The organism is Kribbella sandramycini (genome assembly GCF_013131805.1).
GTDB lineage: Bacteria > Actinomycetota > Actinomycetes > Propionibacteriales > Kribbellaceae > Kribbella > Kribbella sandramycini.
Window position 1 is genome coordinate 844,253 of sequence record NZ_JABJRC010000003.1, and the last position, 54,996, is coordinate 899,248.

The 54,996-nt window shown below is 68.6% G+C and carries 59 protein-coding genes and 2 tRNA genes (2 of these 61 only partly in view); 41 read left to right on the forward strand and 20 right to left on the reverse strand.

Features of this window, described 5'->3' with window-relative positions:
* Positions 1 to 70 carry the final stretch of a hypothetical protein gene (locus HPO96_RS17570; protein WP_171674511.1) on the forward strand. It extends 614 nt beyond the left edge of the window, so only the last 70 of its 684 coding nucleotides appear in the window; its start codon lies beyond the left edge, outside the window; it ends in the stop codon at positions 68 to 70.
* A gap of 52 nt (positions 71 to 122) precedes the next feature.
* Entirely contained in the window at positions 123 to 512 is a 390-nt protein-coding gene (locus HPO96_RS17575; RefSeq protein WP_171674512.1) for a RidA family protein, read from the forward strand.
* Here HPO96_RS17575 and HPO96_RS17580 read toward each other — a convergent pair.
* Positions 509 to 1,060: a DUF4240 domain-containing protein gene (locus HPO96_RS17580; protein ID WP_171674513.1), complete on the reverse strand. Its 552-nt coding sequence runs from the start codon at positions 1,058 to 1,060 to the stop codon at positions 509 to 511. The two genes, HPO96_RS17575 and HPO96_RS17580, sit on opposite strands and share 4 nt — an antisense overlap.
* 46 nt (positions 1,061 to 1,106) lie before the next feature.
* A complete protein-coding gene (locus HPO96_RS17585; protein WP_171674514.1) occupies positions 1,107 to 1,910 on the reverse strand; it encodes an alpha/beta fold hydrolase in 804 nt (267 codons plus the stop codon).
* 79 nt (positions 1,911 to 1,989) lie between these two features.
* Between HPO96_RS17585 and HPO96_RS17590 the strand changes: the two genes are divergently transcribed.
* On the forward strand, positions 1,990 to 2,622 hold the full coding sequence (locus HPO96_RS17590; protein ID WP_171674515.1) for a TetR/AcrR family transcriptional regulator: 633 nt from the start codon (positions 1,990 to 1,992) through the stop codon (positions 2,620 to 2,622).
* 93 nt (positions 2,623 to 2,715) lie between these two features.
* Here the strand turns inward: HPO96_RS17590 and HPO96_RS17595 are convergent, their stop codons facing one another.
* Positions 2,716 to 3,750, reverse strand: a complete 1,035-nt coding sequence (locus tag HPO96_RS17595) for a LacI family DNA-binding transcriptional regulator (protein ID WP_337796683.1) — start codon at positions 3,748 to 3,750, stop codon at positions 2,716 to 2,718.
* A gap of 183 nt (positions 3,751 to 3,933) precedes the next feature.
* Here HPO96_RS17595 and HPO96_RS17600 point away from each other — a divergent pair, with 183 nt between their 5' ends.
* From HPO96_RS17600 to HPO96_RS17655, 12 genes are read left to right on the forward strand one after another with little or no spacing between them, the layout of a single operon-like run.
* Entirely contained in the window at positions 3,934 to 5,430 is a 1,497-nt protein-coding gene (locus tag HPO96_RS17600; RefSeq protein ID WP_171674516.1) for a sugar ABC transporter ATP-binding protein, read from the forward strand.
* Positions 5,427 to 6,437 carry an ABC transporter permease gene (locus tag HPO96_RS17605; protein ID WP_171674517.1) on the forward strand — a complete coding sequence of 337 codons (1,011 nt, stop codon included), beginning with the start codon at positions 5,427 to 5,429 and terminating at the stop codon, positions 6,435 to 6,437. The genes HPO96_RS17600 and HPO96_RS17605 overlap by 4 nt, the downstream gene beginning before the upstream one ends.
* A complete protein-coding gene (locus HPO96_RS17610; protein ID WP_171674518.1) occupies positions 6,427 to 7,392 on the forward strand; it encodes an ABC transporter permease in 966 nt (321 codons plus the stop codon). Before HPO96_RS17605 ends, HPO96_RS17610 begins: the two co-directional genes overlap by 11 nt.
* 11 nt (positions 7,393 to 7,403) lie before the next feature.
* Positions 7,404 to 8,462 (forward strand): rhamnose ABC transporter substrate-binding protein, encoded by a 1,059-nt coding sequence (gene rhaS / locus HPO96_RS17615; RefSeq protein ID WP_171674519.1) that lies wholly within the window; start codon positions 7,404 to 7,406, stop codon positions 8,460 to 8,462.
* A complete protein-coding gene (locus tag HPO96_RS17620) occupies positions 8,462 to 8,779 on the forward strand; it encodes an L-rhamnose mutarotase (protein ID WP_171674520.1) in 318 nt (105 codons plus the stop codon). Before rhaS ends, HPO96_RS17620 begins: the two co-directional genes overlap by 1 nt.
* Before the next feature lie 2 nt (positions 8,780 to 8,781).
* Positions 8,782 to 9,939: an L-rhamnose isomerase gene (gene rhaI, locus HPO96_RS17625; RefSeq protein WP_171674521.1), complete on the forward strand. Its 1,158-nt coding sequence runs from the start codon at positions 8,782 to 8,784 to the stop codon at positions 9,937 to 9,939.
* Positions 9,939 to 11,957, forward strand: a complete 2,019-nt coding sequence (locus tag HPO96_RS17630) for a bifunctional aldolase/short-chain dehydrogenase (RefSeq protein ID WP_238355153.1) — start codon at positions 9,939 to 9,941, stop codon at positions 11,955 to 11,957. The genes rhaI and HPO96_RS17630 overlap by 1 nt, the downstream gene beginning before the upstream one ends.
* A complete protein-coding gene (locus tag HPO96_RS17635; protein ID WP_171674523.1) occupies positions 11,954 to 13,345 on the forward strand; it encodes an L-fucose/L-arabinose isomerase family protein in 1,392 nt (463 codons plus the stop codon). Before HPO96_RS17630 ends, HPO96_RS17635 begins: the two co-directional genes overlap by 4 nt.
* Positions 13,346 to 13,401: 56 nt before the next feature.
* Complete coding sequence (locus tag HPO96_RS17640; protein ID WP_337796684.1) at positions 13,402 to 14,736, forward strand: rhamnulokinase; 1,335 nt, start codon at positions 13,402 to 13,404, stop codon at positions 14,734 to 14,736.
* The gene (locus tag HPO96_RS17645) at positions 14,733 to 14,969 is read left to right on the forward strand and encodes a helix-turn-helix domain-containing protein (RefSeq protein WP_171674525.1); all 237 of its coding nucleotides are present in this window, start codon (positions 14,733 to 14,735) and stop codon (positions 14,967 to 14,969) included. Before HPO96_RS17640 ends, HPO96_RS17645 begins: the two co-directional genes overlap by 4 nt.
* Before the next feature lie 51 nt (positions 14,970 to 15,020).
* Positions 15,021 to 18,197: a family 78 glycoside hydrolase catalytic domain gene (locus HPO96_RS17650; protein ID WP_171674526.1), complete on the forward strand. Its 3,177-nt coding sequence runs from the start codon at positions 15,021 to 15,023 to the stop codon at positions 18,195 to 18,197.
* A gap of 50 nt (positions 18,198 to 18,247) precedes the next feature.
* Positions 18,248 to 18,745 (forward strand): type II secretion system protein, encoded by a 498-nt coding sequence (locus tag HPO96_RS17655; RefSeq protein ID WP_171674527.1) that lies wholly within the window; start codon positions 18,248 to 18,250, stop codon positions 18,743 to 18,745.
* 35 nt (positions 18,746 to 18,780) lie between these two features.
* Here the strand turns inward: HPO96_RS17655 and ilvA are convergent, their stop codons facing one another.
* The gene (ilvA, locus tag HPO96_RS17660; RefSeq protein ID WP_171674528.1) at positions 18,781 to 20,085 is read right to left on the reverse strand and encodes a threonine ammonia-lyase IlvA; all 1,305 of its coding nucleotides are present in this window, start codon (positions 20,083 to 20,085) and stop codon (positions 18,781 to 18,783) included.
* Positions 20,086 to 20,315: 230 nt separating this feature from the next.
* On the opposite strand from ilvA, the gene HPO96_RS17665 reads away from it, so the two are divergent.
* Both HPO96_RS17665 and HPO96_RS17670 read left to right on the forward strand, forming a co-directional pair.
* Positions 20,316 to 21,182 carry an HIRAN domain-containing protein gene (locus HPO96_RS17665; RefSeq protein ID WP_171674529.1) on the forward strand — a complete coding sequence of 289 codons (867 nt, stop codon included), beginning with the start codon at positions 20,316 to 20,318 and terminating at the stop codon, positions 21,180 to 21,182.
* A gap of 103 nt (positions 21,183 to 21,285) precedes the next feature.
* Positions 21,286 to 21,519, forward strand: coding sequence for a hypothetical protein (locus HPO96_RS17670; RefSeq protein ID WP_171674530.1), 234 nt, complete (start codon positions 21,286 to 21,288; stop codon positions 21,517 to 21,519).
* Between the two features lies 1 nt (position 21,520).
* On the opposite strand, the gene HPO96_RS17675 is transcribed toward HPO96_RS17670, so the two are convergent.
* Positions 21,521 to 22,411, reverse strand: a complete 891-nt coding sequence (locus tag HPO96_RS17675) for an RNA polymerase sigma-70 factor (RefSeq protein WP_171674531.1) — start codon at positions 22,409 to 22,411, stop codon at positions 21,521 to 21,523.
* A 147-nt stretch (positions 22,412 to 22,558) separates the two neighbouring features.
* On the opposite strand from HPO96_RS17675, the gene HPO96_RS17680 reads away from it, so the two are divergent.
* Positions 22,559 to 23,041, forward strand: a complete 483-nt coding sequence (locus tag HPO96_RS17680; RefSeq protein ID WP_171674532.1) for a carboxymuconolactone decarboxylase family protein — start codon at positions 22,559 to 22,561, stop codon at positions 23,039 to 23,041.
* Positions 23,042 to 23,068: 27 nt separating this feature from the next.
* On the opposite strand, the gene HPO96_RS17685 is transcribed toward HPO96_RS17680, so the two are convergent.
* Positions 23,069 to 23,332 (reverse strand): hypothetical protein, encoded by a 264-nt coding sequence (locus tag HPO96_RS17685; protein ID WP_171674533.1) that lies wholly within the window; start codon positions 23,330 to 23,332, stop codon positions 23,069 to 23,071.
* 14 nt (positions 23,333 to 23,346) lie between these two features.
* On the opposite strand from HPO96_RS17685, the gene HPO96_RS17690 reads away from it, so the two are divergent.
* Entirely contained in the window at positions 23,347 to 23,940 is a 594-nt protein-coding gene (locus HPO96_RS17690) for a cadmium resistance transporter (protein ID WP_171674534.1), read from the forward strand.
* On the opposite strand, the gene HPO96_RS17695 is transcribed toward HPO96_RS17690, so the two are convergent.
* Positions 23,937 to 24,671, reverse strand: a complete 735-nt coding sequence (locus tag HPO96_RS17695) for a DinB family protein (RefSeq protein WP_202885998.1) — start codon at positions 24,669 to 24,671, stop codon at positions 23,937 to 23,939. The genes HPO96_RS17690 and HPO96_RS17695 overlap by 4 nt on opposite strands.
* Before the next feature lie 118 nt (positions 24,672 to 24,789).
* On the opposite strand from HPO96_RS17695, the gene HPO96_RS17700 reads away from it, so the two are divergent.
* Together HPO96_RS17700 and HPO96_RS17705 are read left to right on the forward strand one after the other, a co-directional pair.
* Positions 24,790 to 25,926, forward strand: coding sequence for an erythromycin esterase family protein (locus tag HPO96_RS17700; protein ID WP_171674536.1), 1,137 nt, complete (start codon positions 24,790 to 24,792; stop codon positions 25,924 to 25,926).
* 103 nt (positions 25,927 to 26,029) lie between these two features.
* On the forward strand, positions 26,030 to 29,197 hold the full coding sequence (locus HPO96_RS17705; RefSeq protein ID WP_171674537.1) for a S8 family serine peptidase: 3,168 nt from the start codon (positions 26,030 to 26,032) through the stop codon (positions 29,195 to 29,197).
* Positions 29,198 to 29,305: 108 nt separating this feature from the next.
* Here the strand turns inward: HPO96_RS17705 and HPO96_RS17710 are convergent, their stop codons facing one another.
* Positions 29,306 to 29,893: a TetR family transcriptional regulator gene (locus tag HPO96_RS17710; protein ID WP_202885999.1), complete on the reverse strand. Its 588-nt coding sequence runs from the start codon at positions 29,891 to 29,893 to the stop codon at positions 29,306 to 29,308.
* Positions 29,894 to 29,984: 91 nt separating this feature from the next.
* Between HPO96_RS17710 and HPO96_RS17715 the strand changes: the two genes are divergently transcribed.
* Positions 29,985 to 30,425 (forward strand): OsmC family peroxiredoxin, encoded by a 441-nt coding sequence (locus HPO96_RS17715; protein WP_171674539.1) that lies wholly within the window; start codon positions 29,985 to 29,987, stop codon positions 30,423 to 30,425.
* 45 nt (positions 30,426 to 30,470) lie between these two features.
* Here the strand turns inward: HPO96_RS17715 and HPO96_RS17720 are convergent, their stop codons facing one another.
* Positions 30,471 to 30,911 carry a VOC family protein gene (locus HPO96_RS17720; protein ID WP_171674540.1) on the reverse strand — a complete coding sequence of 147 codons (441 nt, stop codon included), beginning with the start codon at positions 30,909 to 30,911 and terminating at the stop codon, positions 30,471 to 30,473.
* A gap of 144 nt (positions 30,912 to 31,055) precedes the next feature.
* Between HPO96_RS17720 and HPO96_RS17725 the strand changes: the two genes are divergently transcribed.
* The 4 genes from HPO96_RS17725 (at position 31,056) to HPO96_RS17740 (ending at position 32,882) form a co-directional block, all read left to right on the forward strand.
* Positions 31,056 to 31,298, forward strand: a complete 243-nt coding sequence (locus HPO96_RS17725; protein ID WP_420371467.1) for a DUF7668 domain-containing protein — start codon at positions 31,056 to 31,058, stop codon at positions 31,296 to 31,298.
* 40 nt (positions 31,299 to 31,338) lie between these two features.
* Entirely contained in the window at positions 31,339 to 31,698 is a 360-nt protein-coding gene (locus HPO96_RS17730; RefSeq protein WP_171674542.1) for a hypothetical protein, read from the forward strand.
* 43 nt (positions 31,699 to 31,741) lie between these two features.
* Complete coding sequence (locus HPO96_RS17735) at positions 31,742 to 32,371, forward strand: hypothetical protein (RefSeq protein ID WP_171674543.1); 630 nt, start codon at positions 31,742 to 31,744, stop codon at positions 32,369 to 32,371.
* A 91-nt stretch (positions 32,372 to 32,462) separates the two neighbouring features.
* The gene (locus tag HPO96_RS17740; RefSeq protein ID WP_171674544.1) at positions 32,463 to 32,882 is read left to right on the forward strand and encodes a hypothetical protein; all 420 of its coding nucleotides are present in this window, start codon (positions 32,463 to 32,465) and stop codon (positions 32,880 to 32,882) included.
* Positions 32,883 to 32,897: 15 nt separating this feature from the next.
* Here HPO96_RS17740 and HPO96_RS17745 read toward each other — a convergent pair.
* Positions 32,898 to 32,973, reverse strand: a tRNA-Arg gene (locus HPO96_RS17745).
* An 81-nt stretch (positions 32,974 to 33,054) separates the two neighbouring features.
* Here HPO96_RS17745 and HPO96_RS17750 point away from each other — a divergent pair.
* The 5 genes from HPO96_RS17750 (at position 33,055) to HPO96_RS17770 (ending at position 38,665) form a co-directional block, all read left to right on the forward strand.
* Entirely contained in the window at positions 33,055 to 33,609 is a 555-nt protein-coding gene (locus tag HPO96_RS17750; RefSeq protein ID WP_171674545.1) for a hypothetical protein, read from the forward strand.
* 75 nt (positions 33,610 to 33,684) lie between these two features.
* Positions 33,685 to 34,272: a hypothetical protein gene (locus HPO96_RS17755; RefSeq protein WP_171674546.1), complete on the forward strand. Its 588-nt coding sequence runs from the start codon at positions 33,685 to 33,687 to the stop codon at positions 34,270 to 34,272.
* Entirely contained in the window at positions 34,269 to 35,384 is a 1,116-nt protein-coding gene (locus HPO96_RS17760; protein ID WP_171674547.1) for a hypothetical protein, read from the forward strand. The genes HPO96_RS17755 and HPO96_RS17760 overlap by 4 nt, the downstream gene beginning before the upstream one ends.
* Before the next feature lie 326 nt (positions 35,385 to 35,710).
* Positions 35,711 to 37,603, forward strand: a complete 1,893-nt coding sequence (locus tag HPO96_RS17765; protein WP_171674548.1) for a phosphoenolpyruvate carboxykinase (GTP) — start codon at positions 35,711 to 35,713, stop codon at positions 37,601 to 37,603.
* Positions 37,604 to 37,783: 180 nt separating this feature from the next.
* Positions 37,784 to 38,665: an LLM class flavin-dependent oxidoreductase gene (locus HPO96_RS17770; RefSeq protein ID WP_171674549.1), complete on the forward strand. Its 882-nt coding sequence runs from the start codon at positions 37,784 to 37,786 to the stop codon at positions 38,663 to 38,665.
* 527 nt (positions 38,666 to 39,192) lie between these two features.
* Here the strand turns inward: HPO96_RS17770 and HPO96_RS17775 are convergent.
* Positions 39,193 to 39,282, reverse strand: a tRNA-Ser gene (locus HPO96_RS17775).
* A gap of 238 nt (positions 39,283 to 39,520) precedes the next feature.
* Here HPO96_RS17775 and HPO96_RS17780 point away from each other — a divergent pair.
* The 5 genes from HPO96_RS17780 to HPO96_RS17800 all read left to right on the forward strand — a co-directional run bounded on the left by HPO96_RS17780 (position 39,521) and on the right by HPO96_RS17800 (position 44,438).
* Positions 39,521 to 41,098: an LCP family protein gene (locus HPO96_RS17780; RefSeq protein ID WP_171674550.1), complete on the forward strand. Its 1,578-nt coding sequence runs from the start codon at positions 39,521 to 39,523 to the stop codon at positions 41,096 to 41,098.
* Positions 41,099 to 41,184: 86 nt separating this feature from the next.
* Positions 41,185 to 42,153, forward strand: coding sequence for a hypothetical protein (locus HPO96_RS17785; protein WP_171674551.1), 969 nt, complete (start codon positions 41,185 to 41,187; stop codon positions 42,151 to 42,153).
* Between the two features lie 20 nt (positions 42,154 to 42,173).
* Positions 42,174 to 42,632, forward strand: a complete 459-nt coding sequence (locus tag HPO96_RS17790) for a hypothetical protein (protein ID WP_171674552.1) — start codon at positions 42,174 to 42,176, stop codon at positions 42,630 to 42,632.
* 31 nt (positions 42,633 to 42,663) lie between these two features.
* Positions 42,664 to 43,623 carry an alpha/beta fold hydrolase gene (locus HPO96_RS17795; RefSeq protein ID WP_171674553.1) on the forward strand — a complete coding sequence of 320 codons (960 nt, stop codon included), beginning with the start codon at positions 42,664 to 42,666 and terminating at the stop codon, positions 43,621 to 43,623.
* Positions 43,620 to 44,438 carry an MBL fold metallo-hydrolase gene (locus HPO96_RS17800; protein WP_171674666.1) on the forward strand — a complete coding sequence of 273 codons (819 nt, stop codon included), beginning with the start codon at positions 43,620 to 43,622 and terminating at the stop codon, positions 44,436 to 44,438. The genes HPO96_RS17795 and HPO96_RS17800 overlap by 4 nt, the downstream gene beginning before the upstream one ends.
* Here the strand turns inward: HPO96_RS17800 and HPO96_RS17805 are convergent.
* Entirely contained in the window at positions 44,351 to 44,725 is a 375-nt protein-coding gene (locus tag HPO96_RS17805) for a hypothetical protein (RefSeq protein WP_171674554.1), read from the reverse strand. The genes HPO96_RS17800 and HPO96_RS17805 overlap by 88 nt on opposite strands.
* Before the next feature lie 107 nt (positions 44,726 to 44,832).
* Positions 44,833 to 45,777 carry an aminoglycoside phosphotransferase family protein gene (locus HPO96_RS17810; protein ID WP_238355156.1) on the reverse strand — a complete coding sequence of 315 codons (945 nt, stop codon included), beginning with the start codon at positions 45,775 to 45,777 and terminating at the stop codon, positions 44,833 to 44,835.
* Between the two features lie 21 nt (positions 45,778 to 45,798).
* On the opposite strand from HPO96_RS17810, the gene HPO96_RS17815 reads away from it, so the two are divergent.
* Complete coding sequence (locus tag HPO96_RS17815; RefSeq protein WP_337796685.1) at positions 45,799 to 46,665, forward strand: DUF72 domain-containing protein; 867 nt, start codon at positions 45,799 to 45,801, stop codon at positions 46,663 to 46,665.
* On the opposite strand, the gene HPO96_RS17820 is transcribed toward HPO96_RS17815, so the two are convergent.
* Entirely contained in the window at positions 46,658 to 47,488 is an 831-nt protein-coding gene (locus HPO96_RS17820; RefSeq protein WP_171674555.1) for a carbon-nitrogen hydrolase family protein, read from the reverse strand. The two genes, HPO96_RS17815 and HPO96_RS17820, sit on opposite strands and share 8 nt — an antisense overlap.
* A gap of 350 nt (positions 47,489 to 47,838) precedes the next feature.
* On the opposite strand from HPO96_RS17820, the gene fgd reads away from it, so the two are divergent.
* Positions 47,839 to 48,846, forward strand: coding sequence for a glucose-6-phosphate dehydrogenase (coenzyme-F420) (gene fgd / locus HPO96_RS17825; protein ID WP_171674556.1), 1,008 nt, complete (start codon positions 47,839 to 47,841; stop codon positions 48,844 to 48,846).
* Positions 48,847 to 48,897: 51 nt separating this feature from the next.
* Entirely contained in the window at positions 48,898 to 49,473 is a 576-nt protein-coding gene (locus HPO96_RS17830; protein WP_171674557.1) for a GNAT family N-acetyltransferase, read from the forward strand.
* Between the two features lie 101 nt (positions 49,474 to 49,574).
* On the opposite strand, the gene HPO96_RS17835 is transcribed toward HPO96_RS17830, so the two are convergent.
* Entirely contained in the window at positions 49,575 to 50,114 is a 540-nt protein-coding gene (locus tag HPO96_RS17835; protein ID WP_171674558.1) for a GNAT family N-acetyltransferase, read from the reverse strand.
* A 70-nt stretch (positions 50,115 to 50,184) separates the two neighbouring features.
* Here HPO96_RS17835 and HPO96_RS17840 point away from each other — a divergent pair, with 70 nt between their 5' ends.
* Positions 50,185 to 50,952, forward strand: coding sequence for an SDR family NAD(P)-dependent oxidoreductase (locus HPO96_RS17840; protein WP_171674559.1), 768 nt, complete (start codon positions 50,185 to 50,187; stop codon positions 50,950 to 50,952).
* Between the two features lie 32 nt (positions 50,953 to 50,984).
* Here HPO96_RS17840 and HPO96_RS17845 read toward each other — a convergent pair whose 3' ends face one another.
* Both HPO96_RS17845 and HPO96_RS17850 read right to left on the reverse strand, forming a co-directional pair.
* On the reverse strand, positions 50,985 to 51,779 hold the full coding sequence (locus tag HPO96_RS17845) for an ABC transporter permease (RefSeq protein WP_171674560.1): 795 nt from the start codon (positions 51,777 to 51,779) through the stop codon (positions 50,985 to 50,987).
* Complete coding sequence (locus tag HPO96_RS17850; RefSeq protein ID WP_337796686.1) at positions 51,776 to 52,729, reverse strand: ATP-binding cassette domain-containing protein; 954 nt, start codon at positions 52,727 to 52,729, stop codon at positions 51,776 to 51,778. Before HPO96_RS17850 ends, HPO96_RS17845 begins: the two co-directional genes overlap by 4 nt.
* Positions 52,730 to 52,826: 97 nt before the next feature.
* Between HPO96_RS17850 and HPO96_RS17855 the strand changes: the two genes are divergently transcribed.
* On the forward strand, positions 52,827 to 53,618 hold the full coding sequence (locus HPO96_RS17855) for a TetR/AcrR family transcriptional regulator (protein WP_171674562.1): 792 nt from the start codon (positions 52,827 to 52,829) through the stop codon (positions 53,616 to 53,618).
* A 19-nt stretch (positions 53,619 to 53,637) separates the two neighbouring features.
* Here HPO96_RS17855 and HPO96_RS17860 read toward each other — a convergent pair whose 3' ends face one another.
* The 3 genes in view from HPO96_RS17860 to HPO96_RS17870 are tightly spaced (at most 23 nt apart) and all read right to left on the reverse strand, a layout consistent with a single transcriptional unit that may run on beyond the window.
* Positions 53,638 to 54,075: a hypothetical protein gene (locus tag HPO96_RS17860; RefSeq protein WP_171674563.1), complete on the reverse strand. Its 438-nt coding sequence runs from the start codon at positions 54,073 to 54,075 to the stop codon at positions 53,638 to 53,640.
* The gene (locus tag HPO96_RS17865) at positions 54,075 to 54,632 is read right to left on the reverse strand and encodes a hypothetical protein (protein ID WP_171674564.1); all 558 of its coding nucleotides are present in this window, start codon (positions 54,630 to 54,632) and stop codon (positions 54,075 to 54,077) included. Before HPO96_RS17865 ends, HPO96_RS17860 begins: the two co-directional genes overlap by 1 nt.
* A 23-nt stretch (positions 54,633 to 54,655) precedes the next feature.
* Positions 54,656 to 54,996, reverse strand: the 3' portion of a protein-coding gene (locus HPO96_RS17870; protein WP_171674565.1) for an FMN reductase. Its footprint extends 271 nt past the window's final position; only the last 341 of its 612 coding nucleotides appear in the window; the start codon falls outside the window, past its right edge; it ends in the stop codon at positions 54,656 to 54,658.

Sequence of the window (54,996 nt, forward strand, 5' to 3'; positions counted from 1 at the left end):
CGCCGGCCAACCCGCCTGGCGCCGCCGCCTCCGCTCCGCGATCGAAAGACTTGGCGGCGAACCGGGCTAGTCACTGACCTGGCTAACTGGTAGAACTCTTCCAACAGGTTAGGGGAGTTCGAATGGTTGAGATCACCCAGCTGGATCCGCCGGTGCTGCCCGGTTCGACGGGCCAGTACACGCACGGCGTCCTCGTGGCCGGCGGCGAGCGGACGGTCTACGTCAGCGGCCAGGTGCCGTGGGGTGACGAGGACGGCCGCATCCCACCGGACTTCGAGTCGCAGTGCCGGATGGTCTGGCGCAACGTCCTGGCCGTCCTCGGCGAAGCGGGTATGGACGCGCGCAACCTGGTCAAGGTCAACACCTACCTGTCAGACCGCCAGTACCGCGCCGAGAACGCCAAGATCCGCGCAGAGGTACTCGGCGACCACGCACCGGCGCTCACCATCGTCATCTGCGACATCTACGCCGAGGAATGGCTCCTGGAGATCGAAGCCATCGCAGTGGCCTAGGAGTCCAGGTAGAGCACGGCAAGTCGAGGCAGGTGGTCGTGGAGCTCGGCCTCGTCGTCGAAGTCGATCTCCTGGCCGGCCGGCAGATCCGGCGTGTCTGGTGCCTCCGCCTCGACCGCCTTCCAGTACGCCGCATCGTCACCCGTCACGTTCTTGTACGCATGACTCCCGACGTGCAGCATCCCTTCGCCGTCGAACCCCTCGAACCCCTCCGGCCGATCCTCGTCCACCACATCGGCGAGTGAGTCCGGCTCCGCCATCGCCGCCTCCCACACCTCCCGCCCCTGCGCGACCAGCCACCCCCGGAACGAGTCGAACCCATCCTCCGACCCACCCCCATTGATCAAGTACGCAGCCGCCCACAGATCCCACCGGTACGACTCGGCCAGCAACCCCGCCAGCTCCACCCCGAAGCCCGCGATCTCCTCAGCCCCAAGCCCACCCAGCACCCGCGTCAACGCGTCCGCAACCCCATCCGGGTCCGCCGCGGAGTCATCCACCTCGCCGCGCGCACCCTCCACCAAACCCCAGAACCCATCCCTGTCCACCCCCAAAGCGTCTCACCGACCCAGCCGCTAGGGGAGGGCTGAATCGTCACAGGGTCTTGGTGAAGGTGCGGAGGGCGGTGGCTAAGGCGTCGGGGGTGGTGGAGTGGTTTTCGCCGGGGACGGGGAGGAGGGTTGCGGTGGGGAGGTGGGTGGCGACGGCTTGGGCGCCGGAGATGAGGGTGGGCCAGGTGTCTTGGCCGTACATGACCAGGACGGGGGCAGTGACGGTGGACCAGCGGTCGGTGGGGAGGGGGTTGCCGGACATGGTGGTGCCCATGATGCGGCCGTCGTAGGAGATGGTGTGGGCTACGTCGACTACGGGCTGCCACATGGGGGATTGACGGATGCCGGCGACCATTTCGGGTGGGAGGCCGACGGCGGCGGTCATGAAGAGTTCGGCGGCCAGGTCGGGGTTGCCGGCGGCGATGTGCGCTTCCAGCTGTTCTACGTAGTCGGTGGGCAGAGGCGGGCGGCTGTCGTCGACTACTACTGGCGGCTCGAACATGACGACGGCGCTGACGGGGAGGTCTGCGGTCGCGGTGTCCAGGGCGAGTAGTGAGCCCGAGGAGTAGCCGAGGACGATCGCGGGCGCGCCGGCGTGCTCGATCAGGGCTGCGATGTCCTCGATCTCGCGCTGGACGGCGTACGGCGCGGTGTCGGTGCTCTGGCCGCGGCCGCGCCGGTCGTAGGTGTACGTGCGGAACTCGCTCTGCAGCAGCTCGGCGAGCTCGGCGTTCAGTGGGTTCACGGCCGGGTGGGCGGTGGCGCCGTCGACGACGATCAACGGCTGCCCGACGCCGCGGACGTCGAAGTGGATGGTGGTGCCGTCGGCGGACGTCACGGTGCTCATGGTGTTTCTCCTCAGCGAGTCGGGAACTAGACCGTACAGTACCCAGCAGAAAACTAGACTGTCCAGTATGATTTCGGCCATGGAGCAAACAGGGCGGACGGCGACCAAGCGGCGGGCGATCCAGGTCGCGGCCACCGAGGTGTTCCTCCAGCACGGCTATCTCGGCGCGAGTATGGACGAGGTCGCGGCCAAGGCCGGCGTCTCCAAACAGACCGTCTACAAGCAGTTCGAGAACAAGGAGCGGTTGTTCGCCGACATCGTGCTCGGCACGAACGACCAGCTCGCGGTCAACCTTGCCGCCGCGTACGCCGAGACACTGGAGGGCGCCACCGACGCCCGCGAAGCCCTGCGTGCGTTGGCGTTCCGGCTCCTCGAGAGCTTGACCGCCGACCACGTCCTGCAGCTGCGGCGGCTCGTGATCGCCGAGGCCGATCGCTTCCCCGAGGTCTGCGGCGCGTGGTTCACCCGCGGTTTCGAGAAGTCCCTGGAGACCCTTGGGCAGGCGCTCGCCGGCCTCACCGGCCGCGGTCTGCTCCGTGAGCTCGACGACCCGACGCTCGTCGCGTACCAGTTCGCCGGGCTGGTCATGTACAAACCGATGAACCGCGCCATGTTCGCCGGCACCCGCGTCCGCCCCGAGCCCGGCGAGCTCGACCGCATCGCCGACAGTGCAGTGACCGTCTTCCTGTCGTCGTACGGGGCGGACCGCTAACACTCACCAACTCGGTCGACGAGCACGGCGTCACGCTCAGGAGGTCGCCGTAGCGGGCGCCCGGCGGTAGTTGGTGAGTGGGGGAGATCCGCCCTACCCGGCGCCCGAGGTTGACGTGCGGACGACGAGCTCCGGGGTGAAGATGACGCGCTGGTGCTCGTGGTCGGGGTTGGCCGACTCGTCGAGCAGCAGCTCCGCCGCCGTCCGCCCGAGGAGCTGCCGCGGCTGCCGGACGGATGTCAACGGTACGGCGGCCGCCGCGGCGAACTCGATGTCGTCGTAGCCGACGATCGCCAGATCCTCCGACACCCGGATGCCGAGCGTCACGCACTGCTGCAGCAAACCCAACGCCAGCAGGTCGTTCGCACAGAACGCCGCCGTCGGACGCCGAGCCGCGGGCAGCCCGGCAAGTCGTTGCCCTGCGCCCCTACCTTCGGCGACCGTGAGCGCGCCGGTGTTGATCTCGATCAGATCGCTCGCGGGCCGGCCCGCCTTGCGCAGCGCCGCCCAGCCGCCGGCTCGCCGGTCGGTGACCTGGCCGATCGTCTCCGGGCCGCCGACGTACGCGATCCGCTCGTGGCCCAGCTCCAGCAAGTGCGCGATCGCGAGCTCGCCGCCGAGGACGTCGTTCACCGCGACCGAGCAGTGCTGGTCGTCGTCGATCGCCCGGTCGACCACGACCACCGGCGTTCCGCGGGCGGGCAGGTTGCGCAGCCGGGACGAATGCTGATCGATCGGCGTGATCAGCACCCCCTGAACCCGTTGCTGCTCGAGCAGATCGAGATAGTCGGCCTCTCGGGAGGCGTCCTCGTTGCTGTTGCAGAGGAAGACCGACAGGCCGGCCGCGCGGGCCGCCTCCTCGACGCCCTTGGCGACGTCGGTGAAGAACGGGTTGCCCGCGTCGAGCATCAGGTACGCAAGGATCCGGCTGCTGCCCGCGCGGAGCTGGCGGGCCGACTCGTTCCGGACGAAGCCGAGCTGGGTCATCGCCGCCTCGACCTTGGCGCGGGTGACCGGGCTGACCATCTCGGGCCGGTTCAGCACATTCGACACCGTGCCCAGTGAGACCCCGGCCGCGGCGGCGACCGCCTTCACTCCGGCGGTCTGCCCACGGCGCTCGGATACCACGCCTACCTCCCCGCATCAAGGTCTCAGTTGAAACGTCTTAGTGGACCGAAGCCTACCCCTTGAGGAGCGGTGAAACCGCTGATGTCCCCCGAATGAGTGGTCCACCTCTTGACGCCCGCGATCCCTCGCCCGTACTTTCCTCATCATCACTTGAAACCTTTCATAACCATCAGGAGGTGACCGTTGACCGCTCTGCTCCGCATCCGCGGCGTGTCCAAGTCGTTCGGCGCGGTCGCCGCCGTCCGCGATGTCTCCTTCGACCTGTACGCCGGTGAGGCGCATGCCCTGGTCGGCGAGAACGGCGCCGGGAAGTCCACGATCGTGAAGATGCTGGCCGGTGTGCACCGGCCCGACAGCGGCGCCCTCGAGCTGTCCGGCACGCCGCTCGCCCTCGGCGGGCCCGCCGACGCGAAGGCGGCCGGGATCGCGGTCATCTACCAGGAGCCGACCCTCTTCCCGGATCTCTCGGTCGCCGAGAACATCGCGATGGGCCGCCAGCCACTGGGTCGTTTCAACACGATCGACCGGGCCGCGATGGTCAGCCAGGCAGCTCGCCTCTTCACCCGCCTCGGCGTGTCCATCGACCCGAACCGCCCGGCGCGCGGCCTCTCGATCGCCGATCAGCAGCTGGTCGAGATCGCCAAGGCCCTCTCCGCCGACGCCCGTGTGGTCGTGATGGACGAGCCGACCGCCGCCCTCACCGGCGTCGAGGTCGAGCGGTTGTTCGCGGTCGCCCGGTCCCTGCGCGACGGCGGCGCGGCGCTGCTTTTCATCTCGCACCGCTTCGAGGAGATCACCGCGCTCTGCCAGCGCGTCACGATCATGCGGGACGGCCGGCACATGTCGACCGATCTGCTGGCCGACACCAGCGTCGACGAGATGGTCCGCCGGATGGTCGGCCGCGATCTCGACGCCCTCTTCCCCAAACAGGACGTCGTACCCGGCGCCACTGTGCTCAAGATCGACGGCCTCACCCGCGACCCCGTCTTCCACGACATCTCCTTCGAGGTTCGGGCCGGCGAGATCGTCGCGCTGGCCGGTCTGGTCGGCTCCGGCCGCTCCGAAGTGGTCCAGTCGATCTTCGGCGTCGACCCGCGGGACGCCGGCACGGTCGAGGTCGCCGGCAAGTCGCTGAAACCGGGTAAGCCGAAACACGCGATGGCCGCGGGTGTCGCGCTCGTTCCCGAGGACCGCCGCCAGCAGGGCCTGCTGATGGAGCTCTCGATCGAGCGCAATGTGACGCTGCCCAGATCGCGCTCGCTGTCCCAGCTCGGCTTCCTCACCGGCAGCCGCGAGCGCCGATCCGCACAGGAGTGGACCGAGCGACTCAAGACGAAGTACGGCCGGCTCTCCGACGAGGTCGGCACTCTGTCGGGCGGTAACCAGCAGAAGGTCGTGCTGGCCAAATGGCTGGCGACCAAACCCAAGGTGCTGATCGTCGACGAGCCGACCCGGGGCATCGACGTCGGCACCAAGGCCGAGGTGCACCGGCTGATGTCCAGTCTCGCCGCGGAGGGAGTCGCCGTCCTGATGGTGTCGTCGGAACTGCCCGAGGTGCTCGGAATGGCCGATCGCGTACTGGTGATGCGCGAGGGCCGCCTGGTCACCGAGCTGAGTCGCTCCGAGGCGACCGAGGAGGCCGTGATGTTCGCGGCGACCGGTCAGGAGGCGACGGTATGACGGCAGTCGAGCTGCCCGCGCCCAAACGCTCGTCCCTGGACGTCGTACTGCGAGCGCGCGAGCTGGGCATCGTCCTGGCGTTGGTGCTGCTGGTCGCGGTGACCACCATCTCCAACCCGCGCTTCCTGTCCGGCCAGAGCATCCGCGACATCCTGCTGAACACAGCGATCCTGGCCGTACTGGCGGTCGGCCAGGCCGTGGTTGTGATCACCCGCAACATCGACCTCTCGGTCGGCTCGGTCCTCGGCCTGAGTGCCTTCACTGTCGGCACTCTGCTACAGAACTATCCCGGCATCCCGGTTGTCTTCGCGCTATTGGTTGGCGCCGGAGTCGGCGCCGCATGCGGTGTTCTGAACGGTGTGCTGGTCCGCTACGGCAACGTACCGGCGCTGGTGGTCACTCTGGGCACGCTGTACGTCATCCGCGGCGTCACCTACTTCTGGGCCGGCGGTAGCCAGATCAACGCGGACGAGCTGCCACCGAGCTTCCTGAACTTCGGCACGGCCGACATCCCATGGCTGGTCATTCTGGCCGTGGTTGTCCTGGTCGTCACTGCAGTGGTCCTGCGCAGCTACCGGACCGGCCGCGAGCTGTACGCGATGGGCTCCAGCCCTCAGGCCGCGCAGCTGGCAGGCATCCCGGTCGGACGCCGTACGATCGGTGCCTTCGTCGTCAGCGGCGGTCTGGCCGGGCTGGCGGGTGTGCTGTTCGCTGCCCGGTTCGGAACGATCGACGCGGCAGCTGGCACCGGTATGGAGCTGAACGTCGTCGCTGCCGTGGTTGTCGGCGGAGTGGCGGTCTTCGGCGGCAGTGGGACGGTCTGGGGCGCAGCTCTTGGCGCACTGCTGCTGACCACGATCGGCAGCGCGCTCGCCGTCCTCGAGATCAACCAGTTCTGGCAGCAGGCGATCGTCGGCGGTCTGATCCTGCTCGCGATCGGAGCCGACCGGCTGGTCGCCGTCCGGGTCGCAGCGGGCCTGAAGAAGCGAGGCTCCCATGTCGGCTGAGCAGCTCACCGAGACCCGGATCGGCCGGCTGGCCAACTGGAACGTGGCGATCATCGCGATCACCGCCGTCGTGCTGGTCATCGCCGCCGCGAGTGTGAACAGCTTCGGCACCGCGCAGAACTTCGGCTTCCTGGTTCTCGACCTGCTGCCGATCGCGCTGGTCGCGCTCCCGATGACGCTGGTCATCGTCACCGGCGAGATCGACCTGAGCGTCGCGAGCACACTTGGCCTGTCCAGCGCGGTGATGGGCTACCTCTGGAACGCGAACCAGCCGATCGAGACGATCATCCCGGTCTGTCTGCTGCTCGGCGCGGTCCTGGGCGCGATCAACGGCTTCTTCGTCACCGTCCTCGGCCTGCCGTCGCTGGCGGTCACGATCGGCACGCTCGCGCTCTACCGCGGCCTCGCGTTCGTCGTCCTCGGCGACGGCGCGGTCGCCGACTTCCCGGCCGTCTACACCGACTGGGTGACCGGCACCATCGCCGGGACGCCGATCCCGAACGTGCTGATCGTGCTCGTCGTCCTCGCCGTGATCTTCGGCGTGATCCTGCACGCCACCCCGATCGGCCGCGCGGTCTTCGCGGTCGGCGCGAGTGAGCAGGCCGCGCGCTTCGCCGGTATCCGCCCCGGCCGGCTCAAGTTCTGGCTGTACGTCGCCAGCGGCACGATCGCCGGCCTGGCCGGTGTGCTCTGGACGTTGCGCTACTCCAGCGCCCGTGCCGACAACGGCGCCGGGCTCGAGCTGGCCGTGGTCGCCGCCGTCCTGCTCGGTGGCGTCTCCATCTTCGGCGGCAAGGGGGCACTGCCGGGTGTGATCGCCGGCGTCGTCCTCCTCGGCTCGCTGCAGAACGCATTGCGCCTGTCCGATGTTTCCAACGAGGCGTTGAACGTCGTCACCGGCGTCCTGCTGATCGCCTCCGTACTCGGCCCCAACCTGATCCGACGTCGTACCTGAAAGGACGAACCATGCGTAAGCACCTCCCCGTTGCGGTAGCGCTCCTGGCGTTGACCGCGTGCGGCGGTACGACGAAGTCGAGTACCGAGGGCCAGAACACGGCCGCTCCGCAGAGCACGGCCGGTCAGGCGAATCCGAACGCGCCCCTCAAGGAGGGGCTGAAGATCGCCTACCTGCCCAAGCAGCTCAACAACCCGTACACCGATGTCGAGGTCGGCGGCGGCAAGGTCGCAGTCGACGAGATCAAGGGCGCCTACAAACTGGTCGGCCCGAACGACGCGAGCGCGTCCTCGCAGGTCAGCTACATCAACACGCTGATCCAGCAGCAGCAGGACGTGATCGCCGTCGCGGCCAACGACCCGAACGCCGTCTGCCCGTCGCTGAACCAGGCGCGGAAGGCCGGGATCAAGGTCATCACCTTCGACTCCGACGCCTCGAAGACCTGCCGGGACGCGTTCATCAACCAGGCCACCACCCAAGGGATCGGCGAGAGCCTGGTGAAGATGGCCAGTGAGCTGGCCGGCGGCGAGGGTGAGATCGCCGTCCTGTCCGCCACCCCGAACGCGACCAACCAGAACTCGTGGATCGAGGTGATGAAGACCGAGCTGGCCAAACCCGCCAACAGCAAGCTCAAACTGGTGAAGATTGCTTATGGCAACGATGAGGACCAGAAGTCGTTCACCGAGGCCCAGGGCCTGCTGCAGTCCTACCCGAACCTGAAAGTGATCGTCTCGCCGACCACGGTCGGGATCGCCGCGGCGTCGCGCTACGTGAGCGCCTCCAGCTACAAGGGCAAGGTCGCGATCACCGGTCTCGGCCTGCCGAACCAGATGCGCCAGTACGTCAAGGACGGCACGGTCAAGAAGTTCGCGCTCTGGAACCCGGCCGATATCGGCTACCTGGCCGCGTACGCCGGCGCCGCGATGAGCTCGGGTCAGATCACCGGCGCGCAGGGCGAGAAGTTCACCGCCGGCAAGCTCGGCGAGTACACCATCGGCGCGGACGGCGAGATCGTGCTCGGCCCGCCGACCGAGTTCACCGCCGAGAACATCGACAAGTTCAACTTCTGATGAATCGTTACTGCTTCTGCCTCCAGGTCCGGCCGGATCGGCTCGACGAGTACGTCGACCGGCACCGGGACGTCTGGCCCGAGATGCAGGCCGCGCTGCGGGAGTCCGGGTGGCACAACTACTCGCTCTTCCTGCGCGCCGACGGCCTGCTGATCGGGTACGTCGAGTCCCCGGACCTGGAAGCGGCACAGCAGGCGATGGCGGCCACCGAGGTGAACACCCGCTGGCAGGCCGAGATGACGTCGTACTTCAGCGCGGGGCGGCCGGACGAGACGTTCCAGCTGCTGCCCGAGATCTTCCACCTACAAGGGGACTGACTATGACCAGCGTGACGGATGCCCTCAAGCGTCAGGAGATCGAGCTGCCTTCGTGGGCGTTCGGGAACTCCGGCACCCGGTTCAAGGTCTTCACCCAGCCGGGCGTGCCGCGGTCCCCCGAGGAGAAGATCGCGGATGCCGCCGCCGTGCACCGGTTCACCGGCGTCGCCCCGAGTGTGGCGATGCACATCCCGTGGGACAAGGTGTCCGATTACGCGCAGCTGGCGGCGTACGCCAAGGAGCAGGGCGTCCGGCTCGGGGCGATCAACAGCAACGTGTTCCAGGATGACGACTACAAGCTCGGCAGTGTCACCAACCCGGATCCCGGCGTCCGCCGCAAGGCGACCGACCACCTGCTCGAATGCGTCGACATCATGGACGCGACCGGCTCGCGGGATCTGAAGCTGTGGTTCTCGGACGGCACCAACTACCCCGGCCAAGACGACATCCAGGATCGGCAGGAGCGGCTCGCGGCCGCGCTGCGCGAGGTCTACGACCGGCTCGGGCCGGAGCAGCGGATGCTGCTGGAGTACAAGCTGTTCGAGCCGGCGTTCTACACCACCGACGTGCCGGACTGGGGTACGTCGTACGCGCACTGCCTCGAACTGGGGCCGAAAGCCGTGGTGTGTATCGACACCGGGCATCACGCGCCGGGGACGAATATCGAGTTCATCGTGGCGTTCCTGCTGCGGGTGAAGAAGCTCGGCGCGTTCGACTTCAACAGCCGGTTCTATGCGGACGACGACCTGATGGTCGGGGCGGCCGACCCGTTCCAGCTGTTCCGGATCATGAACGAGATCGTCCGCGGCGACGCGCTCGACCCGGACCGCGGGATCGCGTTCATGCTCGACCAGTGTCACAACATCGAGGTGAAGATCCCGGCGATCATCCGCTCGGTGATGAACGTCCAGGAGGCCACCGCGAAGGCGCTGCTCGTCGACCGGGACGCGTTGAAGCGGGCCCAGCTGGAAGGCGACGTGCTGGAGGCCAACGCCGTCCTGATGGATGCCTACAACACCGATGTCCGTCCGTTGCTGGCCGAGCTGCGGGAGTCGCAGGGGCTCGACCCCAACCCGCTCGCGGCGTACAAGCGCAGCGGGTACTTCGAGCAGATCGTCGCCGAGCGGGCCGATGGCCAGCAGGCTGGATGGGGAGCGTGATGGAACTCGTTGCCAGGAGCAACCGGCTGGGATCGGACCCGCGGAACACCAACTACGCCGGCGGGAACACGTCGGCCAAGGGTGTCGAGACGGATCCGGTGACCGGCCAGCCGGTCGACCTGTTATGGGTCAAGGGTTCTGGTGGTGACCTCGGCACTCTGACAGCCGCGGGCCTCGCCGTACTGCGCCTGGATCGGTTGCAGGCGTTGGTGGACGTCTACCCGGGTGTGGACCGGGAGGACGAGATGGTCGCCGCCTTCGACTACTGCCTGCACGGCAAGGGCGGTGCGGCGCCGTCGATCGACACTGCGATGCACGGGCTCGTCGACGCGCCGCATGTGGACCATCTGCACCCGGACTCCGGGATCGCGCTGGCCACCGCCGCGGACGGCGAGAAGCTGACTGCGGAGTGCTTCGGTGACCGGGTGGTGTGGGTGCCGTGGCGGCGTCCCGGCTTCCAGCTGGGGCTGGACATCGCTGCGATGCAGCGGGCCAACCCTGCCGCGATCGGGTGCATTCTGGGCGGCCACGGCATCACTGCCTGGGGTGCTACCTCGGACGAATGCGAGGCCAACTCGCTGGAGATCATCCGCACTGCTGAGCGCTTTCTGGCCGACCGTGGGGTTGCTGAGCCTTTCGGCCCGGTCGTCCCCGGTTTCGAACCTCTCGCTGTGGCTGACCGGCGGGCGCGGGCTGCCGCGCTGGCGCCGGTCATCCGTGGCCTCGCTTCTACTGACCGGCCTCAGGTCGGTCACTTCACCGACTCCGACGTCGTGCTGGAGTTCCTCTCCCGGGAGAAGCTGGCCGCGCTGGCCGCGCTCGGGACCTCCTGTCCGGACCACTTCCTCCGGACGAAGGTGCGGCCGCTGGTGCTCGACCTGCCGCCCAGCGCTTCGGTCGCCGACGTGGTGGCACGGCTGCGGGAGCTGCATGCGGAGTACCGGGAGGAGTACACGGCGTACTACGACCGGCATGCATCGGACGACAGCCCGGCGATGCGCGGTGCGGACCCGGCGATCGTGCTGGTGCCCGGCGTCGGGATGTTCAGCTTCGGGAAGGACAAACAGACCGCACGGGTCGCCGGCGAGTTCTACGTGAACGCGATCAACGTGATGCGCGGAGCGGAGGCGGTGTCGACGTACGCGCCGATCGACGAGCGGGAGAAGTTCCGGATCGAGTACTGGGCGCTGGAGGAGGCGAAGCTGCAGCGGATGCCCAAGCCGAAACCGCTCGCGTCCCGGGTCGCCTTCGTGACCGGCGCCGGCTCGGGCATCGGTCGGGCGATCGCGCTGCGGCTCGCGGCCGAGGGCGCCTGCGTCGTGGTGGCCGATCTCGATCTGGCCGCGGCCGAAGCGGTCGCGAAGGAGATCGGTACGTCGGACGTCGCCGTGGCGGTCGGTGCGGACGTCTCGTCGTCCGCGGCAGTGGAGGCTGCGCTGGCGGAGGCCGTATTGGCCTTCGGTGGGGTGGACCTGATCGTGAACAACGCGGGGCTGTCGATCTCGAAGTCGCTGCTGGAGACCACCGATCGGGACTGGGATCTGCAGCACGACGTGATGGCGAAGGGGTCCTTCCTGGTCTCGCGGGCGGCGGCGAAGGTGCTGATCGACCAGGGGCTCGGCGGGGACATCGTCTACATCTCCAGCAAGAACGCCGTCTTCGCCGGTCCGAACAACGTCGCGTACGGCGCGGCCAAGGCCGACCAGGCGCATCAGGTCCGGCTGCTCGCGGCCGAGCTGGGCGAGTACGGCGTCCGCGTGAACGGGATCAACCCGGACGGCGTCGTCCGCGGGTCTGGGATCTTTGCGAAGGGCTGGGGTGCGCAGCGGGCTGCTGTGTACGGCGTACCGGAGACCGAGCTGGGTGCGTTCTATGCGCAGCGGACGCTGCTGAAGCGGGAGGTGCTGCCGGAGAACGTCGCAGCGGCCGTTTTCGCGCTGGTGGGCGGGGACCTCTCGCACACGACTGGTTTGCATGTCCCTGTCGACGCCGGCGTGGCTGCCGCCTTCCTGCGATGAGCACCCGGGTCGGCCTGGTCGCCGGCGGACTAGGTGCCTACTGGCCGCAGTTCCCGGCGCTGCTGCCGCAGTTGCAGGCTTCGGCGCGCCGGGTGGCGGAGCGGTTCGAGGCGATGGACTGCGAGGTAGTGGACGTCGGGTTCATCTCTGATGCGCAGGAGGGCGCTGCGGCCGCGGAGAAGCTGCGGCTGGCCGACTGCGACCTGATCGTCGGCTTCCTGACCACCTACATGACGGCGTCGATGCTGGTGCCGGTGGCACAGCGGAGCGGTTCGCCGGTGCTGCTGCTGAATCTCCAGCCGACGGAGGCGATGAACCACGCAACGTTCGACACGGGTGCGTGGCTGGCGTACTGCGGAGCCTGTCCGCTGCCGGAAATGGCCAACGCCTTCGAACGCTGCGGAATCGAGTTCCGGTCGGTTTCGGGCTACCTGGAGGACGAGCGGGCCTGGACGCGGATCGACCGCTGGATCCGCGCAGCCGGCGTCCGAGCTGCGTTCCGAACCGGACGGCACGGCCTGCTGGGTCACCTGTACCCCGGCATGATGGACGTCGTCACTGACCCGACGCTGGTCTCCGCACAGCTCGGTGGGCACGTGGAGATCCTGGAGATCGATGACCTGCGGGTGCGGGTCGAGAAGGTCACCCCGGCGGAGACAGACGCGCGGATGGAGCTGGCGCGGGAGATCTTCACGCTGGACGACTCCGTGGTCGAGGAAGACTTCCGCTGGGGCGCGACGGTGTCGGTCGCGCTGGACAGGTTGGTGGAGGACTTCGACCTGACCACACTGGCGTACTACCACCGCGGTCTCGACGGAGAGATGCACGAGCGCGTCGCCGCCGGGATGATCCTCGGGGCGTCGCTGCTGACGGCCCGAGGGGTGCCCGCGGTCGGTGAGTACGAGCTACGAACCTCACTGGCGATGCTGGTCATGGAAAAGCTCGGTGCGGGCGGTTCGTTCACCGAACTGCAGGCATTGAACTTCCAGGACGGTGTGGTGGAGATGGGGCACGACGGCCCGGCTCACCTGGCCATCAGCGCCAACAAGCCGCTACTACGCGGTCTTGGCGTCTACCACGGCAAACGCGGCTGGGGTGTCTCGGTCGAGTTCGATGTACGCCAGGGGCCGGTCACACTGTGCGGGCTGGGTCAGCGGCGGGACGGTACCTTCCACCTGACTGCTTCTGAGGGCACCGTCGTCCCTGGTCCGCTCCTGCAGATCGGCAACACCACCTCCCGCGTCGACTTCAACCGGGACCCGGGCGAGTGGACCGATGCCTGGTCCGCCTCCGGCGTAGCTCACCACTGGGCTCTCGGTACCGGCCACCGCGCTGCCGACCTGCAGGCCGTTGCAAGCCTGCTCAACCTCGAACTCACCGTCGTATGAAGCGCGTCGCGGCAGTTGACCTAGGTGCCTCCTCCGGCCGCGTCATGCGTGCCGAGGTGAGCGCTGACCGTTTGGAGCTGGTGCAGGTCACCCGCTTCTGGAACGGCCCGGTCGACCTCCGCGGCTCGCTGCACTGGGACATCCTCCACCTCTACCGCTCAGTGCTGGACGGCCTTGCCGCGGCCGGCCCGGTCGACTCCCTCGGCATCGACTCCTGGGCGGTCGACTACGGCCTCCTCTCCGAGGGACAGCTTCTGGGCAACCCGTTCCACTACCGCGACTCCCGCACCAGCACCTCAGTAGAAGGTGTGACAGCTGAGGAGCTGTACCAGATCACCGGTCTGCAGCAGCTCCCCATCAACACCCTGTACCAACTGGCTGCAGAGCGCCTGCTGGGGCAGGCGGACACCCTCCTCCTCATCCCTGACCTGCTTGGGTACTGGCTCACCGGCTCGATCGGCGTGGAGCGCACCAATGCGTCCACTACGCAGTTGTACGACGTACGAGCGCGGGAATGGTCGTGCCAGCTTGCGGAGCGGGTGGGGGTGCCGGCGCGGGTGTTGCCGCGGTTGTGGGACGCCGGGGAGGTTGTGGGGTCGTGGGAGGGGACTCCGGTGATCGCGGTGGGATCTCATGACACGGCGTCGGCGGTGGTGGCTGTGCCGGCGGAGGAAGAGCGGTTCGCGTACATCTCGTCGGGGACTTGGTCTTTGGTGGGGCTGGAGCTGGCTGAACCCGTTCTCACGGAGGAAGCGCGGTTGGCGAACTTCAGCAACGAAGGCGGGGTGGACGGCCGCATCCGGTTCCTGCGCAACGTGATGGGGCTGTGGATCCTGCAGGAGTGCCAGCGCAGCTGGGCGGACGACGACCTCGGGCAGCTGCTCCGAGAGGCGGCCGCGGCCCGACCATTCGCCGTACTGATCGATCCGGACGCACCGGAGTTTCTGGCGCCCGGTGGCATGCCACAGCGAATCACTGACCACATCCGCCGTACGGGCCAAGAAGTGCCGCAGTCGCGCGGTGCGGTGGTCAGATGCATTCTCGAGAGCCTTGCGCTCGCCTACCGCCGCACTCTGCGCGCTGCGCAACAGATCGCCGACAAGCCGGTCGACGTCGTGCACGTGATCGGTGGCGGCTCCCAGAACGAGCTGCTGTGTCAGCTCACCGCCGATGCGTGCGGCCTGCCGGTGCTGGCCGGTCCGGTCGAGGCATCGGCACTCGGCAACGTGCTCGTCCAAGCTCGCGCGCTCGGCGAGCCCCTACCGGACCTGGCCGCCATGCGCGCCCTGGTCCGCTCCACCCATCACCTGCGGCGCTACACCCCGCAGGGCAAACCGGCCGACTGGGACGCCGCCGAGTCCCGGATGTTCGGAACAGGTGATTTCGCATGACCGCTCTTCCCCAAGAGCTCCGCCCGCACCGAGTACCGCCACGAGAGCTCAGCCATGATGACCTGCAGCTACTGCGCCTGCTCGCGACCGGACTGCCGGTCGACGCGGTGGCGCGCCGCCTCGGGCTGTCCGAACGTACCGTCCGCCGCCGGACCCGGATGATCTGCGACCGGCTCGGCTTCAGCACGGCGATCGAAGCGATCGTCTGGGCCGCCCGCCGCGGTCTCGTCTGACCATCACCTCTCACTCCCCGCAGTCCGCCCACTCGCTGAGGAGTTCTCGCGATGCCCCGACACCTTCGCTGGGTCTGCCTTGCCCTGGCAGCCCTGCTAGTCACCCCAGTCTCGCCCGCAGCGGCCACACCGGCCCCCGACGTCCACAACCTCCGGACCAACGCCCTCAATGAGCCACTCGGCATCGCTGCGAACGCAGCGCCCCGGCTGAGCTGGCAGCTCGACAGCGACCGCCGCGGTACCGCGCAGACGCGCTACCAGGTCCGCGTAGCCACTTCCGAGCGCAAGCTGGCCCGACCCGATGCATGGGACAGCGGCGTCGTCCGCTCCAACCGTTCGATCGAGGTCCCGTACGCCGGTGCGGCGCTGAAGCCGTACACGCAGTACTTCTGGTCCGTCCGCGTCTGGGACGAGTCCGGCCGCGCATCGGCCTGGTCCCGGGTTGCGACCTTCGAGACTGCGCAGCTGCAGCCCGCGGACTGGCGTGGTGACTGGATCGGCGCCGAGAGCCAGCCAGGTACGGAGTGGACCGACTACACGGTGGACGCCGACGTCACGGTGACCAAGGAGGCGCTCGGTATCTTCTTCCGCGGCCGCGCCGGCATCGGCTACATGTGGCAGCTCAATCAGGTCAACGGCGCCAAGCTGCGCCCGCACGTCCGTCAGCAGGGCGGTGGTTACGTCGTACTCGGTGAGATCCCGCTGAACGTCGACCTCACTCAAAAGCATCACCTGCGCATCACCGTCGCCGGTCAGACCATCACTACCTGGATTGACGGCACCCAGGTGGACCAGCGCGAGCGCACCGACCACAACGCGCCGGGCATCGTCGGTTTTCGCACGAACGGAGTCGAGAGCGGCGTTGTGCACAACCTGGTGGTGACCAACGCCGCCGGTCGCAAGTTGGTCGACACTGCGTTCGCTGCGGGCGACCAGACCTTCCCCGACGGGACCGTCCTGACCAGCGGCGGCCTGCAGGTGAAGGGCAACACCGAGCTCTGGCTGCCCGGTCCGCCGCTCCCTGTGTTCCGGCGGACCGTCACCATCCCGTCCGGTAAGAAGGTCGTCAAAGCCCGCATGTACGCCGCCGCGCAGGGCGTCTACGAGTTGAGCGTCAACGGCCGCAAGGTCGGCGACCACGAGCTCGCGCCCGGCTGGACGGACTACCGGCAACGCATCCAGTCCCAGACGTACGACGTCACTCGCCAGCTCCGCCCCGGCCAGAACGTCCTCGGTGCTGAGCTCTCATCCGGCTGGTACGCAGGCAACCTGGCGATGTTCGGCCCGCAGAAGTACGGCAGCGAGACGGCCCTCTCCGCACAGCTGCGCGTCACGTACTCCGACGGCAGCACCGACGTCATCGCGACCGACCAGAGCTGGCAGACCGCACCGGGCGCCGTCCGCGTTGCTGACCTGCTGAACGGCGAGAGCTACGACGCGCGCCGTACGCCGACCGCCTGGGTGCCAGTCACCGTCCGGCCGAGCGCTACCAGCAAGCTGGTCCCACAGATCGAACAGCCGGTCCGAGTCACCGAAGAGCTGTCGGCCAAGGCCATCGCGTCACCCACTCCCGGCAAGTACCTCTACGACCTCGGCCAGAACATGGTCGGCGTCGGCCGCTTCAAGCTGACCGGACAGCCCGGTCAGACCGTGACGATCCGGTACGGCGAGGTGCTGAACCTGGATGGCACGCTCTACACGGACAACCTGCGCGGTGCGAAAGCCACTGACCATTACACCTTCGCCACCGACCGCCCCGAGACGTACCAGCCGCGCTTCACCTTCCACGGCTTCCGGTACGTCGAAATCAGCGGACTGCCGACCGCACCACCGGCCAGCGCCATCACCGGCGTGGTGATGGGCTCTGACGGTGAACAGACCACCCGCTTCCGGACCAACTCCGCACTGGTCAATCGACTGCACAGCAATGTGGTGTGGGGTCAGCGTGGCAACTTCCTTTCCGTTCCGACCGACACACCGGCTCGTGATGAGCGCATGGGCTGGACCGGTGACATCAACGTCTTCGCCCGTACTGCGGTCTACAACCTGGACTCACAGGCCTTCCTGGCCAAGTGGCTCCAGGACCTCCGCGACAGCCAGGCCGCGGACGGCTCCTACCCCAGCGTCGCCCCAACCGTCCCGAACGCGTTCGACGGTGGACTCGGCAATGCCGGCTGGGCAGATGCGGGTGTGAACGTCCCCTGGACGCTCTGGCAGGCGTACGGCGACACCACCGTCGTCCAGGACCACTACGCGTCCATGACGAAGTATGTCGACTACCTCGCCAGCCACTCACCCGGGCTGATCCGCGGCGGTGGTGACTACGGCGACTGGCTGAACCTGGACGACCCGACGCCGGGCGACCTGATCGGTACGGCGTTCATGGCCAAGGGCGCCCGTCAGCTCAGTGAGATGGCCGCTGCGCTCGGCAAGAGCGCCGACGTGACGAAGTACCGCAAGCTGTACGACGATGTCCGGACGGCGTGGATCGGCCGCTTCGTGGCGGCTGACGGCAAAGTCGGGTCGGACAGCCAGACGGGGTACATCCTCGGGTTCACCAACGACCTGATCCCGGCCGACAAGACACAGGTAGCCGGCGAGCATTTCGCCAACACCATCCTGCGTCGGGGCACTCACCTCTCCACCGGCTTCCTTGGTGTCGACGGGCTGCTGCCTGTGCTGACGAAGGTCGGCCGGTCGGACCTCGCGTACAAACTGCTGCAGAACACGTCGTACCCCTCCTGGGGTTACGAGATCGGCTGGGGCGCGACGACGGTGTGGGAGCGCTGGAACTCGATCAACCCGGACGGGACGTTCAACGACGTCGGGATGAACTCCTTCAACCACTACGCCTACGGCGCGGTCGGTGAGTGGATGTACCGGACGCTGGCCGGGGTGTCGGCCGCCGAGCCCGGCTACCACCGCGTCCTGATCGCACCGACACCCGGTGACGGCATCACGCACTCGGACTTCGCGCTCGAGACGCCGTACGGGCAGGTGGTCAGCAAGTGGACGACGACGCCTGGTGGCGGGCTGGGACTGGATGTGACGGTTCCGGCGAACAGCAGTGCGACGGTGCGGCTGCCGGCCGCATCGCCTGCGCACGTTACGGAATCCGGACGGTCGCTGCAGCGCGCGGACCAGGTCAGCGGGATCGTCGACGAAGGATCGACCGTCGCCGTGAATGTTGCTTCAGGCACCTATCGGTTCGTGGTGCGCGCGGGTTAGCGCGGTGGGCGGCGGGGTACCGGAGGCCGAACCCCGACAGAGGAGGAACCATGGACGGAATGACCGTCCTCTGGATCGTCGTCGCCCTCGCCGTCCTCGTGATCCTGGCGGCACTGATTGCCGGCGCGTCCAAGACGTCGTCGAAACGCCGTGCCGAGCACGAGCGGCAGGAGAACGAGCGGCAGCGGCAGGAGGCGTACGAGAAGGAGCAGGAGTCGCGGATCGCCGCCGCACACGCCGAACGGCAGCACGCGGCCGCCGACGAGGTGAACGCTCGCGCGATGCGTGCGCAGGCGGAGTCCGAAGAGAAGGCCGCCGAAGCCCGCCGGCTGGCTGCTGGCGCCACTGAGCGCCGGGAGGCTGCCCGCAGTGCGGATCGCGAGGCGGACGACGATCACAGCAAGGCAGCCGACCTGATGCCGGATCACGCGCCACAGCACGTGAACGACGCGCAGACGGATGCACCGCCGGAAACCGCCGACGAGCGGCACTGGGCCGACGGGACGCATCCGAATGACCCGCGGCACTCGAAGCACACCAAGCACTGATTCGGGGGTCCCGCCGCGACGCCGCGGCGGGGCCGTCAGATCAGGTAGCGGAACTCGGGGGAGTTCGGGTTGATCCGCTCGATGTCGAGCGGCGCGGCGTCCATCCGGGCGAGCATGCCGTCGAGATCGGCGGCGCGGCTGATCTCGATACCGACCAGCGCGACGCCGGTCTCGCGGTTGTTGCGTTTGACGTACTCGAACAGGGTGATGTCGTCGTCCGGGCCGAGGGCGCCGTCCAGGAACTGGCGTAGCGCACCCGGCTCCTGCGGGAACGTCACCAGGAAGTAGTGCTTGAGCCCTTCGTGCACCAGCGAGCGCTCCACAATCTCGCCGTACCGGCTGACATCGTTGTTCCCGCCGGACAGCAGGCAGACGACCGTTTCGCCCGGCTGCACGGTCAGGCCGTTGCCCAGCGCGCTGGTCGCCAGAGCGCCCGCCGGCTCGGCGATCAGGCCGTCGACCTGGTAAAGCTCCAGCATCTCGCTGCAGACCAGCCCTTCGGGCACCGAGAGCATCTCGACCCCGGCACTCGCGACGAGCGGCAGCGTCACGTCCCCAACGCGGCGTACGGCGGCGCCGTCCACGAAGCTGTCCAACTGCGGCAGCGTGACCGGTTCACCAGCGGCTAGTGCCGCAGCCATGCTCGCAGCGCCTGCTGGCTCCACACCGACGATGCGGACGCCGGGGTGGCGCGCAGCGAGCCAACTGGCTACACCGGCGACCAGACCGCCACCGCCGACCGGTACTACTAGAACGTCTGGCGCGTGACCGAGCTGCTGCACGATCTCAACCGCCACAGTGCCTTGGCCGGCCACAGTACGCGGGTCGTCGAACGCGGGGACCATCGTTGCGCCGCTTGAATCGGCGTCCGCCAGGGCTGCGGCCGCGGCGTCGTCGTACGAGTCGCCGGTGACGATCACCTGGATCTGCTTGCCGCCGAGCGCCGCGATCCGGTCCCGTTTCTGACGCGGAGTAGTCCTCGGGACGAAGACTTTTCCGTGCACGCCGAGCGTGTGGCACGAATATGCCAAACCTTGTCCGTGGTTACCGGCGCTGGCGCACACGACCCCCGCGGACTTCGCCTCGTCGCCGAGCTGGGCGATCAGGTTGTAGGCCCCACGGAGCTTGTAGGAACGACCGATCTGCAGGTCCTCGCGCTTGAGCCAAACCTGGGCTCCGGTGCGCTCCGACAGGCGCAAATTGCGCTGCAACGGGGTCCGGACGGCGATGCCGTCGAGTCGCTCGACAGCGGCCTCGACAGCGCCCGCGCCGACAGATACTGAGACTGTTCGCGAGGGTGCTGAACCGGTTGATCGAGCGACTGAACTACTGCCCTGCATGACGTTCCTTCCCGTGCATCTGCACGATCTTCGCCGTTTCGCTCGCTCCACAAGACGATCTCCGTCCACACTGCGGACGGACGGATACCGTTGCGCAACAGAGCCTGATTCCATGCGTGAAACGGCCCTTCACGGGGCAGTCTAGTTTTCATACGCTCACTCGGTGTAACGGCCAGGGCTCTGGACGGGATGAGCCGAGTAAACCGGTCAGCGGGGACTGGAGGGCACATATGGAACTGATTCCGTTCAGTCTGTGGGGAGACGCCCTGTGGTGCGGTCAGGAAGTCGTGCGGGAGGCTCCGCACGAGCAGGCGATTCGGAGCCTGTTCCCCGACCCCATCCCAGCGCGAGGAGCAGATCTGGACACCGAGGCGGATCTCGTCCCGGAACCGCACAACCGATTCGACCCCCGATCCATCGCGGTCCGCGTTCAGGGGAAGGTTGTCGGCTACTTGCCGAGGGACGACGCACACCGGTACCACCCGGTGCTGTCGGAGCTGGTCGCACAAGGACTGCAGCCCCAGGTGCCGTGCCACCTGTGGGTGAGTGAGTGGGAGCCGGCCGACTGGGCCGGCAAAGCAGAGGACGGCACGGAGTTCCACGCCAGTGTCGCGGTCGCCCTCGGGCAACCGCACATGCTGGTCCCGGTGAACCTGCCACCGCCCGGCAGCTTCCACCTGTTACCGCCCGGCAGTGGCATCGTCGTACCGGGCAGTGAGGTGCACCCCGACGTACTCGCGCCGTTCTTCCGCCCACAGGGCGAGTGCTGGGCCTACGCCACCATGCATGCCATCGAGGAAGAGGACGACCTGCAGGACCGGCACCGGATCGTGGTCGAGATCCGCCTGGACGACGAGCCGGTCGGCCGGCTCAGCCCCCGGCTCAGCGCCGAGTTCCTGCCCGCCATCCACTACCTCTCCGACATGCGCGCCGAAACCGCCGCTCGAGTCGCCGTCCGCGGCGATCGCAGCGCATCGGAGGTGATCCTCTACGCGGCGCGGAGTCACGACCTGCCGGCCACCTGGCCGGACGGCCTGACCCGCTCCCCAGTCGCGTCCCCCCAATGGCACTACTGGGCTACGAAAGAAGCCAACTAGGCGGCTGCGCTGTACTCGCCACGCCCCGAGGTGGGTACAGCGGAGCTACTTTCTTGCACCTCACCCTGGCTCAGCGCTGCTCGGAATTGTTTAGGCTGATTGCATGGGAGTTTCGGGGGTGCCGCGGTGTCCGGAGTGTGGGGAGCCGGGGCGGCCGATCTTGTACGGGTTGCCGACGCGGCGGGCTCAGGAGGCGGCTGCGGCGGGGCGGGTTTCGCTGGCGGGGTGCATGATGCCGCCGGAGCATGACGAGTGGGTCTGCGCCGGCGGGCACGGCTGGCGGACAGGGGATCAGGAGCAGTTGGCGGCCGCGATCCGGAGTGCGATCGACGGCTGAGTCAGCGCAGGAGGGTGGTGGCGGCGTCCAGGCGGGAGAGCTTTTCCGGGTTGCGGACGACGTACATACCGGTGACGCGACCGTCGGCGAGGTGGAAGGCTGCGACTTGCTCGATCTCGCCGTCGAGGCGGATGAGCAGGCCGGGGGCGCCGTTCAGCTGGATGAGCTCGGCGGTGACGCGGCCGACGTGCTGAGGGATGCCGGCCGAGAGGATGCGGCCGACTTTGTCGGCGCCGACGATGGGGCGCAGGACGGCTTGTTTGACGCCGCCGCCGTCGCCGATCAGCACGACGTCCGGGGCGAGCAGGTCGAGGAAGCTCTGCAGGTCGCCGGTTTCGAGCGCGCGCTGGAACGCGGCCAGCGCGTCCTTGGCCTCGCTGGGTGAGATGTCGCCGCGCGGACGGCGGGACGCGACATGCGAGCGGGCGCGGTGGGCGATCTGCCGGACCGCCTCGGGGGATTTGTCGACGGCGGCCGCGATCTCGTCGTACTCGAGCGCGAAGACGTCCCGGAGGACGAAGACCGCGCGTTCGGTCGGGCGCAGGGTCTCCATGACGTGCAGCATCGCCATCGAGACCGAGTCGGCCAGTTCGACGTCCTCGGCCACGTCCGGGGTGGTGAGCAGCGGCTCGGGCAGCCACTCGCCGATATAGGTCTCGCGCTGCCGGCCGACCGTACGGAGCCGGTTCAGCGCCTGCCGGCTGGTGATCCGGATCAGGTACGCGCGGTGGTCGCGAACCGACTCCAGGTCGACGCCGACCCAGCGCAACCAGGTCTCCTGCAGGACGTCCTCGGCGTCCGCGGCCGAGCCGAGCAACTCGTACGCGATCGTGAACAGCAAGTTGCGGTGGGCAACGAACGCGGCGGTGGCCGGGTCCGGTTGGTCCGTCATGGCCGGGCTCCTTCGTCGATCGATTGCCCATCAGACACCGGCCCGGGCCGCGCCGTGACAGTGGCGCTGATCACAGCGCAAGACTGTCACGGAATCCGGCCGGCGCGCATCTTGTGGTCGTTCAACCGACGAGAGAGGACGAGTCCGATGCGGATCAACCTGATGGAGACCGAGCTCGGCGCGAAACTCGGCAAGCGGTTCGCCGGGCTGGCGATGGTGGTCGAGCAGGCGAACCTGCCGGCGTCGGTCAAGGAGCTGGTGAACATCCGCGCCAGCCAGATCAACGGCTGCGGCTTCTGCCTCGACATGCACACCAAGGACGCCACGGCCGCCGGCGAGGACATTCAGCGCCTGCACCTGGTCGCCGCCTGGCGCGAGGCCACCGTCTACACCCCCGCCGAGCGCGCGGCCCTCGCCTTGGCCGAAGAAGGCACTCGCCTCGCCGACACCCACGCCGGCGTCTCCGATGCCACCTGGGCCGCAGTCCGCGAGCACTTCGACGAGGAGCAGGCCGCCGCGCTCATCATGCAAGTGGCCCTGATCAACGCCGCCAACCGGATGAACGTCATCGCCCAGACCCCGGCCGGCTCCTACCAGCCGGGCATGTTCCACCAGCTCGTCAACCAGTAATCATAAAAGTTGCCGAGGGCACCGATATCACCATCGGTCGCCCTCGGCCATCCATACCCAGAACCAGACCGCGAACCCACCAGAAGCCAGCACGTACCCCACCCCGGCCAGTGCCCACGGCCACCACACCGCCCCGGCCCCGGCCACGCCGGCAGCCTTCGCGCCGATCAAGATCCCCGGCACGAGCACCACAAGCAGCGCCGTCCGCGTATACGCAAACTCCCAGTCGCGCCCCCGCACCCACACCCAAACCCGCCGCACACCCGGCAGTCTGCCCGACTGAAGCGGCATGCAACATTCTCTAAATGCAGCTGGGGATCATCGGCCAGGCGATCGGCATGTTCGCGGTGACGAATATCGACGACATCGTCATCCTCGCCCTCTACTTCGGCCAGGCGCACAATCGGCGCGACGTCCTGCGGGTGATCCTCGGCCAGTACGCCGGGTTCGCATTCATCCTGGTCGCGTCCATCGTGGGCGCGCTCGGCGCGGGTCTACTCCCCGATGCCGCCGTCCCGTACCTCGGGCTGCTCCCGCTCGCGCTCGGCCTCCGCGCCGCCTGGTCGGCGTGGCGGGCTCGCCGGACGCCGGACGACGCTCCCGAGCGGCCGCCCGCCGGGCCCACCGCCTGGCAGGTTGCCGCCGTCACCTTCGCCAACGGCGGCGACAACATCGGCGTCTACGTCCCGGTTTTCGCCGTAGCCGGCGCCGCGAACATGATCACCTACGCCGTCGTTTTCCTCCTCGGCGTCGCCGTCTGGTGCGCCGTCGGCCGCCTGATCGCCACCCGCCCGCTCATCGCGCGCGCTCTCACCCGCTGGGGCCACCTGATCCTTCCCGCCGTGCTGATCGCCATCGGCCTGGTCATCCTGATCGAAGGCCACGCCTTCGGCCTCTAACCCTGCGGCCCGTTCAGCTCGAGGGTTTGGAGGTCGCGGAGGGCGTAGCGGAGGTGTTCCCATTCCTCTTCGAGGATGGTGTGCAGGCAGGAAAGGGTGGTTTCGGGGTATTCGGGGGACCAGGGGTTGCGGCGGGAGGTGGCGAGATCGGCGGGGGTGAGGGCGGCCAGGTAGCTGCGGACCATGGTCTGGCGGTCGGCGCGGGCTTCGAGGACTTCGGCGTACGACGGGTTCGGGGTGGCGAAGACCGTGGTGTCGTGACCGTCGGTGGCGAACTCGACGTTCGGCTGGCCGGCTGGGTGGTAGGGCTGTCCGATCTCGAAGATCGCGCGGCGCAACCAGGTGTCGGTCGCCATGATCAGGTGCCGCAGGGTTTCGGCGAAGGACCACTCGCCGTCCACCGAGATCTCCACCGACCCCGCGGGCAGCTGGGCGGCGCGGTCGAGCGCGGCGGCCCAGGCGGCCTCGAGTTTGGCCCAGGCCGCTTGCAGGCCGGCCGGATCCGCCGCCCGGCGCTCGGACCGGCCCGGGAATCGGCGATCCAGCTCGGCGTCGACGTACGGCGCGACGTCGACGTCGTTGATCAGCAACTGGTTCGGCCCGCTCAGCAGCCAGGGCGCGTCGATGTCCGCGCCGCTGACCTCGACTCCGCGCATGACCGCGCCGGACAGGTCCGATCGCACGAACCGGGCCCCACGCAGATTCGTGTCCACAAACTGCAGGTCATCCATGCCGACACCTTGGCACGGCCCTCGGACACTCATCTCCAGGTTTGAGGGTTTTTATACCCTTCAAGCGTGGCAATTCGGACCAAGTATCTACCGGCTACTTCAACGATAGCGTTGAAGTATGACTGCTACTGCCGTACTGGACTTGATCACTCCCAAGCCCCGCCTGCTCGCAGTGGGCGAGCCGACGCACCGGGAGGAGGAGCTGCTCGACCTCCGCAACAGTCTGTTCCGTGAGCTCGTGGAAGACGAGGGCTACCGGGCGATCACCCTGGAGAGCGACTGCCTGATGGGCCTGGTCGTCGACGACTACGTGACGTCGGGGGTCGGCGACCTGGACGACGTGATGGCTACCGGTTTCAGCCACCAGTGGGGCGGACTGCGCGGCAACCGCGAGCTCGTGCAGTGGATGCGCTCGTACAACGAGGGGCGCGCGCTGAGCGACCAGGTTCGGTTCGCCGGGTTCGACGGCCCACTCGAGACGGAGGCGCCCGGTAGCCCGCGCCAGGCGCTCACCTCCCTCTACAGCTACCTCAGCGCCGCCACCGACCTGCCCTGTACGGCGGACACCCTCAACGAGCTCCTCGGTGCTGACGACCGCTGGACCAACCCCGCCGCGATGATGGACCCCACCCAATCCATCGGCCGCTCGGACGACGTCGTGCAGCTGCGGCGGCTGGCTGCTGACCTGGCTGCCCTGTTGACCACCGAAACGCCTGCTCTGCTCGCGGAGTCGACCGTCGAAGCCTGGCACCGGGCCCGCCTGTACGCGCGGACCGCCGAAGGGCTGCTGCGCTACCACTACTGGTACGCCGACACCACACCGCGCCGAATCACCCACCTGCTCGCCCAACGCGACGCCATGATGGCGGCAAACCTGCGCCACCTGTCCGACCGCTTCCCGACCCTCGCCTTCGGCCACAACGCACACTTCCAGCGTGACAAGAGCTCCATGCACATCGCCGGCGCCAACCACCACTGGTGGTCAGCCGGCGCGCTGGTGGACGCCCGCCTCGGCGACCGGTTCAAGTTCGTTGCGACCGCGATCGGCACGATCGAAAGCCGCGGTGTCGACGCACCGCCGTCCGGCACGCTCGAAGCCCACCTCTACGCCAACAGCGACCAGCGTCAGGTCCACGACCCCCGCAAGCTCGCAGCGATCTACCCGCCCAGAGTCTCGCCGTGGTTCGGCTACGCGGCGCTCGACCCGGCGCAGCTGCCCAGGCTCGACGGACTGCTGTTCGTCAAAGACCTCTGACCGCCCTTCAGCGTCCGTCGAATGGTCGGTCGCTGTGAAATATCCGTCGCCGTCGGACATAGACCTCGTGACTACACCCATGTGAGGACTCACTGGAGGTTCTATGAGGAAGCGACGAGGCCTGGCCGCGCTCGCTGTGCTGGCCGTCGGCAGCACCATGTTCGGCGGTACGGCGACAGCGGGCGAGGCGCGGAGCTCCGCCGACGTCACGGCGTCCGCCGACGTCACGCTGATCACCGGCGACCGGGTGACATGGCGCGGCGACCAGCCCGCGCGGATCCGGCCGGCCAAGGGCCGCGAGCAGGTCAAGTTCATCCAGCGCAAGGAGGTCGGCGGCGACATCACGGTGTTGCCGCTGGACGCCGTACAGGCGGTGCGGTCGGGTGAGCTGGACGCGCGGCTGTTCAACATCACGAAGCTGATCGAGCACGGGTACGACGACCGCTCTCGCACCGATATGCCCCTGATTGTGAGCGGTCCGGTCGCGCTGCGCTCCGGCGCCGACCATGCGCGCAGTCTGCCGAGTGTCGGCGGTACGGCGATCCGAGTCAGCAAGGAGTCGCCGTACTGGACCGGGGCGAGCGCTGCGCTGCGTGCGAAGGGCAAGCAGTGGATTCGGCTCGACGGCCCGGTTCGGGCGTTTCTGGACAAGAGCGTCCCGCAGATCGGCGCACCGGAGGCCTGGAAGAGCGGTCTGACCGGGAAGGGCACGCAGGTCGCCGTACTGGACTCCGGCATCGACACCGCGCACCCCGACCTGGACGACGCGGTAGTCGCGGCCAAGGACTTCACCGAGAGCGAGAGCGGGACGGCCGACAAGCACGGGCACGGTACGCACGTCGCGTCGATTGTGACCGGTGACAACGACCAGTACCGCGGTGTGGCGCCAGACGCGAAGCTGCTGAACGGAAAGGTGCTGGGCGATGACGGTGGCGGCTCCGACTCCGGTGTGATCGCGGGGATGGAGTGGGCCGTGCAGTTGGGCGCTGACGTTGTCAACATGAGCCTCGGCTCCAGCTGGCCCGATGACGGCAGCAGCCCGGTGTCTCAGGCCGTCAACCGGCTGACTGAGCAGAGCGGTGTGCTGTTCGTCGTTGCGGCTGGCAACAGCGGTGGCGCTCCTGGCAGCCCCGCATCAGCCGATGCGGCACTGACTGTGGGCGCAGTCGACCACAGCGACGAGCTTGCTGAGTTCTCCAGCCGTGGGCCGCGCTGGCTCAACGATGCGATCAAGCCGGACATCACTGCGCCCGGCGTCGACATTGTGGCCGCAAAGGCCAAGGACAGTGAGCTGGGCAGTCATTACCCGAATGTCGGCGAGCATCACCTGCGCTTGTCGGGTACATCGATGGCAGCACCGCACACTGCCGGCGCTGCGGCGATTCTGGCCCAGCAGCATCCGGAGTGGCAGGCGGGCGACCTCAAGTCCGCTCTGATGGGTACGGCGAAGCCGAACGGCAAGCTGACCGTCTTCGAGGAAGGTGCCGGCCGTGTCGACGTCGCTGCGGTGACGCAGTCCGTCGTCCGGTCCGCACCGGCCAGCATCAGCAACGGCATCGTCCAGTGGCCGCACCACGACGACAAGCCGATCAGCCGAGACGTGACCTACTACAACTCCGGTACGACCCCCCTCACTTTGCCGTTGCGTGTGGAGGTGAAGGGCCCGGACGGCAAGCCCGCACCGGCTGGAATGTTCACAGTGGCGCCCGCGTCGCTGACCATCCCTGCTGGGGGTCAGGCGACCGCCAAGGTGACCACCGACACCGCCGTACCGGGTGTTGACGGTATCTACAGCGGTGTCGTCCTTGCTGGGTCGCAGCGGACGCCGATTGCCGTCACGCGCGAGGTGGAGAGCTACGAGGTGAAGCTCAACTTCATCGGCTTCGACGGCCAGCCGGCGCCGAACTACGGATTCCGCATCGTCGGCATCGAGAAGCCGACAGTGGTGTTCTCGGGCGAGGACGCCGGCGGTACGACAACGGTCCGGCTGACGAAGGGGACTCACTACTTCGAGGGCACCATAGTCGGCAGCGAAGAGCGTGCGACCGAGGTGGTCGAGCCGGCCTTCAAAGTCGACGGCCCGCGCGAGGTGACGTTCGACGCGCGTAGCGGCGAACAGGTCGGATTCAAACTCGACAAATCGGATGCTGTCAGCAAGCTGGCCGTGGTCGGGGTCGCGCGGGACACCGACTGGGGTGGGGACGAGTACACCGGTTTCGCCATGATCGGCTACGACTACGAGGGCATCCTGTTTGCGCCGAGCCGGACGAGCACTCCGCCGGAGGCGTTCCGCTACTTCGCGTTTGGGGCGTACGCGGCGCCGACCGAGTCGACGTACCTCTACAACCTGGACCGGAACGAACTCGGGAAGATCCCGAGCGGTCTCATGCAGCGGGTGCGGGACAAGTCGCTGGCGCGAGTGCGGTCGGAGCATGTCGGCACCAAGCCGGGGACGTACGGCAACCGGGACGACGCCGTACTGCGGAAGCTGCCGTTCACCCTCGATGAGTACTACACGCCGGGCGCTGAGTTCTACCCGTCGTTCGCCGAGGCCGACGACCCAGAAGACCCGTGGGGCTTCGCATCGCAGCGCGTCGCGACGCCGAAGGTCTACCAGCGCGGTGCGGTCGTCAAGGAGCGTTGGGGCCGCCCTGTCTTCGGACCGTCGCTACCGGCGTACGACGACAGCGCGGAGCAGGCCGGACGTAGCGGCGACGAGATGCGCTTCAGCCTGCCGCTCTTCACCGACCACCGCGGTGGTCTCGGCTACTCCCGAGCAGACGGTCGCACCGTCCTCAGCAAGGACGGCAAGCAGCTCGCGGCCGAGGACTACCCGGGCAGCCTGGGCGCCGTCGTACCGGCTGGGCGTGCGACGTACCAACTGCATGCCGAAGCCACTCGCGACAACCCGCTCTCCTCGCGCATCGTCGTCGACTGGACCTTCACCTCCGACACCACCACGGCCAAGACAGCCCTACCGCTGCTCGCCGTCCGCTACACCCCACCCGCGGCCACCGCCGCCAAACCCACCCTCGTCCCCATCACCGTCGACCACAACGCCGGCGGCAAGGCGACCCTCAAAACCCTCGCCGTCTCCCACGACAACGGCACCACCTGGAAACCGGCCCCCTTCCACACCACCGCCGGCAAAACCCAAGCCCTCCTCACCCACCCCGCCACCGCCACCACCGTCTCCCTCCAAGCCACCGCCACCGATGCCCAAGGCAACAAAGTCACCCAAACCATCCTCAACGCCTTCCCGCTGAACTGAGCAACGCGGGGCCGCCAGTCGCCGGCCCCGCACCGCCAGCGCTGCACAACTGAGGTAGGGCCCCTCCGCTGAGCGTGGCGGCGGGGCCTGATGGCGAATTGTGAAGCGCTAGCGGTCCGCTCGCGCCGAAGTGACGACGGCGGTGATGGCCTTGCTGAGTTGGGTTTGGATGGCGTTGGGGTCGTCGAGGTAGCCGGCTACCAGGGCGCCGTCGCGGAGCATGAGGATCTGGGCGGCGGCGCTGTCGGCGGCGGCGCCGGATGGGACGCCCAGGCGTTCGGCGAGGGTGCGGAAGAACGTCGTCCACCAGGTGCGTTGTTCGGCGACTAGGCGGCGTACGGGGTGGGCGGCGTCGGCGTACTCGGCGCCGGCGTTGATGAAGGGGCAACCGCGGAAGCCGGGCTGACAGCTCGTGTCGGCGAGGACGCCGACGACGCCGCGGAGGGCCTCCTGCGGGTCGGACGCCGCGGCGGCCGCGGTGACGCCGGAGCGCTCCAGCTCAGCGCGGACCTCGAGGTAGGCCAGGACGAGATCGTCCTTGGTCGGGAAGTGCCGGTAGAACGTCGCCTTCGTCGTACCGACCGCGGCGATGATCCGGTCGGCGCTGATCGCGCGGATCCCCTCGGCGTAGAACAACGCGCCGGCGCTGTCGATCAGCCGCTCGCGCACGGGGGGCTCGTTCGTCGTCTTGGCCACCGCTCCATCCTCTCCTGTCCTCGGGTTGACCATACTAGAGTAACTAGTTAGTCTACCTGTCACCGAACCATCCCAGCCAAGGAGACCGACAATGCCCACGCGCACCGCACGCACCGCTTGGAACGGCACCCTCACCGACGGCTCCGGCCAGGTCGAGCTGAGCAGCTCGAAGATCGGCACCTACGAGGTCTCGTTCCCCAAGCGCGCCGCGGACGACGCCAACGGCGCCACCAGCCCCGAAGAGCTGATCGCCGCCGCCCACTCCGCCTGCTACGCGATGCAGTTCTCCGCCCTGATCGGCGAGGCCGGCGGCACCCCGCACGCCCTCGACGTCAAGGCCGACGTCACCCTCGGGCCGGACCCGGCCGGCGGCTTCCACCTGTCCGGCATCAAGCTCACCGTCCGCGGCGAGGTCGAAGGTATCGACGCCGACACCTTCGCCAAACTCGCCACCGACGCCAAGGCCGGCTGCCCGATCAGCAAGGCCCTCACCGGCGTCGAAATCACCCTCGACGCCGCCCTCGAGCAGTAATCCCCGCACCCGGCCCCGACGTCCACCCGTCGGGGCCGTTGTCGTTCAGCCGAGCTGCTCGGCCAGGCCGACGATGATCCCTTCGGGGCCGCGGACGTAGCACAGCCGGTAGCTGTCGCCGTACTGCGCGACCTCACCCACCAGCTCCGCGCCATGCGGGCGCAGCCGGGCGAGGACGTCGTCCAACTCATCGACGGCGAACATCACCCGATGCATCCCGACCGTGTTGTGCGGCGGCATCGCCGGCGTCGCGGGATGCACCCCCGGCCGCACATACCGAGCCAACTCCAACCGTCCCGCGCCCCCGGGCACCCGCAACATCGCGATATCGCAGGCCGCATCCGCCAGCCCGACACACTTCTCCGCGACCTCCCCCTCGACCCGCGCTGTCCCCTCCAGTTCGAGCCCGAGCTCGACGAAGAACGCCACGGCCCGCTCCAGGTCCTCGAACACGATCCCCACGTTGTCCAGCCGCCGTACGGTCACCTTGCGCTCCTTCGCATCGTTTCCCCTGAGACGAGACCGCCCAGCCCTCCTCGACATCCTTGCGCCAACTTTCTTACGATCGATCGCACGGGTGATGTCGTACCGGAGATCCACCGCCCGGCGATTCGCCGTCAGCTGGACGCGCTGACCGCCCGCGAGGTGCCCGAGCAACTGCTCGAGTGGGTCGACTCGTACCCCGCGGTTCTGATCCGTCAACCCGATGACGTCTGGACGCACCGGTACACCCACTTCCTCGAACGCGACGACGGCAGCATCACGTTCGAGATCCCCCTCTGGACGACCGATGAATCCCCCAGCGACCTCACGGCCCAGATCGAGCTGGAAGCCGACGGTCGCATCCACATCTACGACGTCCACGTCCTGTAAATCCCGCGCGCCCGCGGCAGGGCCCGGCGATGATGATCCGATGGCTGAAACCCACTCCCGCCCCGCCCCCGGCGGCCGTGCCCACTACTACACCCGACGCCTCTGGGAGCTCTCCGCCGACCTCCCCGTCGAATCCGTCGAGATCGCCGCCATCAAGGAGTTCGACCAGGACTGCTGGTTCGGCGGCCGCGAAGTCACCTGCCGCATGGTCGCCGAACACGCCGGCCGCATCCAGAACGCCGACCTCTCCTATCCCATCATCCTCTCCGCCGACGGCGGCCTGATGGACGGCGGCCACCGCCTCTCCAAAGCCTGGCTGGCCGGCCAAACCACCATCAACGCCGTCCGCTTCCCCACCGACCCCACCCCCGACTGGTTCGTCCCCACCCCCGCCGACTGACCCCCGCCTGTCACAGGGGTCGGTACGGAACTGTCTGGCTCACATGACTCCAAGAAGCTTGCGCCGTACGGCGGCGCTCATCGGATTGGCAGCTGTTTCCGCACTCGCCGTGGTTCCGGAGGCGTCCGCCGGCGCCGCGTTCACCTACAAGTGGCGCGAACACACCATCCAGATCGACCACAAACCGGACGACGGGGGCGCGTCGTGGGGCTGGGTATGGAACGGCGGGAACGACGATCTGAACATTCAGGCGTCCGGGCCGGGCGGCGTGCTCGGTGACAAGGAGATCCTGCGGCCCAAGAACGCGTGGAAGAAGACGTTCGGCTCACGGATGGACACGTTGCGAGTCTGTGAGAACCAGGGCAACAGACGCTGCCGGAACGCCGTACACCCCAATACGGCGTACGGGCAGCGGTACATCTGGCGACTGCCGCTGTACTCGTCGTCCAAGCTCGTCGTGGAGATCGACAACGACGCCGGCTCCTTCTACGTGCTCAACGCGAGCGACAAGGCGATGAACGTCGTCATCGACAAGCAGCAGGGCACCCTGCAGAACTTCTCGCTCGCATCAGGCAAGTCGCGAAGCGGCTCTCTCGTCGCCGACGCCGCCTTCTTCAAGGCCTGCGAAGACCGCGGCCCCTGCCGAGAGTCCCTGGTCCCCACCGCCCGCTGACCCCCCCCGAGAGTCGCGGGCCCGCCGTCCACGCCCGCGACTCTCGTCAGCCACATGTCACGAACTGCTGGGCCTGCGGGGTCTGCTGAGTGTGAGCCCTTTGAAGATGTACATCCGGTCGGTGCTGGTGGTGTTCGCGGCGTTCGAGCTCGTGCTGGGGGTGTGGATGTCGTTCCTGCCCGCGTCCTTCTACGCCATGCCCACACTCGACTGGACGCCGCCGTACAGCGAACACCTGCTCCGCGACCTCGGCGGCATGAAACTCGGCATGGCCCTCATCCTCGCCGTCGCCGCAATCACCTTCGACCACCTACTCACCAAGGTCGCCCTCCTGGCCTACCTGGCCTTCGCCCTCACCCACCTGATCTTCCACGCCGGCCACCTCCACTGGCAGTCCCCCGGCTGGTCCATCACCCTGCTCACCATCATGACCGTCAGCGTCCTGGCCCCCCTGACCGCCCTCCTAGCCACCCTCACCCCAACACCAAAAAAGCCCAGGTCAGCGAACTGATCCTGGGCTTCCTGCTGGCGCGCTCGGAGGGATTCGAACCCCCAACCTTCTGATCCGTAGTCAGATGCTCTATCCGTTGAGCTACGAGCGCCGGGCAACGTCGAGTAACGATACAGGGTGGGGGCGGGGTGGTGCTAATCGGGGGTGGGGAGGGGGCTCTAGGGTCCGGGGTATGGGTATCGAGGACTTGCTGGGTGGGCGTGATCTGGGGGATGTGAAGAAGGCGGTCGGGTTCGTGATGGAGAACTCGGACGACTTCCAGAAGGTGCTGGAGTTGGTGCGGGGGCTGCCGGATGGAGCGGTGGGGTTCATCGGGAAGTTGCCGGAGTTGTTGGGGACGATCGGGGCCGGGCTGGCCGAGGCGGGGGAGCAGGCGGCGAAGGCGGCTGGGGCGTTGGTGGGGGACGACGGGGAGGGTGGGGCGCGGAAGGCGCTGACGGGGAGTGCCAAGACGATGAGCTCGGCGAAGGATCGGCTGCAGGATGCGGCGGGGATGTTGGCGGGGCTGGCCGGGGAGCTGGACAAGATTCCGGGGATCGGGGATGCGGCGGCCCGGCGGTTGAACGACGGGAGTGGGCAGATCGGCGGGGTCGCGACGGAGATCGAGAGCCTCGCGGGGAACCTGGCGGACCTGTCGGGGATTCTCGGGACGGTCGGCGACGCGTTGAAGGGGCTCGGGGAGAAGCTGACCGAGTCGGGCGGGTCGGTCAAGACGCTGATGAGCTGACGGCGGGCCGGTCCCGGCGCGGGTGTCGGGGCCGGTACGCCGGGGGGCGGACCTTGGGGTGGTTAGGGTCCGGGTATGGGTCGTCGATGGGTGCGGGGTGTGGGGGTTGCTGCTGGGGTGGCTGGGGTGGTGGGGGGTGGGTTCGGGTTTGCGGTGGGGAAGCCGGTGAACGAGGACGATGTGGTGGGGGCTCGGCGGTTGGCGGGGGATGTTTGTCAGCGGTTGGGGGACGTGAGCTCGATGTTGCCGAAGGCATCTGTTCGGGCGACTCGGTTGGTGCAGGGCGGGCGGGATGCGGTGAGTTGTACGGCGGGGACGAGCCGGGCGGAGGCGGAGGCGTTCTCGGCGGGAGTGTTGCGGGTGACGATCACGCCGTACGGCGGGCGGTTGGCGGGGGCTGGGGAGTCGCCGTACACGCCGGAGGCGATGGCGAAGAAGGCGTTCGATCGGTCGCCGTTGGAGTCGGTCGAGGGGCGGCCTTATCCGACCAAGAGCAGTCGGACGGCGAAGGGAGTCGCTGGGGAGTCCTGGCAGGTGAAGGTGCTGGTGCAGCGGGCGGACATCGTGGTGCTGGTGGAGTACACGGCCAATCCGGTGCAGGGGGAGTCGGCTGAGCGGGCGGCGACAGTACTGGCGGACCGGGCGATCTGGGAGACGAAGTGAACGACGCGCCGGAGATTGCCGGGTACGAGTTCGGGCAGCGGTTGCTGGCCCATCCGTTGGCCGAGGTGTGGCGCGGGCGGTCGTTCACCGGGATGGACGTCGTTGCGCTCGTCCTGACGGAGGAGGGCGCCCGGGACGCGGCGGTGCAGGAGCGGCTGGTGCAGGCCGGGCGCGGTGCGGCGCTGGAGCCGGGGCAGGCGGAGACGCCGCTGTGGGCGGCCAACTTCACCGCCGATCGGCCGTATGCGATCACTCAGCTCGTCCCAGGGCAGTCCGGCGCCGAGCGGCTGATCGATCCGCTCGACGGCGTTCTGGGCAACGACGACGAGTCGCTGCAGGCGGTCCGCGCCCAGCTCAGCCAGTACGGCGGAGTGGCGCCCACACCGACCGAAACCGTCAAAGATGAGCCGAGCCTCGAGAAGCGCTTGGGCGGCTGGCGGTACGCCGTCGTCGCAGCAGTCGTGTTGGTGGCGTTCACCGCGACCTACTCCGTCGGCGCAGCGGTGGGTAGCGCCGTGAAGAGTGAGCCGGCGCCCCCACCGGCCGCGGCCGCGGTCAGTCCGTCGCCGCTGCCCTCGCCGGTGCTCCTGCCCGCGCTGCCGCGGATCACGACAGCGCCGTACCTCAAACCGGACGGCAAGCCCGGCCTGATTGGTGCGACCTACCCGGCCGGCGCCGACCTGCAGGTGGTCACGAAGGCGGAGCTGCCGTTCGCGATCGGCTGGCCGCGGCTGCCGGCGGTGGAGTTCCTGGGGGAGTCGTCCAAGGTCGCGCTCCGGCGGATCCAGGTGGACGACCGCTCCTCAGCCCGCAAGCTCACACCGGACGCCCGGATCGCGCTGCACGCCTGTGCCGACCTGAAGGCCTGTACGGCGGATCGCGCGGAGTTCGACCGGCAGTGGACGAAGGTGTACGACGCCCCGGCGCCCACCACCGCGAAGGACGCGCGGACGTGGCTGACCGTCCAGGAGAAGCCGTACGCGCTGTCGATGACGCGAGCGTTCGAGAGCGGCGGCCAGTGGTGGCTGGTCGGTACGGCGGTGTTCGGCCGGCCCGGCGAGGAGCCCGACGTCCAGCGCATCCTCAATGACATCTGGCGGCAGACCAGCTGAACCACCGGAAAATCTTCACCGAACGGCCCGCGGCTCCCCGCGGGCCGTTCTCTTTTTCACAAGGTCGGCCGGAAAGCGATTGTCGCCAAAACTTTGTGACCGGGTTCACGTTCGAGTGGTTCACAGCACCCCATGTGGTCGCGTACCGTTAGTACCACTTGCACACTGGTATGCGTCCACTGCAACCACTGGTATGCGACAGATCACACCGCCAGTCCGCTGGATCGAACCGCCGGAGACCCCGGCGGCCGGTGCCGTACCCGTGTCCTCAGCGTCGAGGGCCCGCGCGGCCGCCGGGCCGACAGCTGAGAGGGAATGAGCCGCCGATGACGACCACTGCCAGCCCGAGCCACACCGCCGACCTCACCGAGACCGCGCCCGCGACCCCGACGACGACGGCCGCCCCGGCCTCGGCGTACGACCTGTCCGGCGCTCCGACGACGCACGCGGGCCTGCTGGCATGGGTGGCCGAGGTCGCCGAGCTCACTCAGCCGGACGCGATCCACTGGGTGACCGGCACCGACGCGGAGTACGCCGAGCTGGCGCAGGGCCTGATCGACGCCGGCACGATGGTCCGGCTGAACGAGGCGAAGAAGCCGAACTCGTTCTGGGTCCGCACCGACCCGAGTGACGTCGCCCGCGTCGAGCAGCGCACGTTCATCTGCTCGGTCGACGAGAAGGACGCCGGTCCGACCAACAACTGGATGGACCCGGCCGAGATGGAGGCTCTGATGACCGGGCTGTACCGCGGCTCGATGCGCGGCCGGACGATGTACGTCGTCCCGTTCTGCATGGGCCCGCTGACGGCCGAGCAGCCGATGTTCGGCGTCGAGCTGACCGATTCGGCGTACGTCGTGGCCTCGATGCGGATCATGGCCCGCACCGGCTCCGAGGTGCTCGCGAAGATGGGCGCCGACGCGAAATACGTGCCGTGTCTGCACTCGGTCGGCGCGCCGCTGGAGGCCGGCCAGGCCGACGTCCCGTGGCCGTGCAACGACGAGAAGTACATCGTCCAGTTCCCCGAGGAGCGGATGATCTGGTCCTACGGCTCGGGCTACGGCGGTAACTCGCTGCTCGGCAAGAAGTGCTACTCGCTGCGGATCGCCAGCGCGATGGCGCGCGACGAGGGGTGGCTGGCCGAGCACATGCTGATCCTGAAGCTGATCTCGCCGGAGAAGCAGGTGCACTACATCGCGGCCGCGTTCCCGAGCGCCTGCGGTAAGACCAATCTGGCGATGCTCGACCCGACGCTCGAGGGCTGGGAGGTCGAGACGCTCGGCGACGACATCGCCTGGATGCGGTTCGGCAAGGACGGCCGCCTGTACGCCGTCAACCCGGAGTTCGGCCTGTTCGGCGTGGCCCCCGGCACCGGCTGGAAGACCAACCCGAACGCGATGCGCACGATCGAGAAGGGCAACTCGGTCTTCACCAACGTCGCGCTGACCGATGACGGCGACGTCTGGTGGGAGGGCTACTCGCCGACCCCGCCGGACCACCTGACCGACTGGAAGGGCCGCGAGTGGACGCCGGCCTCGGGTGAGCTCTCGTCGCACCCGAACAGCCGGTTCTGCACGCCGATCGAGCAGTGCCCGATCATCGCCGACGAGTACGACGACCCGAACGGCGTCCCGATCTCGGCGATCATCTTCGGCGGCCGGCGGGCGACGACGGTGCCGCTGGTGACCGAGTCGCGGGACTGGGCGCACGGCGTGTTCATGGGCGCGACGCTGTCGTCGGAGACGACCGCGGCGGCCGTCGGCCAGGTCGGCGTCGTCCGCCGCGACCCGATGGCGATGTTGCCGTTCCTCGGGTACGACGCGGGTCAGTACTTCGATCACTGGCTGACCGTCGGCAAGGACAACGACGCGGCCAAGCTGCCGAAGATCTTCTACGTGAACTGGTTCCGCAAGGACGAAAACGGCAAGTTCGTCTGGCCGGGCTTCGGTGAGAACGGCCGCGTGCTGAAGTGGATGATCGAGCGGATCGAGGGTAAGGCGGCCGCGGTCGAGACGCCGATCGGCCACGTGCCGACGGCCGACGCGATCGACGTGTCCGGGCTCGAGCTGAGCGACGAGGAGCTGCGGATCGCGCTCGACGTCGACGCCGCGGAGTGGAAGGCCGAGATCCCGCTGATCGAGGAGTGGTTCGCCAAGCTCGGCGACACCGTCCCGGCGGAGCTGAAGGTCGAGCTCGACCACCTGAAGGCCCGGCTGGGCTGATCTCCGCCGCCGAGTCGGAAGCCGGCGGCGGGTAGCGCGGCGCCCTGGTCCCACCATGACCGGGGCGCCGCGCTGTGTGTACGGACAAACGGGTAGTGGTGGGGGTCGGCCGACGTGCGCCCGCCTGCGGCGGTCGAAGTTGGTGGACATCTACCCGTTGATCGGTACACGGTTGGCGGCATGAAGATCGGTGTGATGTTGCCAGTGGGCGGCTCCGACGGGCCGACCGGCGGGATGCCGCGATGGGACGACGTACGCGCGATGGCGCGAGCCGCGGAGGACAGCGGGCTGGACTCGGTGTGGCTCGCGGACCACTTCTTCTACCGGGCGCCGGACGGGACTGTCGCCGGGATGCACGAGTCGTGGACGCTGCTGAGCGCAGTCGCGGCGGTGACCGAGCGGGTCGAGCTGGGGAACATGGTGCTCTGCTCGTCGTTCCGCGACCCGGGGCTGACCGCGCAGATGGCGGCCACGCTGGATGAGGTGTCCGGCGGGCGGCTGATCCTCGGGGCCGGGGCCGGTTGGCACGATCCGGAGTACGAGGCCTTCGGGCTGCCGACCGACCATCGGTTCGGGCGGTTCGCGGAGTGGCTGGAGATCGTCGCGCGGCTCATCCGCGGGGAGACGGTCAGCTTCGACGGGAAGTACCACCGGACGGCCGACGCGAGCCTGGTGCCCGCCCCCGACCGCCGGATCCCGATCCTCGTCGCCGGCGCGCGCCCGCGGATGCTCCGCCTGACCGCCGAGTGGGCCGACGCCTGGAACACCGCCTGGTACGGCGCAGTCTCCGACAAACTCACCGACCGCCTCGAAACCTTCCGCGCCACCACCGCCGAAGTAGGCCGCCCCGTCGCCACCACCATCGGCCTGGTCGTCCGCGACCCCGCCCAATCCCCCCACGAAGCCGACCCCACCGCCTTCGCCGGCACCACCCCCGAACTCGCCGCCCTCCTAACCACCTACCGCGACCTGGGCGCCGACCACCTCATCATCTCCCCCGAACCCATGACCCCCCGCTCGATCCAACACATAGCCGAAGCCAAACAACTGCTGGACAGCTGACGCCGCAACTCGCAGTCGAAATGAGCCCGTTCGACGCGGAGAGGTTGGTTCGTAAGCCCTCCCGAGCAGCGGCCGAGTGGGTGCAGCCGCGTCGCGGAGGGGGTGGCAGGCGCGGACGGACATGGCGCGAGGCCCGTTCCGGAGCCAGGCGAGGGCGCTCAGCGGGGTCAGGCGGGGAAGCGCCCAGGGGAGGTGGGCTCGGCGGGGAGACGCCCAGGGAAGGTGGGGTCAGGCCGCGGGGGTGGGCAGGGGAGGCATCGTCAGGCGGGGAGGCTCCGAGGGGAGGAATCTTCAGGCGGGGAGGCGCCCAGCGGAGGCAATTCAGGTGGGGTGGCACACCCAGCGGGAGCATCTTCAGGTGACGGGGCGCCCAGTGGCGGCGCGGCAACTGGTTGAGCTCCGGGTGGGTGGCGCCGGGGGTCCGGGGGCGGAGCCCGCCGGGCGGGGTCTGGGGGTTGCACCCCCAGAAGGCACAAACCAAAGCGCCCCGGTCCACGCTTTCCGTGGACAGGGGCGCTCCAGCGCTGCGGAGGCGGCGAGATTTGAACTCGCGAGAGGGGTTTACCCTCAACCCGCTTAGCAGGCGGGCGCCATCGACCGGACTAGGCGACGCCTCCTCCGACGGTCCCGTGAAGGACGCGACGACGACTTAGGGTATCTGGTGAGGTGGGTCGGCGGCAAAGTGGGTTGTGGGCGGGGTTGGGTGTGTCGGGTGTGCGGTGTGTAACCTGGCGGGCACGACGGGGGTCGCCAGCACATGTCAACCGGAAGGTGGGCGTGGGCGTCAGTTGTACCGTGGGCTGTCGGTGACGGTCCGCGGTAGGGCCGCCACGTCGTCGATCAGGGAACGGAGCCATGTCGCGGAGTACTCGCGCAGCCGGACGGAGGTCCGCGCCTCGTGCCAGCCGGTCGAAGCCCCGCTCGCACCGCACGCGGACGACGTCCAAGGCGATCGGTCTGACCCTGCTCAGCGCGCTGCTCCCGGGTTCGGGCTTGATCATGGGCGGCCGGAAGAAGCTCGGCTGGTTCGTGCTGACGATCAGCGTCGGTCTGCTGCTGATCGCCGGGTTCGTCGCTCTGACGCAGCGTGACTCGGTCCTCGAGCTCGCCGTCTCCCCGCGCCAGTTGCTGATCGCGACCGCGGCCGTCGTCCTGCTCGGCGTCGGCTGGATCTGGGTCGTCGTCGCCTCGCACAAGCTGCTCCGCCCGGTCACCATGACCTACACCGGCCGCCTGGCCGGCTCGCTGTTCGTCGGGCTGCTCTGCTTCGCGATCGCCGTCCCGACCACCGTCGCCGCGCAGACCGTGATGGCGCAGCGCGACCTGGTCGGCAGCGTCTTCCAGTCCGAGAAGGACTCCAAGAGCGCGACGCGGCCGAAGGTCGACAAGAAGGACCCCTGGGCGAGCACGCCCCGGCTGAACCTGCTCCTCCTCGGCGCGGACGACGGCGCCGGCCGCAAGGGCATCCGGACCGACACGGTGATCGTCGCCAGTATCGACACCAAGACCGGTAACACGGCCCTGATCTCGCTCAGCCGGAACTGGATGCGGATGCCGTTCCCGGCGGACTCCCCACTCGCCAAGGAATACCCGGACGGCTACTGGAACCCGGATCTCGGCAACGTCGAGCAGCCCGAGTTCTACCTCGACTCGATGTACGAGAACGTCCCGCGGGACCACCCCGGCATCCTCGGCGCGACCGACAACGAGGGCGCCGACGTCGTGAAGCTGGCCGCGGGCGCCGCACTCGGCCTCGACATCGACTACTACATGCAGGTCAACCTGGCCGGCTTCCGCAAGATCATCGACGCGCTCGGCGGGATCACCGTCAACGTCAGCTACAAGGTGCCGATCGGCGGCGACTACGGCTCCGGCCCGGGCACGCGCGGTTCCAAGAAGCCGTCCGGCTACATCCAGCCCGGCCCGAACCAGAAGCTCGACGGTTACCACGCGCTCTGGTTCGCCCGCGGCCGCTACGGCCTCAGCGACCCGTCGCGGCAGGAGCGGCAGCGCTGCACGATCCACGCGCTGGTGAATTCCGTGAACCCGGCCACGCTGGTCACGAAGTACCAGCAGATCGCCGCCGCCGGTAAGGAGCTGCTCCGCACCGACATCCCGCAGGAGATCCTGCCGGCGTTCATCGAGCTCGGCCTGAAGGTCAAGGGCGCCAGCGTCACGAACGTCGACCTGGACAAGAAGAAGAACTTCCCGAGCGGTAAGAACCCGGACTACGAGGCCATGCAGGAGCTCGTCCAGAAGGCGATCACGCCGAAGACGAAGTCGGTCGCCTCGACGCCGTCGACGACCACCACCAAGCCGACCACCGGGACGACGACCACCCGCAAGCCGGTCAAGCCGAAGGCCACCCCGGGCGAGGCACAGAACCTGAACGACGCCTGCGCCTACGACCCGACCCAGACCGGGATGAACTGACAAGTTCCGGCCAGTAACGACTATCCCCACTCCGGTGGGGAAGAATTGCCCCCGGATACACACTTGGGGGGTCAATTGTGCGACGAATGATCGCGGTTTCGGTCGGTACGGCGTTGCTGGTGGTCGGGTGCGGCGGTGAGCCGGAGGCGACCAACCCGGCTCCAAAACCCAGCCCGACGTCGTCGGCACCGGCTCCGGTCGACACCCCGACGACGGCCCCACCGCCGCCACCGTCGTCCGCACCGACAACGCCGGAGCTGACCGCGGTCGGCTACCGGAACGCGCTCGGTCACGTCGACGGCAACCTCGCCCGCGGCGTCGCCCGGGTGATGAACGCGCCGACACTGGCGGCGTTCGACAGCGCCCGCGCCCAACTCGCCGGCGCCGTCGCGCAGCAGCGCGGTGAGCTCGCGAAGGTCAACGGCCCGAAGAGCCTGGGCAGTGGGCACACGCGCGTCCTGGCCGCGTTCGACGCGTTCCCGAGCAGCGTGACCACCAACCTGGCCGAGTCCGGCGAGACGAAGACCGGGTGCGGGCTGCCGAAGGCCGCGGTCGTCCGGCTCTACCAGGCCAAGAGCGGCATCCGGACGTCGGTCGTCCAGCTGGCCCAGGCCGTCAACAAATCCGTCGGCAAGGGCTCGAACTTCGGCACCCGGATGACGCCGCCCGCCCTCAAGCCGCCGGCCGTGCTCACCGGCCGCGGGCAGAACGGCCAGATCATCCAGCGGGCCGGCGCACGCGGCGCGGGCAGCCTGCAGATCAACAACAACGGCTCGGTGGACGTCGTGGTCGTGGTCGCGCCCGGCGTCCCGCGCAAACCGCAGGCGTCGATCTACGTCCGCCGCAACTCCAACGCCACCCTGCGCGGGATCCGCGGCAGCTACTGGGTCTACTTCAAATCCGGCGAGTCCTGGGACAGCGCCAGCCGCCAGTTCACCGAGGGCTGCTCGTTCTCCAAGTACGACGACCGCTTCGACGGCAAGTACGACTGGCGGGTCACCCTCTCCCCGGTGATCGGCGGCAACGCCTCGACCTCGAACGTCGACCCGTTCTAGCTGGATGGGATCATGGCCCGGTGCGAACGACGTACCGGATGCGGGCAGGGCGCTTCCTCGGAGTCCTGGCCGCGGGGCTGATTCTTCTCGGGGTGGCTGCGATCACGTGGGCGGTCGGGCTGCCCGGGGTGGTCGTCACGGTGTTCCTGGGGCTGGGCGGGCTCGTCGTCCTGGCCGGTCTGTGGGTGCTGGTGCGGCCGCCCGTCGTCCTGCGGATTCGCGACGAGCACGTCGAGGTCCGCGGGGTGAAGACGGTGTGGACCGATATCACCGAGGCGGGCCGGGTCGAGACGACGCACGGCGCGGCGCTCGCGCTGCGCACCAAGCGGCCCGATGACACGACCCTGCTCCCGCTGGCCTGGCTTGCGCCGGGGCAGGCCGCGGAGCTGGAGACCGCGCTGCGCGACAAGCTGAACGCCGCGCACGGATACACGATCTGGGACGGGACTGCGCCCGAGGCGGACGATCACGCAGAATGAGTCAGCCGATCCGAGCCTGAGGAGCCTGTCCGTGCTGTCCTTCGACCTGTCGTACGACGAACTGCTCACCTACCCGGGGACGAACCCGCGGCCGGCCGACTTCGATCAGTTCTGGGAGAAGGCGCTGCTGGAGTTGGAGGCGACGGATCCGCAGGTCGAGTTCGCCGACGCGACCGACTTCCCGCTGACCACGGCGACCGCGCAGCACCTGTACTTCAACGGCACCGGCGGCTACCGCGTGCACGCCAAAGTCGTCCGGCCGAACGAGCCGACCGGCCCCGCCGTCCTGATCTTCCACGGGTACGGCGGTGAGCAGCCCAAGTGGGTCGACCTCTTGGGGTACGCCGCGCGCGGCTTCACCGTCGCCGCCTTGGATGTGCGTGAACAGGTCGGTTACCGGACGCCGTCCCAGGCCCCGAACAGTTTCTCCCTGCGCAATCACCTCGTGCACGGCCTCGACGACGGCCCGGACGGCCTGCTCTACAAGCACGTCTTCCTCGACACCCGACGGCTCGCCGACATCATCGGCGGCCTCCCCGAGGTCGACGAGACCCGGATCGCCACCACCGGCTGGAGCCAGGGCGGCGGCCTCAGCCTGGTCGCGGCCGCGCTGACGCCGTCCATCAAGTACGTCGCGAGCGTCTTCCCGTTCCTCTGCGACTACCAGCGCACCTGGGACCTGAACCTCGACACCGGCCCGTACGACGAGATCGTCACCTGGTTCAAGAAACGCGACCCGCGCCACCTGCGTCAGGACGAGGTCTTCAACACCCTCGGCTACATCGACGTCCAGCACCTAGCCCCGCGGATCCGCGCCGAGGTCACCCTGTACGTCGGCCTCGAGGATCAGGTCTGCCCGCCGTCCACCCAGTTCGCGGCCTACAACAAGCTGACCTCGGTCAAAGAGGCCCGCACCTACCCCGACTTCGGCCACGACGACCTCCCCTTCGCCCACGACGAGATCTACCAGTTGATCGGCGCCAAACTCTGAACACGCTCACGGTCCTCGGCACGGCCGCCCCCTACCCGCTGCCGGACCGCCCGTGCTCGGGCTACCTGCTGCGCGCGGGCGGTGCCGAGGTCTTGATCGACGCCGGGCCCGGCTCGCTCGCCGAGCTCCTTCGGCACACGACGCTCGACCGGCTCGACGCGGTCTGGTTGTCGCACCTGCACCTCGACCACATCGGCGACCTGCTGAATGCGTACTACGCGCTCGCGTACGGCGAGTTGCCCGTGCGGTCGCCGCTACCGGTCTACGGGCCGGCCGAGTTGGGGTCGCGGCTGGCCGGGTTCTTCGGTTTACCGGATGTCGCGCCGCTCAGCGACGTACTCGATCTTCGTCCGCTGTCGGACAGGCATCGGGTGCGTGTGCACAACCTCGAGCTGATCAGTCGGGCTGTGGAGCACGGGTGTGATGCCTATGCACTACGAGCCGAGGCTGACGGGCATTCGCTCGTGTACTCCGGGGACTGCGCACCTTGCCCATCACTCGACGAGCTCGCCGCGGGGGCGGACCTGTTGTTGTGTGAGGCCAACGACCCGGAGCCGACGCCGGTCCACCACACCCCCGAGCAGGCCGGGGCGCTGGCGCGGCGTACGGGCGCGCGGCAGCTCGTCGTCACCCACGTCGGGCCGCTCCTCGATCGCTTCGAGGCGACCACAGCGGCGGAGGCCGTCTTCGACGGGCCGACGAGCTGCGCCGAGGTCGCTACGACGATTCAGGTCGGGATCCACTCCGGCCACCACGGCGGCACGTTGCCGGGGCAGATCCCCGGCGAGGCGGCAGGCGTGCCCTGCCACGAGTAGAGCGCGAGGTCGGCGATCGCAATCGCGATCGCCGCCGCGATCAGCCCCATGAAGAGCGCCTTCCCCGCGTACCGATAGACGATCGTGAACAGCACCAGATTCACGATCAGCGCCAACGGAAGCCCCAGGAACAACAGCGTCAACCCGTTCGGCACCGAGCCCGCGACGTCCACCTTGCACTCCTTCCACGAGCGCGAGGTGATGACGACCAGCCCGAACGCCGCCCCGCCCCCGACGACAATCGCCAGGAACGACTCGGTCCGCCCGCCTTTGGAAAAGAGCGCCATGGTCCAACCGTAGGTGATGCGAACCGCCACCACTGCACAATCGCCCCACCCCCGCCGAGCCCACGCTTGGAGCGGCGCCGCCGTCCCAATTGTGCAGCGCTGGCGGATCAGATCCGCGCGGGCTCGAGCAGCCCGAGCAGCGCTTCGGCGATGCCGGCATCGCCGATCGGGGTGTTGTAGGCGCCGGGGAAGAGCCGGCCCCAGGAGGCGGCTCGGCCGAGCGGGCCGAGGCGCCAGGCGAGGTGCGCGGCGCGGCGGAGGTCGGCGAGGGCGTGGCCGTCGTCCGTCCACGGGGCGAGGTAGGCATCGCGGAGGCGGGCGTGGTCGGTGCCGATTCGCTGCAGGGGCACGAGCAGGCTGCAGAACGCGTGCGAGACGGTCGCGTCGCCCCAGTCGAAGAAGGTGAATCGGTCACAGGCGAAGACCTGGTTCTCGTGCAGGTCGGCGTGATCGAGTGTGTCGGGGATGCCGAAGGTCGCCAGCTCGGCGCACCAATCCACCAGCTGGGGACGAAGCTTGTGGAGAACCTCTCGCTGTTCGGCGGTCAGCGTCTGGTTGGCCGTGACCGCTCGGTCGAAGATGTCGGGGAGCTTGGCGAGGCGTGCGTCGGGGACGCCGAGACCGATGAGCTCATCGACGTGGTCGGCGAGTTTGCGCTGGAGTTCGGCGTACTGGCTGAGCAGGGTCTCCCAGGTCTCGGCAGTCCGCTCGACGTCGCGGAGCAGGCCGCCGCCGTCCGGGCTGAGCGACCAGGCGCGTCCGACGTCCACCGCGTACGGCGTGAGCACATGCTCGGGCACCAGCTCCGCCAAGCGCGCCATCAGCGCCGGCTCGAAGGCGCTCCCCGGCGGATTCGCTTTGAACCACACCGGTCGTGCCGCCTCGACCCGAACGATCACCGACCACGGCCGCAGCCGCACTCGCCGCGGCCCGGTCTCTTCAACGCCGACTTCGGCCAGCTGTGTATCCAGCCAGGTCAGCGCCTCGGCGCGCCAGTCGGCGTCCTCCCACGGGGTGCGGGCGTCGGTGTAGCTGCCGCGGTCGATCTGCATCCGCGTACGATAGTCAGTCTGGTGGCTTATCGAGTGGGAATTTCTGGTTGGCGGTACGCGCCTTGGCGCTCCGTCTACTACCCCGAGGGTTTACCGCAGCGGGCGGAGCTCGAGTATGTGTCCCGCCGGCTGAGTTCGGTCGAGTTGAACGGGTCGTTCTACTCGTTGCAGCGCCCGACGTCCTACCAGCGCTGGTACGCCGAAACGCCCGACGACTTCGTCTTCGCGGTGAAAGGGCCGCGGTTCGTCACACACATGAAACGGCTCGCGGACGTCGAGGCGCCGCTCGCCAACTTCTTCGCGTCCGGTCTGCTTGCGTTGGGCAACAAACTCGGGCCGATCCTGTGGCAGCTGCCGGGGAACTTCCGGTACGACGAACAGCGCCTCGCCACGTTCTTCGAACTGTTGCCTCGGACAACGGTCGAGGCGCTGGGGCTCGCCAAGCGGCACGAGGATCGCATGCAGGGCAAGGTGTTTCTCGAAACCGTGTCCGATCAGCCGCTGCGGTATGCGATGGAGGTCCGGCACGACAGTTTCGAGACCACCGGGTTCATCGAGCTGCTCCGGGAGCACAACATCGCCTTGGTCTGTGCGGACACGGCCGGAAAGTGGCCGATGCTCGACGACGTGACCGCCGACTTCGTCTACGTCCGGCTGCACGGTGCGGACGAGCTGTACGTGAGCGGCTACGACGACAAGGCTCTCGACCACTGGGCGGCGCGAGCGCGGATCTGGCACCAGGGCCGCACCCCCGCCGACGGCCGGACGGTCGCGAAGGACCGCCCGGCGCGCCGGCGCCGGGACGTCTACGTCTACTTCGACAACGACGCCAAGGTGCATGCCCCGTTCAACGCCGAGGCACTCTCGCGACGCCTCGGGCTCAGCTGATCCGCTCCCGCGTCCGCCGGCGGAACGCGCGTCCGACGGCGCTGATCTCCGCCTTGTGAAGATCGGTGAGGACGACGGCTGGTGTGGCGTCCTTCGGGCCGTGGACCGCCCACTGACCGTGCGGGTCGATCACGCCGGAGACGAGACCGGACTCCGGTTCCGCGGGGACGGCCAGGCTGACCCAGAACGTGTTGTTGGCCGCCGTGCCACGAGCCTGGACGGCGATGTTCTCGTTCGGACCGACGCCGACCGAGCAGTACGAGACGAGGACGCCGTCGACGTCCGACCGGTCGTACTCGGTGAAGAGCTCCGGGAACAGCACGTCCAGGCCGAGGGCGAGGCCGAAGCGGAACCCGTCCACCTCGAAGGTGGCCGGCGTCGTCCCTGGGGTGTACATCCAGGTGATTTTGGTTGTCGAGAGCATCCGTTCGTCGTAGCGGGTGACGAGTTTGCCCTGGTCGGAGACGACGTACATGCTGTTGTGCGGTCGGGCGTCGGGGAGTTGGTGGATGCTCGGGATGACGGTCCAGACGCCCAGCTCGCCGGAGAGTTTGGCGATGCTGTCGAGCTCTTCCTGCAGGACCGGCCAGGCGGCCTTGGTCCAGTCGGATGGGCCGATCTCATCCGGGCCGAGCGAGGACATGATGGTCTTGCTGGGGAAGCAGAGCGCGCCTTCGGTGAAATGGACCAGGCGGGCGCCGGCTGCGGCTGACTGCTTGAGCAGGGAGCGGATCTCGGCGCCGCTGGTGCGGAGCGCGGTTGGGTCGGTCGGGTCTTGGCGAGTTGTGGACTGGGCGACGGCGAGGCGTAGGGAATCCGGCATGTCAGCTCCTGGAGGAGTCGGGCGGAAGTGCCGGAGGGCAGCCGTGTAGGACTCGCCGGTCTTGGCGGCGCGGGCACGGACCCGTCGTTTGAGATTCCGGTGCGCTGTCATCTGGCCTTCCGCAAGCGCGGCACGAGGATCCTCCGGCGATCTCGCCCGCGGCAGTTGACCAGGACGAGCGGCCCGAGACCAGAAGTCCCTTTGCCTCCAGTCACAAGACCGGGCCGGAGCCGGTCAACGGAGGTGCGGCGCGGGCCGCGCCGGGAACGACTATAGCCAAGGTCGGCATAAAGTCGGAGGGGGAAACGGTTGATCGAGGTACAACGACATCGACGATTGGGAGCGCAAGGGTGAGCATTCGCGTCGGGTACAAGGCTTCGGCGGAGCAGTTCGGGCCGCGGGACCTGGTGGAGTACGCCGTCCGGGCCGAGGAACTGGGGCTCGACAGTGTGACGGTGTCGGACCACTTCCTGCCCTGGCGACACGAGGGCGGTCACGCGCCGTTCGCGCTGGCCTGGCTCGCGGCCGTCGGTGAGCGGACCAACCGGGTCCTGCTCGGGACGTCGGTGCTGACACCGACCTTCCGCTACAACCCGGCCGTGATCGCGCAGGCGTTCGCGACCCTCGGCGAGCTGTACCCCGGGCGGGTCATGCTCGGCGTCGGCACCGGTGAGGCGCTGAACGAGATCGCCGTCTCGGGTCGCGAGTGGCCCGAGTTCAAGGAGCGGTACGCGCGGCTGCGCGAAGCCGTCCAGCTGATCCGCGACCTGTGGACGAAGGACGGCGTCACGTCGGAGGGGCCCTACTACCCGACCGTCGACGCGTTCATCTACGACCGTCCCGACGTCCCGCTGAAGGTGTACGTGGCGGCCGGCGGGCCGTTGGTCGCGAAGTACGCCGGGCGGGTGGGCGACGGGTTCATCGCGACCTCCGGTAAGGGTATGGAGCTCTACACCGAGAAGCTGATGCCGGCCGTCCGCGAGGGCGCCGAGGCCGCGGGGAAGAAGTTCGAGGACGTCGACCGGATGCTCGAGGTCAAGGTCTCCTACGACCGCGACCCGAAACTCGCGCTGGAGAACACCCGGTTCTGGGCGCCGCTGTCGCTGACGCCGGAGCAGAAGCACAGCGTGACCAGCGCGACCGAGATGGAGCGGCTGGCCGACGAGCTGCCGATCGAGCAGGTCGCCAAGCGGTGGATCGTCGCCTCCGACCCCGAAGAGGTCGTGAAGCAGTTCCTGCCGTATCTGGAGGCCGGTTTCAACCACTTCGTCGTCCACGGCCCGGGGCAGGACCAGGAGCGCTTCCTGACCCAATTCACCGAGGATGTGCTCCCGCTGCTTCGCAAGCTCGAAGGCTGAGCCGCGCCCAACGGGGTTGAGCTGATCGGTCGGGCATTCGACACTGGGTGGGTGCCCGACCTACAGATCGTCCAGGACACCGACCCGCGCTGCGCCGAACTCGAAGCCGCCGGGTACCGCGTGGTGGGCGAATCCTGGGCGGCGCGGCTCTTCGATCCGGACCGGGCGCTGCTCGAGTCCGCGGTCACCCGGGCGACGGCGTCCGGGCTGACCGTGCGCGAGGTCGGCGCCGAGTCGGCTGTCGCGCTGCATGGGCTGGAGAAGATCAATCAGCCCGACTACCCGTACACCCCGGCCACCTCGCATGTGGTGGGTGAGGTGAGCGACGTCCGGGCGTTGTGGGGTGAGAACCGCGTTTTCGGGGCCTTCGACGGGTCGCGACTGGTCGGCGCGACGGTGATCGGCCACCGGGACGGGTTCGGTGACACCCGGTTCACTTCGGTGCTGGCGGCGTACCGGCGGCGGGGTGTCGGGCAGGCGGTGAAGGCGGCGTCGATCCTCGCCTTCCTCGACCTGGGCGTCACCCGGTTCAGCACCGGCGGCGCGGCCGTGAACGACGGCAGCATCGGGGCCAACCAGGCGCTCGGATACGAGCTGACCGAGCGCTGGCGGTCGTACGAGCTGTAGGGGCGGACCTGCGCCACTCAGCAACTCTCGAGTAGGCGGGCGACACGCCGTCGGACACGGCGTGTCGGGGGCTGGCCGAAGAGTTGGTGAGTGTTGGCGGTTCAGGTGCTGACCGTGACCGGCCGCGTGGGCGGCTCCAGGGGGTCGGGGGTCAGACGGGCGTGGCGCTCGACGTCGTGGCGGGTGCCGTCGTAGGTGAGTTTGTGGCGTTCGATGCCCTCCGGGAGGAAGCCGGCGGCGGCCGCGACGGTGCAGGAGGCCGGGTTGTTGAGCCGGTGGGCGAGCTCCAGGCGGTAGAGGCCGGCTTCGTGGTGGGCCCAGGTGGCGAGGGCGCGCAGGGCGTCCCGGGCCACGCCCTGGCCGCGGACGTCGGCGAGCGTCCAGTACCACGTCCAGCCGACCTGGTGGCGGTTGATGTTGGTGACGCCGACGCAGCCGATCGGGTGGTCGTCGGCGTCCGCGACGGCGTACACATGGCCGTTGTCGAGGTCGGCGACGCGGCCGATCCAGTCCAGCGCGGTGGCGCGGTCGACGATGCCGCCCTGGTAGACCATGTCCGGGTCGGAGTGCGCCTGTGCCAGGCGGAGCGCGTCCGCCGTCCGCCACCGCCGAAGATCGAGCCGCGCCAGCGCGTATCCCATCCATCGAATCTACCTCCGTGGCCGCGCGCGAAACCGGCTCGCCCGGCGCGCCTTGGGGCAGGATGACGGTATGGCTTATCTGGATTTCAGGGACCAGGTCGTGCTCGTCACCGGCGCCAGCAGCGGGATCGGAGCGGCGGCCGCGGTCGGGTTCGCCCAGACTGGAGCCACGGTCGCGGTGCACTACCACCGCAACGCCGACGGCGCGGCCCACACGGTGGCCGCCGTCCAGACCGCCGGCGGTACGGCGTCCCTGCACCAGGCCGACCTGGCCGACCCGGCGGCCGCGAACGCCCTGGTCGACGAGGTCCTCGCGAAGCACGGCCGGATCGACGTCCTGGTCAACAACGCCGGTGACCTGGTCAAGCGATCGCCGATCGTCGACGTACCGGACGCCGACTTCCAGCACATCCTCGACGTCAACGTGACCTCGGTCTTCGTGCTCAGCCGCCGGTTGATCCCGGTCTTCCGCGCCCAGGGCGGCGGCTCGATCGTCAACGTCACCTCGATCGCCGCCCGCACCGGCGGCGCGGGCGGATCAGTCGTCTACGCGACCAGTAAAGGCGCGGTCAGCACCTTCACCCGCGGCCTCGCCAAAGAACTCGCGCCCGACAACATCCGCGTCAACGCGATCTCCCCCGGCGTCATCAGCACCCCCTTCCACGATCGCCACACCACCCCCGACCAGCTCGCCGCCATGGTCAACACCATCCCCATGGCCCGCACCGGCACCCCCCACGAATGCGTCGGCACCATCCTCTACCTGGCCTCCGACCGCATGGCCTCCTACGTCACCGGCCAAATCATCGAAGTAAACGGCGGCCAACTCGCGCCGTAGGGGCCCCGGCCGACAGCCGGAGCCCCGTGGATTCAGCGGGAGAGGTTGCGGTAGCGGTGGGCGGAGAGGGGGAGGAAGACGGCGGTCAGGAGGAGGGGGCTGATGATCGCCATCAGGACGGAGTGGCTGCCGACCCAGGTGGTGGTGATGGAGGCGTCGGGGTTGCCGAAGAGGGTGCGGGCCGCGGTGGCGGCGGCGGACAGGGGGTTCCACTGGGAGATGGTGCCGAGCCAGGCGGGCATCGTGGAGGTGGCGACGAAGGCGCTGGAGAGGAAGCCGATCGGCCAGACCAGCACCTGGACGACGGTCAGACTCTGCGCGTTCCGGACCGAGAGGCCGATGTAGATACCGATCCAGAGCAGGGCGAAGCGCAGCAGGAGCAGCAATCCGAAGGCGGCCAGGGCTTTCGGTAGGCCTTCGTGCCAGCGCCAGCCGAGCGCGAGCCCGGTGCCGACCAGGACGGCGAGGGCGATCAGCGTGTCCAGCATGTCGGCGATGGCCCGGCCCATCACGACCGCGGCCGAGCTCATCGGGAGCGAGCGGAACCGGTCCGTCACGCCCTTCTCCTTGTCCTGGGTGACGGCGGTCATCGTGCCTTCCAGGCCGAACAGCATGGTCAGCGCGAAGATGCCCGGCACCAGGAGTTCGTAGTACGACTGGCCGTCCGGGAGGTCCATCGCGCCGCCGAGCAGGCTGCCGAAGACGAGCAGCATCAGCACCGGGAAGAACCAGGAGAAGATGATCAGGCCGGGTTGGTTGCGCCAGTGGGTGAGCGTCCGCCGGGTGATCGTCCAGCTGTCGGCCAGAGTCCAGCCGAGGGTCGTCATACCGCCACCTTCGATCCGGTCAGGTGCAGGAAGACCTCGTCGAGAGTGGGTCTGCGCAAGGTGATGTCCTCCGGTTCGATATTTGCCTCATGCAACGAATTGGCCATCACCACGAGGGCGCGGGTGCGGTCCTTGACCGGGACACTGAGCCGTTGGCCCTCGATCTTGAGCTCGCCGTCCGCGAGGGGCTCGGCGAGCCGGCGGACGACTTCGAGCTCGGCCGGATCGGTGAGGACGAGGTCGAGCCAGTCCGATCCGAGTTGGGTCTTGAGCTGGTCCGGCGTCCCCTCGGCGACGACCTTGCCGTCCTTGAGCATCGAGATCCGATCGGCCAGCTGATCGGCCTCCTCCAAGTACTGCGTGGTCAGCAGCACTGTGGTGCCGTTGCTGACCAGTTGCCGGACGGCGGCCCACACCTCGAGCCGCGCCGCTGGGTCGAGCCCGGTGGTCGGCTCGTCCACGAACAGCACGTCCGGCGCGACGATCAGGCTGGCCGCCAGGTCGAGCCGGCGGCGCATGCCCCCGGAGTACTTGCCGACGGCCTGCCCGGCCGCCGCGACCAGGTCGAACTGCTCCAGCAGCTCGTCCGCCCGCTTCGCCGCCTTCGCATGGGCGAGATGGTTGAGCCGGCCGAACATGGTCAGGTTCTGCCGGCCGGTGAGTACTTCGTCGATCGCGGCGTACTGGCCGACCAGGCCGATCCGCCGCCGGACCTCGGCTCCCTGCCTGCGGACGTCGTACCCCGCGACGCTCGCCTGGCCGGAGTCCATCTCCAGCAGTGTGGACAGGATCCGCACCGCCGTGGTCTTGCCGGCGCCGTTCGGGCCGAGCAGGCCCGTCACCGTGCCGGCGGTGACTGTGAGGTCGAAGCCGTTCAGGCCCGCCCCTTCGGTGCCGCCGCGGTAGTTCTTCCGGACGTCGGCCGCCTCGATCACCTGTTGGGTCGTCACTTCCCACCTCTCGCTCGGGTTGAGTCGTAGACTGTACCGTACAGCGTACGACTCGGGTACCATTCTCGACAACGACGAGCTTTGGGAGTTTGTTCCGTTGGCTGGAAAAAAGGTGGTGGCGGCCGATCCCGGGCGCAGTCTGGCGCTGTTGTGGGGGAGCCACGCCAAACCCGGCCGCTCCGGCCTGACCGTGCGCGCGATCGTCGACGCCGCCATCGAGCTGGCCGACGCGAACGGCCTGGAGGCCGTCTCGATGCGGATGGTCGCGGAGCGCCTGAAGGTCGGCACGATGTCGCTCTACACGCACGTCCCCGGCAAGGCCGAGCTGACCGACCTGATGTTCGACCACTTGCACAGCGACCTGTACGCCGACGTCGACGAGCCGTCCCGGCAGCCGGGCTGGCGGGCGGCCCTGGAGTTCATCGCCCACCGCAACTTCGAGATCGCCGTCCGGCACCCCTGGATCCACGAGATCCCGACCATGCGGACGGCGCTCGGCCCGCACATCACCCTCAAATACGAAGCCGAGCTACGCCCCCTCGACAACCTCGGCCTCACCGACGTCGAGATGGACTCCGTCCTCTCGCTCGTCCTCACCCACGTCCTCGGCACCGCCCGCGCCGGCGCCGAACAACTCCGCACCCAACGCGACTCCGGCCTCACCGACGAAGAGTGGTGGCGTCAGATCGCCCCCGTCCTCACCAACGTCATGGCCGGCACCAGCTTCCCCGTAGCCGGCCGCGTCGGCTCCTCCGTCGGCGAACACTTCCAGGCCGCCGTCTCTCCCACCCACGCCCTCACCTTCGGCCTCACCCGAATCCTCGACGGCATCAGCCTGCTCATCAGCACGCGCGACCCGAACCGCCCCCACTCAGCAACTGCCGAGTAACCCCCCGACACGCCGCCTCCTACGGCGTGTCGCCATCCGTGCGGGAAGTTGGTGAGTGCTGGCGGTCCGCGCGTCGCCGAGCGCGAAGTACGACGACGGCGGCCACCGCCATTCCGGCCCCGAGCGCCGCCCAGATCCACTGGTCACGATCCGGGCGGATCCCCGCCTGCCGCGCGAGCAACTCCTCCCCGCGCCAGGCGTACTGCACCTGCATCGCCTCGCCCTTCGCCGGATGCGCCTCAAAACGCGCCGTCTGCACGCGAACGGTCGCACCGCCGGGCAGGTGTACATCGAGCTCGAGGTAGTCCTCGTCCCAGCGATTGTCCACCGCCTCGACCAGGGTCGCCGAGGTCGTCGGCGCCTTGTCGAGCAGCCGATCCTCGGCGTACGCCTCCCAGCCGAAGTAGAAGGCCGCCAGGCTCATGACTGCAGCGAAGACCGCGAACCGGGCGTACATCAGGCGACCAGACCGAGGGTGGCGATGGTCCAGGGCAGGTCGTACGGCGGTTCCTCGCGCAGGGCTGTGAGGTGGCGACGGGCTTCGGCCGCGTCGGTGAGGAGGCCGTGCGGGTTGAGGGTGGCGTTGAGGTCGGGGGCGTAGCTGAAGCAGTGCCAGCTGTGGAAGGAGAAGTCGACTTCGAGGCCTACGAGCTCATGGCCGAGGATCGTCGCGTTCGGCGGAAACGGCGTCCGGTTGTCGAGGAGCTCGAAGAACTCGGCTGCGGTTGGCTCGTCGCCCGGTGGGTCGTGCTCAGCGCGGTAGGCCCATTCGGCGGCTCGTTCCGTGCGCAGGGTTTCAACCAGGGTGTCGTCGATACCGACCGCGAGGACGTCGGCATCGACGTTCGTCAACCGGACAGTTGTTTCCGCGTCCACGCGGTTGCTGAACCAGCACTGGTACGCGGCCGCGGGGAGGTCGGGGAGGAGGCAGTGGCTGATCGTCCAGAACGGGGCCGGGATGTCCGGCGGGCCGTCGGTGGGGGTGGCGATGACGTAGCCGCCGAGGATCAGCATGATCCGAGTATGGGGGAAGCGAGTCAGCTGTTCAGGAGGTTTTCGAAGGGGGTGGGGTTTTCGAAGGGGTCGGGTTTGGTGGGGTTGTCGTGGTGGAGGGTGGCTACTAGTTCGGCGGCGGCTTGGGTGATGCGGGGGCGGAGGGTGGCAGCGTTGGGGCCCCAGTCGGTGGAGGCGGCGTATACGCCGGTTGGGACCGGGATCGCCTTCAGGTAGGCGAAGAGGGGGCGGAGGGCGTAGTCGAGGACTAGTGAGTGTCGCTCGGTGCCGCCGGTCGCGCCGAGCAGGACGGGCTTGCCGGCCAGCGCCTGGTCGTCGAGGACGTCGAAGAACATCTTGAACAGCCCCGAGTACGACGCCGAGA

Excerpts from the sequence above, each read along its gene's own strand:
- HPO96_RS17845 (WP_171674560.1), bottom strand. The coding sequence starts at position 51,779 with ATGACGACCCTCGGCTGGACTCTGGCCGACAGCTGGACGATCACCCGG.
- HPO96_RS17620 (WP_171674520.1), top strand. The coding sequence starts at position 8,462 with ATGAATCGTTACTGCTTCTGCCTCCAGGTCCGGCCGGATCGGCTCGAC.
- HPO96_RS17805 (WP_171674554.1), bottom strand. The coding sequence starts at position 44,725 with ATGGCGCTCTTTTCCAAAGGCGGGCGGACCGAGTCGTTCCTGGCGATT.
- HPO96_RS17715 (WP_171674539.1), top strand. The coding sequence starts at position 29,985 with ATGCCCACGCGCACCGCACGCACCGCTTGGAACGGCACCCTCACCGAC.
- HPO96_RS17785 (WP_171674551.1), top strand. The coding sequence starts at position 41,185 with ATGATCGCGGTTTCGGTCGGTACGGCGTTGCTGGTGGTCGGGTGCGGC.
- HPO96_RS17650 (WP_171674526.1), top strand. The coding sequence starts at position 15,021 with ATGCCCCGACACCTTCGCTGGGTCTGCCTTGCCCTGGCAGCCCTGCTA.
- HPO96_RS17865 (WP_171674564.1), bottom strand. The coding sequence starts at position 54,632 with ATGCTGATCCTCGGCGGCTACGTCATCGCCACCCCCACCGACGGCCCG.
- HPO96_RS17655 (WP_171674527.1), top strand. The coding sequence starts at position 18,248 with ATGGACGGAATGACCGTCCTCTGGATCGTCGTCGCCCTCGCCGTCCTC.
- HPO96_RS17605 (WP_171674517.1), top strand. The coding sequence starts at position 5,427 with ATGACGGCAGTCGAGCTGCCCGCGCCCAAACGCTCGTCCCTGGACGTC.
- HPO96_RS17665 (WP_171674529.1), top strand. The coding sequence starts at position 20,316 with ATGGAACTGATTCCGTTCAGTCTGTGGGGAGACGCCCTGTGGTGCGGT.
- rhaI (WP_171674521.1), top strand. The coding sequence starts at position 8,782 with ATGACCAGCGTGACGGATGCCCTCAAGCGTCAGGAGATCGAGCTGCCT.
- HPO96_RS17765 (WP_171674548.1), top strand. The coding sequence starts at position 35,711 with ATGACGACCACTGCCAGCCCGAGCCACACCGCCGACCTCACCGAGACC.
- HPO96_RS17585 (WP_171674514.1), bottom strand. The coding sequence starts at position 1,910 with ATGAGCACCGTGACGTCCGCCGACGGCACCACCATCCACTTCGACGTC.
- HPO96_RS17750 (WP_171674545.1), top strand. The coding sequence starts at position 33,055 with ATGGGTATCGAGGACTTGCTGGGTGGGCGTGATCTGGGGGATGTGAAG.
- HPO96_RS17770 (WP_171674549.1), top strand. The coding sequence starts at position 37,784 with ATGAAGATCGGTGTGATGTTGCCAGTGGGCGGCTCCGACGGGCCGACC.
- HPO96_RS17680 (WP_171674532.1), top strand. The coding sequence starts at position 22,559 with ATGCGGATCAACCTGATGGAGACCGAGCTCGGCGCGAAACTCGGCAAG.
- HPO96_RS17755 (WP_171674546.1), top strand. The coding sequence starts at position 33,685 with ATGGGTCGTCGATGGGTGCGGGGTGTGGGGGTTGCTGCTGGGGTGGCT.
- HPO96_RS17630 (WP_238355153.1), top strand. The coding sequence starts at position 9,939 with ATGGAACTCGTTGCCAGGAGCAACCGGCTGGGATCGGACCCGCGGAAC.
- HPO96_RS17705 (WP_171674537.1), top strand. The coding sequence starts at position 26,030 with ATGAGGAAGCGACGAGGCCTGGCCGCGCTCGCTGTGCTGGCCGTCGGC.
- HPO96_RS17700 (WP_171674536.1), top strand. The coding sequence starts at position 24,790 with ATGACTGCTACTGCCGTACTGGACTTGATCACTCCCAAGCCCCGCCTG.
- HPO96_RS17780 (WP_171674550.1), top strand. The coding sequence starts at position 39,521 with ATGTCGCGGAGTACTCGCGCAGCCGGACGGAGGTCCGCGCCTCGTGCC.
- HPO96_RS17645 (WP_171674525.1), top strand. The coding sequence starts at position 14,733 with ATGACCGCTCTTCCCCAAGAGCTCCGCCCGCACCGAGTACCGCCACGA.
- HPO96_RS17635 (WP_171674523.1), top strand. The coding sequence starts at position 11,954 with ATGAGCACCCGGGTCGGCCTGGTCGCCGGCGGACTAGGTGCCTACTGG.
- HPO96_RS17575 (WP_171674512.1), top strand. The coding sequence starts at position 123 with ATGGTTGAGATCACCCAGCTGGATCCGCCGGTGCTGCCCGGTTCGACG.
- HPO96_RS17730 (WP_171674542.1), top strand. The coding sequence starts at position 31,339 with ATGGCTGAAACCCACTCCCGCCCCGCCCCCGGCGGCCGTGCCCACTAC.
- HPO96_RS17695 (WP_202885998.1), bottom strand. The coding sequence starts at position 24,671 with ATGGATGACCTGCAGTTTGTGGACACGAATCTGCGTGGGGCCCGGTTC.
- HPO96_RS17675 (WP_171674531.1), bottom strand. The coding sequence starts at position 22,411 with ATGACGGACCAACCGGACCCGGCCACCGCCGCGTTCGTTGCCCACCGC.
- HPO96_RS17810 (WP_238355156.1), bottom strand. The coding sequence starts at position 45,777 with ATGCAGATCGACCGCGGCAGCTACACCGACGCCCGCACCCCGTGGGAG.
- HPO96_RS17840 (WP_171674559.1), top strand. The coding sequence starts at position 50,185 with ATGGCTTATCTGGATTTCAGGGACCAGGTCGTGCTCGTCACCGGCGCC.
- HPO96_RS17860 (WP_171674563.1), bottom strand. The coding sequence starts at position 54,075 with ATGTACGCCCGGTTCGCGGTCTTCGCTGCAGTCATGAGCCTGGCGGCC.
- HPO96_RS17835 (WP_171674558.1), bottom strand. The coding sequence starts at position 50,114 with ATGGGATACGCGCTGGCGCGGCTCGATCTTCGGCGGTGGCGGACGGCG.
- HPO96_RS17735 (WP_171674543.1), top strand. The coding sequence starts at position 31,742 with ATGACTCCAAGAAGCTTGCGCCGTACGGCGGCGCTCATCGGATTGGCA.
- rhaS (WP_171674519.1), top strand. The coding sequence starts at position 7,404 with ATGCGTAAGCACCTCCCCGTTGCGGTAGCGCTCCTGGCGTTGACCGCG.
- HPO96_RS17820 (WP_171674555.1), bottom strand. The coding sequence starts at position 47,488 with ATGCCGGATTCCCTACGCCTCGCCGTCGCCCAGTCCACAACTCGCCAA.
- HPO96_RS17685 (WP_171674533.1), bottom strand. The coding sequence starts at position 23,332 with ATGCCGCTTCAGTCGGGCAGACTGCCGGGTGTGCGGCGGGTTTGGGTG.
- HPO96_RS17610 (WP_171674518.1), top strand. The coding sequence starts at position 6,427 with ATGTCGGCTGAGCAGCTCACCGAGACCCGGATCGGCCGGCTGGCCAAC.
- HPO96_RS17670 (WP_171674530.1), top strand. The coding sequence starts at position 21,286 with ATGGGAGTTTCGGGGGTGCCGCGGTGTCCGGAGTGTGGGGAGCCGGGG.
- HPO96_RS17690 (WP_171674534.1), top strand. The coding sequence starts at position 23,347 with ATGCAGCTGGGGATCATCGGCCAGGCGATCGGCATGTTCGCGGTGACG.
- ilvA (WP_171674528.1), bottom strand. The coding sequence starts at position 20,085 with ATGCAGGGCAGTAGTTCAGTCGCTCGATCAACCGGTTCAGCACCCTCG.
- HPO96_RS17590 (WP_171674515.1), top strand. The coding sequence starts at position 1,990 with ATGGAGCAAACAGGGCGGACGGCGACCAAGCGGCGGGCGATCCAGGTC.